Origin of the sequence: Bacteroides sp. 43_46 (assembly GCF_001915455.1) — a bacterium.
GTDB classification, from domain to species: domain Bacteria; phylum Bacteroidota; class Bacteroidia; order Bacteroidales; family Bacteroidaceae; genus Bacteroides; species Bacteroides caccae.
The window spans coordinates 1-57,671 of the sequence record NZ_MNQN01000143.1 but is presented as its reverse complement, the minus strand read 5'-3'; the positions used below and the strand labels follow the sequence as shown (position 1 = coordinate 57,671).

The following is a 57,671-nucleotide window of genomic DNA, read 5'->3' as shown; positions in this document are numbered from 1 at the left end:
TTTGCACATCCTGTATCCGAATATTTTTCTGTCGGAAAGATCGGAGAAGACCAACTCGAAGACTATGCCCGCCGCCGGAGAAGAAGTATTGAAGAAATGCGCAAATTCCTGGCAGCCAATCTGCAATAGCTTGCATCTTCGTGTGATTTTTCTCCTTTTCTCACGACTAACTAACCAGAAAAGCAATCCTAAAATCCATGAGAGAACCAACAACAGAGGCAAACAACCCTATTGAGCAAGAGTTCTTGTCGGTTATACGCGAATATGAGCGGGTAATCTACAAAGTATGCTATCTGTATACTCATCCCAACGCTCCGCTCAACGACCTCTATCAGGATGTAGTACTGAACCTCTGGAAAGCTTATCCTAAATTCAGGAAAGAATGTAAAATATCGACATGGATTTACCGTATCGCCCTGAACACTTGTATCAGTTTTTATCGTAAAGAGAAGAATGTACCGGAAATTATCAGCCTCACCAAAGACATTGACCGGACAATAGAAGCACATGACCCTATCAATGAAATGCTGAAGCAACTATACCAGATGATTAACCAACTGGGACAACTCGACAAGTCAATCATCCTGCTATACCTCGAAGATAAAAGCTACGAGGAAATAGCGGAAATTACCGGCTTGACGGTGACTAACATAGCTACCAAACTAAGCCGTATCAAAGACAAACTTAAAAGAATGAAAAAGGAGGAATAAGATATATGGAACTGGAAGAACTGAAAAAATCATGGAACGCCCTCGATGAGCACTTAAAGGACAAAGAACTCATCAAAGAAGACGAACTTGAAAGGCTGATAGGACACGCCGACAAAGGTATCCATGCCATTGCCCGCCTGAACATCAGGCTAATCCTGATTTCCCTGCCGATATTAATCTTATTTTTGACGGAAGTGATACTGCACAACAGATTAAACCCGATCTACATCATTATCCTTCTGGCATGGATTCCCGCTCTTTGCTGGGATATCGCCACCACGCGATTTCTTCAACGGACTCAAATAGACGAAATGCCTCTTGTGGAAGTGATTGCCCGTGTCAACCGCATTCATCACTGGACAATCAGAGAACGGCTGATTGCCACCGCTTTCCTCCTGATACTTGCCATTCTTTCTTTCGTCTACTGGCAGATATGGCAATACGGAATAGGTATGATTCTGTTCTTCATCCTGTTGTGGGGAGGAGGTCTTATACTTATTCTATGGATTTATCGCAAGAAATTCCTGAACCGTATCCACGAAATCAAAAAGAATTTAAGTGAATTAAACGAATTAATGTAAATATCCATTATAACTAAAGACACATATGTTGCAACGCTTATTTATATTCCTCCTACTTTTTCTGGTACTTCCGGACCTCTATCTTTACTTGAGATTCATTGTTCGTCTCACCGCAAAATGGTGGTTACGCGTTCTTTACTGGGTACCCAGTTTCTTGCTAACCGCAGGGCTTCTTTACTTGGTTTACTTTGCCAACAATGCTTTTGCGGAACGCCATACACAGGACATCGGGTGGTTCTCTATCATCTTTTTCCTGTTTACAGCTCCCAAACTATTGCTGGTCTTATTTACCGTACTCGGAATCCCTTTTCATAAATGGCTTCGCTGGCCGCGCACACCGTTTATATGCACCGGACTGACACTGGCCGTACTTAGTATTGTTATGATTCTCTACGGCTCTTTTGTCGGACGAACCCGGTTTGAAGTAAAAGAAGTCACTTACACCTCTCCCCGACTCCCGCAGGCTTTCGACGGTTATCGTATTGTACAGTTATCCGACCTTCATATCGGCAGTTGGCAAGGAAACACTCCTGCTATTCGGAAGTTAGTGGATTTAGTGAATGCCCAGCAACCCGACCTGATTGTTTTCACCGGAGATCTGGTAAATCACCGGGCTGTCGAGCTGAATGATTTCCAGGAAATACTAGCCGGCCTGAAAGCCGGAGACGGAGTTTATTCCATACTTGGAAACCATGATTACGGACCTTATTTTCATTGGAAAAGCAAACAAGATCAGGACAATAATCTGATCGAACTTAAACAAAGGCAGGCAGCTATGGGCTGGAAGTTATTAAACAACGAACATACATTTCTGATTCAAGGCAATGACAGCATCGCCCTTATCGGAGTAGAAAACCAAGGAGAACCTCCCTTTTCGCAACATGGCGACCTTCCAAAAGCGAAAGCAGGAATTGAAGGAATGTTCAAGCTACTTTTAAGCCATAACCCGACACATTGGAGACGGGAAGTACTTCCGGAATCGGATATAGATTTAATGTTGGCAGGACATACCCACGCCATGCAGTTGCAACTGGGCAATTATTCCCCTTCCGTTTATATTTATCCGGAATGGGGAGGGATGTATTTGGAAGGTACTCGCGGGCTTTACGTCAATGTAGGAATCGGCTACGTGGGATTACCTTTCCGTTTCGGCGCCTGGCCGGAAATCACTGTGCTTACCCTACGACGGTAAGCACGCTCTTTCCATTGACTTTCTTATGCACCTGCACCTGGACGGAGATCCGTTCACTCATTTCCTGTACATGAGAAATTACTCCTATTTTCCTTCCTTGCATCTGTAATTGTTCCAACGCTTCCATAGCTGTCCGCAAGCTATCGGCATCCAAAGAGCCGAATCCCTCGTCAATAAAAAGAGATTCTACTTTCAGGTTGTTGCTCGACAGCGAGGACAGTCCCAGTGCCAATGCCAAAGATATCAGAAACGACTCTCCTCCGGAAAGAGAATATACAGTCCGTATTTCATCACACATATCACAATCAATCACCTGAAGCGCCAAAGTGCCGGGTACTTGCTGCAATTTATAGCGTTTGGATAGATAAGACAAATGCTTGTTGGCATGAAGTAACAATAAATTCAATGTATAGCTTTGTGCTATAACTTTGAACTTTGCTCCGTCGGCACTACCGATCAACTTGTTCAGTTTAGCCCAACGTTCGGCAATCAATTGCTTTTCGGCCAGCTCTTTAGCTATCAGTTCGGCTGTTACTTTATTTTTTGCCTGTTGCAACAGGCGGACTTCGATAGCAGAAAGGCTACGTTCCGTATTTAGATTGTCTTCCTGCTGTTGCTTTATTATTTCGGGAAGTTGTTCGGGAGATTCAATCTTTTTCTGTTGCTCCTGCAATTCCCCGACAGTTGCGGCAATCTGTTTCATTTCCCCTTGTAAGCCTAAAAGACGGTTGTGCAAAGTTTCTACTCCCAACCGAGCCCCGTCTAAAGCATGAGTCAGCTCTTTTTCCCTTTTGGCTACAGCGGCTTCCGCTTCATCCGCACTCTTTCCTTTTAATAATTGCGACCGTTCCTGACGAAGTGTATCCAATGCTTTCTCTACTACTTCAAAGCGTTGCTGTTCGGCAGAAGCAGCGTTTTGTAATAGTGCCAACTGTTCTTTAGCGGACGAAACTTGCTGCATAGTCAAACGACATTGGGAAACATTTTCACGCAAAGCCTCACAATGGACACGTATCTTCTTTATCGTCTCATCATTTTGTTGCCACTCCGTATAGAGACTACTATACTCCTGAATACGTTTTGCCAATTCCTGCAAACGGTTCTGTATCTGTTCTTCGTTTCCTGCATGAATTTCTTCTTTCTGCCATATGGATAACTGTTCTTTGATCTGTCCGGCAACAGTTTTTTGATGCGCCAGATCACGTTGCAGGGCTATATGCTGATTATTTGTTTGCTGACAGGCAATCACCACCGCATTATACTCCTGCTCTATATTTCGGAAAAGAATATCCACTACTTCCTGTTCCTGGTGATAAGGATGTGACGTACTGCCGCAAACCGGACAAGCTTCTCCTTCCTGTAACTGTTGACGCAATGCTTTCACGTCTTTTCCCACTGCCATACGGGCATTTTCATAAAGACGCTGAATCGTTTTTCGTGTCGCTTCCTGTTCTGTTAACTGCATCGAACAATCAACCGTTTCTTTCTCCAGTCTTACTATTTCTGTTTTCACTTTCTCCTGCGACTCAGTCAACTGCCGGACATTCTGTTGACGAACCAGTTCTTTTTGTAGTTTCTTCTGTTCTTCGTCTAATGATACATAATCAAAAGCATTTAGCCGGACCAGTCGTTCCTCATTGGCTTTTATGGCGGCTTTCAGTTTATCTTCTTCCTGCTGTAGAATATCCTCTACTTGTTCAAGCGGCAACGACTCCGTTTCCGTATCCGTCAACAAACGGTTTAATGAACGATAAGCCCCCTGCAACTGTTTCGTTGCCATCCGCATCTTCTTTTCCTGCTCCGCCACCTGCCCGCAAGCTGTTTCCAATATCTGCCGCAACTGATTATAGCCTTCCTGTTGAGACTGTATCTGCACATCCAACTGACGGGCTTTCTTCAAATCCGGTTGTATAGCTTCCCATTGTGCTTTGAAACGTACCAACCCTTCTTCCTGTGAAGCCAGTGTTTCCTGCAGGAGTCTCAACTTTGCCTCTTCGCCTTGTTCTTCCTGTTGCTTCTTTTTCCAAAGTTCCTCCTGCATCTTTAACGAACGGACAATGTTCAACCGGGCATTCTGTTCCGCCAGTAATTGAATCCCCACTGCACGTTTCGCAATCAGCAATTCTTTTTCTTTCTGTAAAGCAAGAAGTTCTTCCTCCGGCAAGAGGTCGATTACACTCATTCTATTTCGAATCGTAGTCACTTCTTCCTGTACCAACTTGTTTCGTAAAAAAACTTCCTGAGAAATACGGGAATAAACACCGGTTCCCGTCAATTTTTCAAGCAGTTCGGCTTTTGCGGCTCCCTTCGATTTCAAGAATGTAGAAAAATCATTTTGAGCCAATAAGACAGTCCGGGTAAACTGCTCATACGTCAAACCCACCAATTCTGTCAGTTGAGCCAGCAGTTCCTTTTTGGTTCCTTGAAACTCTTTCCCTGTATCCAGCTCTTTCACTTCCATCGTTTGTGGTTGCAAGGAACCGCTCACCTTATTTCTTGTCCGTCTCACCGACCAGCGAGAACGGTATCTATGACCATCGACTCCTAAGAAATCAACCTCTGCATATCCGTCGGTCGTACCACGACGAAGCAGATTCCTTACATCCGACTGATTAATCTGATTATCTCCTACATCCGCCAAATTTATACTTTCTACCGAATTTGCAAAACGAGGTGCTTTATCATACAATGCCAGACACAATGCATCTAATAAAGTAGATTTGCCAGCTCCCGTAGCACCTGAAATCGCAAATATTCCTGCCGAGTTCAACGGCTCCATTGCAAAATCAACTTCTACCGCTCCTTCTATCGAAGTAAGATTTTTCAATCGTATCGCTAATATCTTCATTCTTCTTCCTCCTCTTTACGTGTAGCAGCCAGGTAGGCTTCCTGAAACAAGTCCGTCAACTCCTCAGGCATTTCCACCTGATAAATCTTTTCAAATGCAGATTGAGCGATCTGCAACGGAGACATTTCCTGTAATCCTCTTTTCCAATTCTCATTTTCCTTCTCTGCATTTCCCGTTTCATTACGATAAGTAGAGACAATACGCGCCAACCGATAATTTTTATCAGCCAATGCTTCCTCAACTTCCTGCCGGAGCATTGGCTCCGGTTCGTCCAACAACACTTTTACCTCCAGATAAGGTGCTGCTCCTTCCGTTACCGGCAACTCTTTCAAGATTTCCAACACAATTTCCGGAGACGCAGGTTCTCCATTCGGCACGCTCATCAAAGGTATTAACCTCGGGCATTCCACCCGCATTATATCTACCGCACACCCTCCATCGAAAGTCACTTCCACGACCCCGTGATGATAATGCTTCTCTGCAAAAGACATCGGAATGGGACTTCCGGCATATCTCACATTCTCCCTGCCGGATATGCGTTGCGCCTTATGAATATGACCAAGAGCCGTATAAGCAATTTGTTCGGAAAATGCATCAGGTGACACACATTCCAAACCACCAATCACTGTACGTTCGCTATAATCTTTCTCCGCAATCTCCGAACCGATAGCCTGTAAATGGCCGATAGCAAGTATAGATTGATTCTCTTTCCGTCGCTTCCATAGCCTTTGCAAAAGCTGCGTATAAAGCTCCCGGACTCCCTCCGCATACGGATTACCTTCTGTCGGGACTGTCGGATAATCTCCCTGCCGCAAAAAAGGAACTGCCATACAAAGCAATTCCACCTCCCCGTCACGGTTCTTTAACTCAACCGTCAAATGATCGTAATCAATTTCCCCATCGTCCGACTTGCGTACTACCCCCCGAACCTCCGTCCGCATCGCTTGCAGCAAGGGTAAAGGAGCTTCCAACCGCGCCGCAGAGTCATGATTGCCGGCAACAATCACAATCTGAAGAGTGGGATTCTCCGCCGTCACTCGATAAATAAAATGATAATACAGGCTTTGAGACGCAGCAGAAGGATTGGAAACATCAAAAACGTCTCCGGCTATAATCAGTGCATCAATCTCCCTTTCACGAATTTCTCCGGCCAGCCAGTTCAAAAAGACTTCATGTTCACCGGCACGGTCATACCCGAAGAAAGTTTGCCCCAAATGCCAGTCGGCAGTATGTAATATACGTATCATATTTTTGTAACTATCTCATATAATAAGATACAAAAATAGTACAATCAAAAAGATTATATCGTATCCACCTCTCTTTTTTACCAAATAATCATGTATATTTGCAGGATAAAAATCCAACCCTATGAAGATACTGTATTATATTTATCAAATTTGTATTGCTTTGCCTATTTTATTGGTATTGACTATCCTCACGGCAATCGTCACTATCGTAGGTTCTCTCGTGGGAGGAGCTCACTTTTGGGGATATTATCCAGGAAAAATATGGTCACAATTAATTTGTCTTTTTCTATTAATTCCTGTAAAGATTCGTGGACGTGAAAAGTTACACGGCAAGACATCCTATATTTTCGTACCTAATCATCAGGGTTCATTCGATATATTCCTTATTTACGGTTTCATCGGAAGAAACTTCAAGTGGATGATGAAAAAAAGTCTGCGTAAACTACCGTTTGTAGGAAAAGCCTGTGAAAGCGCGGGACATATCTTCGTAGACCATTCGGGACCGAAAAAAGTGTTGGAGACCATTCAACAGGCTAAAGCCTCGTTGAAAGACGGTGTTTCTCTGGTTGTTTTCCCCGAAGGAGCACGTACTTTCACAGGACACATGGGATATTTCAAGAAGGGAGCTTTTCAGTTAGCGGATGACTTACAACTAGCTGTTGTACCTGTCACCATCGACGGTTCGTTTGAAATCCTGCCACGTACCGGAAAATGGATACACCGCCATCGCATGATCCTGACAATTCACGATCCTATTCCTCCCAAAGGAAAAGGAATGGAGAATATCAAAGCTACTATGGCCGAAGCCTATACTGCCGTAGAGAGTGCACTTCCGGAGAAATATAAAGGAATGGTGAAAAACGAAGACCAAGACCGATAATATATGTATTATATGTGGGCAGACTCTAGCATTACTCTACCATGATACAAGGCTGTATCGCGGGCTACGTATTCATCCACTTTTCTATTTCAGAAAAAGTCGTATTAAAATCACCCGGATCTCCCTGACAAGAAACCGATAACACAGAAATAAAAAAGAAAGCGGCGAATACACTAACAGTCGTTTTCATTTTATCTGGAGCTTTTGCACAAATATACAAAAAAATCTCCTGACTTATTTATTCGTTGATGTATTTTGCTCCAACCGTTGATGTTCTTCTATCAACTTCATATTTTCTTTTGCTTTAGACAAAAACTCTCTCACAAGTTTATTACTCTTAAAAGAATAAGGAGCATCTTTGATGATATCATCAATCTGAGGTGTCATAATAGGATATGGCAAAGAACTACAAAGCATCATAAATACGCTAGGTCCCAACACATTCTCATAATTATCTGAAATGAACGTCTTCACATACTGGTTCATTGCCGTCATCAGCGAATCACCTTCCACCATCAGCTGTGCATGAATTTCTTCCAAATCATTCCCTTCCATTACCATACGAGTTTCCTTTTGTTCCAGCTCCCCAATACTTTCTTCCAATGCATTTCTTTTGTCAATGAAGTCATACAGTGCTGCATTCAAGGAAGTTCCTGCTGCTTTTAAATCCGTATTGCTAATGGTAACTTTAATCTTACCGCTTTCCAATACAATCGGCATGATACTCTCATCATCCATATAAAGCGTCACCATTTGTACGGAGTCTACTTTTCCTTTCATAGAGAACAGTCCATGCACTACCTCAGCAGAGTCCAGCTTCACCCATTCCCCGTCACGCATGGTCTTTAGATACAGCATTTTTCCATCCAGACTGTTTACTGAAGATGTTCCTTCTATCCTATACTTACTAGTACACGAAGCCAGAAACGGAAGCAGAAGTAAAAAAGGCAAAATTTTATTCACGTTCGTCCATTCATTAAATTCCGGGTACAAAGGTACAACTGATTCGGACTTCAAAGAAACATTTTATCAATATTTAAAACTTGTAAGAGTCTTTTCTTTAATAATCCTTATAAACATAGGTATAAGGCGCTTTTTTTCATTTAGTTTATCTAATTTTGCAGCTATGAAAACATCAACTTATGCTCCTTTTGCCAAACCGCTTTACGTTATGGTAAAGCCAGTAGGTGCCGTATGTAACCTTGCATGCGATTATTGCTACTATCTGGAAAAAGCGAATCTATACAAAGACAACCCGAAACACGTAATGAGCGATGAACTTTTGGAAAAATTCATCGACGAGTACATCAACTCTCAGACCATGCCACAGGTACTTTTCACCTGGCACGGAGGAGAAACACTTATGCGCCCGCTCTCCTTCTACAAAAAGGCTATGGAACTGCAAAAGAAATACGCCCGCGGACGAACGATCGATAACTGCATCCAAACCAACGGAACCATGCTGACCGATGAATGGTGCGAGTTCTTCCGAGAAAATAACTGGCTGGTAGGCGTTTCGATTGATGGACCTCAAGAATTTCACGATGAATATCGTAAAAATAAAATGGGGAAGCCCTCCTTCGTCAAAGTGATGCAAGGGATTAATCTTCTGAAAAAACATGGTGTAGAATGGAATGCAATGGCGGTTATTAATGACTTCAATGCTGACTATCCACTGGATTTTTATCATTTCTTCAAGGAGATAGACTGCAAATATATCCAATTTGCACCTATCGTTGAACGTATCCTTGAACATCAGGACGGCCGCCACCTCGCTTCTCTTGCAGAAAACCAAAAAGGTGAACTGGCAGATTTCTCTATCACCCCCGAACAATGGGGTAAATTTCTCTGTACCCTTTTCGACGAATGGGTGAAAGAAGATGTAGGCAAATACTACATACAGATATTCGACTCCACCTTAGCAAACTGGGTAGGTGAACAACCTGGCATTTGTACAATGGCGAAGACCTGCGGACACGCTGGTGTTATGGAATTCAACGGGGATGTTTATTCTTGCGACCACTTTGTATTCCCTGAATATAAACTGGGAAACATATACAGCCAGACACTTGTAGAAATGATGCATAGCGAACGTCAACACAAGTTCGGAAACATGAAATATCAATCTCTACCCACCCAATGTAAAGAATGTGATTTCCTTTTTGCCTGCAACGGAGAATGTCCCAAGAACCGTTTCAGCCAGACAGCCGACGGCGAACCCGGGTTGAATTACTTATGTAAAGGATACTATCAGTTCTTCCAACATGTAGCTCCCTACATGGACTACATGAAAAACGAACTGATGAACCAACGTCCGCCCGCCAATATTATGGAAGCATTGAAAAACGGAGAATTGGAAATTGAAGACTAACAATCATATATTCAAATTTTATCATTAAAAAATGAACAGACTAAGACTTTATTTATTAGCGCTGACAGCGCTCATCGTGTGCTCCGCTAAAGCGGATGAAGGTATGTGGTTATTGCAATTAATGCAACAGCAACATTCCATAGATATGATGAAAAAACAAGGATTGAAACTGGAAGCCCAGGACTTATATAACCCGAACGGCGTCTCTTTGAAAGATGCAGTCGGTATCTTCGGAGGAGGATGTACGGGGGAAATTATCTCACCTGAAGGTTTAATTCTGACAAATCATCACTGTGGTTATGCTTCCATCCAGCAGCACAGTAGCGTAGAACATGACTACCTGACAGACGGTTTCTGGGCTACATCCAGAGACAAGGAGCTTCCGACTCCGGGATTGAAGTTCACATTTATCGAACGTATCGAAGATATCACGGATATTGTCAATGCAAAGATTGCCGCTAAAGAAATTACCGAATCTGAATCTTTCAGTAGTGCTTTTCTTCAGAAACTGGCCAACGAGCTTTACAATAAAAGCGATCTGAAAGATAAAAAAGGAATCGTTCCACAAGCACTTCCATTTTATGCCGGAAACAAATTCTATCTATTTTATAAGAAAATATATCCGGATGTACGTATGGTTGCCGCTCCCCCCTCCTCTATCGGTAAGTTCGGTGGCGAAACGGATAACTGGATGTGGCCCCGTCACACCGGTGATTTCTCCATGTTCCGTATTTATGCGGATGCTAACGGAGAACCGGCAGAATACAGCGCAAACAATACTCCTTTGAAAACAAAAAAACATTTGTCTATCTCGCTCAAAGGTTTGAAAGAAGGAGATTATGCAATGATTATGGGATTCCCCGGAAGTACAAGCCGTTATCTGACCGTATCGGAAGTAAAAGAACGCATGGAATCGGAAAACGACCCGCGTATCCGTATCCGCGGTGCCCGTCTGGCTGTATTGAAGGAAGTGATGAATGCAAGTGATAAAATCCGCATCCAGTATGCAAACAAATATGCCGGTTCCAGTAACTACTGGAAAAATTCTATCGGAATGAACAAGGCAATCATCGACAACGATGTATTGGGTACGAAAGCTGCGCAAGAAGCTAAATTTGCAGAATTTGCAAAGGAAAAGAATAATGCTGATTATGCAACGGTAGTGAAAAAAATAGATGATCTGGTAGCTAAGACAGCACCTCTCAACTATCAGTTCACCTGTCTGAGAGAAACGTTCTTCGGAGCAATCGAATTTGGAAGTGTCATGCTGGCTAAGACACGTGAAGCATTGATAGAGAAGAATGATTCTCTGATAAAAGTACGTATCGAAGCGCTGAAAGATACGTATGAAAGTATTCACAATAAGGACTATGACCATGAGGTAGACCGTAAAGTAGCTAAAGTTTTATTTCCCCTTTATGCAGAAATGATTCCGGCAGACCAGCGTCTGTCTATCTACAAAGTCATTGAGCAGAAATATAAAGGTAACTATGACAAGTTTGTCGATGATATGTATGACAACTCTATTTTCTCTAACCGTGAGAACTTTGAGAAGTTTGTCAAGAAACCGTCTGTAAAGGCTATCGATAATGATTTGGCTTTGCAATACTGTCAGTCTAAATATGACCAATTTGAGAAAATTGTTTCTCAATTAGAAGATATGGATAAAGAGTTGACTTTACTTCACAAGACCTATATCCGTGGTCTTGGCGAAATGAAACAGCCAGTTCCTTCTTATCCGGATGCCAACTTTACCATTCGTCTGACATACGGTAACGTGAAACCTTACGATCCGAAAGACGGAGTACACTACAACTACTATACGACAACTAAAGGTATTCTTGAAAAAGAAAATCCGGAAGACCGCGAATTTGTAGTACCCGCCAAACTGAAAGAGTTGATCGAGAAGAAAGATTATGGTCGCTATGCATTACCCAACGGTGATATGCCTGTCTGCTTCCTATCTACAAACGATATTACCGGAGGTAACTCCGGAAGCCCAGTATTGAATGAGAATGGGGAACTGATCGGTTGTGCCTTTGACGGCAACTGGGAATCATTGAGTGGCGATATCAACTTTGACAATAACCTGCAACGTTGTATCAACCTGGATATCCGTTATGTATTGTTCATCCTTGAAAAACTAGGAAACTGCGGACACCTGATTAATGAAATGACAATCGTAGAATAAATGAGAAAACAAATCCTATTTGCTATTTTTTCTCTGGCAACTCTTAGCATCCACGCCGACGAAGGTATGTGGATGCTACCTGATCTGAAAACTCAGAATGAGATTGCCATGCGAGAACTAGGTCTTGAGATTCCCATTGAAGAAGTATACAATGCGAACGGGCTTTCTCTGAAAGACGCTGTCGTACACTTCGGAGGAGGATGTACGGGAGAAGTAATCTCTTCCGAAGGGCTGGTGCTGACTAATCATCATTGCGGTTATGGAGCTATCCAGCAACACAGTAATGTAGAGCATGACTATCTGACAGAAGGTTTTTGGGCAATGAACCGCGACGCAGAACTTCCTACACCAGGACTCAAGGTTACTTTTATCGACCGTATTCTTGATGTAACCGACTACGTCAACGAACAACTAAAGAAAGACAAAGACCCGGAAGGAACTAATTATCTGTCTCCGACTTACCTCAACAAAGTAGCAGAACGTTTTGCAAAAGCAGAAAACATTGAAATAACTCCTGCTACCAAGTTGGAACTCAAAGCCTTTTATGGAGGAAATAAATATTATCTGTTTGTAAAAACCGTGTATAGCGACATTCGCATGGTAGGTGCCCCTCCTTCTTCTATTGGAAAATTTGGAGCGGATACTGACAACTGGATGTGGCCGCGTCACACCGGCGACTTTTCCCTTTTCCGTATCTATGCGGATAAGAACGGAAAACCGGCAGAGTATTCCAAAGACAATGTTCCTTTGCACGTAAAGAAACACTTGACCATTAGCCTTGCCGGAGTACAGGAAGGTGATTTCACTTTTGTCATGGGATTTCCCGGACGTAACTGGCGGTACATGATTTCCGACGAAGTAGAAGAACGGATGCAGACAACTAACTTTATGCGTCAGCACGTACGTGGTGCCCGTCAGAAAGTTCTTATGGAACAAATGCTTAAAGATCCTGCTGTGCGTATTCATTACGCCAGCAAATATGCATCATCAGCCAACTATTGGAAGAATGCTATTGGCATGAACGAAGGGCTGATGCGTCTTAAAGTATTGGATACCAAACGTGCGCAGCAAGAAGAACTATTGGCCCGCGGCCGTGAAAAAGGAGATAACTCTTATCAGAAAGCTTTTGACGAGATTCGCTCTATTGTAGCTCACCGACGTGACGCATTATATCACCAACAGGCTATCAACGAAGCACTTGTCACAGCGCTCGACTTTATGCGCATCCCCTCTACAACAGCACTGGCCACCGCACTAAAATCAAAAGATAAAGAGAAAATAAAAGAAGCTGCCCAAAACTTGAAACAGGAAGGTGAAAAATATTTTGCTTCTGTTCCTTTCCCGGAAGTAGAACGAATGGTAGCTAAAGAAATGCTCAAAACTTATGCTAACTATATTCCGGCAGAACAAAGAATCAATATATTCGAAATCATTGACTCCCGCTTCAAAGGCAACATAGATGCATTTGTAGATGCGTGCTTTGATAACTCAATTTTCGGTAATCAAAAGAATTTTGAGAAGTTCATCAAAAAGCCTAGTTTATATAAAATCGGATATGACTGGATGATCCTATTCAAATATTCAATTACCGACGGCATTCTGAAAACTGCCATTGCCATGAAAGAAGCCAATGAGAATTATGATGCCGCTCATAAAGTATGGGTAAAAGGCATGATGAATATGAGACAAGAAAAGGGAATACCTATTTATCCGGACGCGAACTCAACCTTACGACTGACTTACGGACAAGTGCTTCCTTATGAACCTGCAGACGGTGTAGTGTATGATGCTCATACCACTCTCAAAGGAGTTATGGAAAAAGAGGATCCGGGTAACTGGGAATTTGTAGTACCGCAAAAGTTGAAAGAGTTGTATAACTCTAAAGACTATGGACAGTACGGCAAAAACGGTGAGATGCCGGTCTGCTTTATTGTAAACACCGACAACACAGGAGGTAACTCCGGTAGTCCGGTTTTCAACAGTAAAGGCCAGTTGATAGGAACTGCTTTTGACCGTAACTTTGAAGGACTGACAGGTGATATCGCTTTCCGACCTTCATCACAGCGCGCTGCCTGCGTTGATATTCGTTATACTCTGTTTATCATAGATAAATTTGCGGGAGCATCCCATATCATTGATGAACTGACTATCTGTGAACAATAGAAAAATCATTTATTGAAAACGGATAATGAAACCGGGTTCTGTTTCATTATCCGTTTTTCATTTCACATTATTCATTAGACAAAGTCTTCCACCATATACATTTCATCAATTATCTCATTCATTGATTCTTCCAGGTTCCGAATAGCCTCATCAGGAGACTCTCCATAAGCATTACATTGCATATTTACAGTCAGCCAAGCATAATAGCCACCGTCTGATGCACGTTCAAGTACATAATCTGTTTTATTCAGTTTCATATTGGTAAATAATTAGTATATGTTGGTATTGAAGTTATTTCTGATTGTGAAGCAGCCAGTTTTTCCAATTCAAGAATAATCCGACGCTCGCAACTGCGTGCCCAATAAATGAAATCACGATTTGGAATATATTTTCCCGCAAAACGAAGCAAGGACTCCAGTTCAAACGAATCACCGATAATTCCTGCCCCTGCTATCATAGCATCATAAGCATTACAATCCTGTTCGATATGCGCCGGAACCATTAATACCGGTTTGCCAAGATACATCGCTTCACAAATAGACTCGAAACCAGCCGTACTGGCATAAGCCCTGCAGTTCGCCATTCCATTAAGAAACTTCACATCATCAATCTGATGATAACTCAATGTTTCGTCCACCCGTACTACTTCCTCTGTCTCCGTCTTATCCCAGAAAAATCTTAAAGGAACTTCCGGATGCATTGTGTGAAAACTCTCCACTGTATCTGCAAAACCGGCATTTACCATATATCCATGAATATAATTTCCTTCTTCCGGCTGGATTGCCGTTATTTCCCGGCGAATCAAAGGAGGTACCACAACAATCTGATGTTCATCATCCCGTTCCATTTCCCTGAAAGATAGAGCTAACTTCTTTGATGATCTAAGAGCCGTCATTCGTGTAAAGAAACGCAACATCCATAACTGGACCGGACTCTTATCCGGAAACTGAAAATCACGATGTAGAAACAAATATTGATGTCCCATACAAATATACGGAACAGAGGGACGGAAGAACGCATAGGTAAGTCCGGTCAGAAGTTCGTAGAAGTTGATGACGACTTCCGCCCCTGTCTCCTTAATCCGTTGATTTATATAGTACATACTACGGAAATATTCCGGTAGTTTCAATAAATTATAAGCTAAACTTTTCTTTAGATTCACTCGCTTATTATCTGTCGTAGGCAGAAAATTCGGACTGATAAAACGCTTCACCGGTGCATGAATACTCCGATTGAAAAAACCTGGTAATGTGCGTGAGGAACTTTTACCGACTAATACTTCTACAACCTCATGCCCATTACGCTGCAACATATCTTCGAGGGTGATAGCCTGTGTCAGATGTCCTCTCCCCTCACCTTGAACAATAAATAAGAATTTCATATAGCGATTATTATTTAGTTCATAACTTTAACTCCCGTTACTTTTCGATATGCAAAACTCCCGTTTTCAGATTACAACAGAATGACTCTCCGGTTACTATTCGATGAACAAAAACAGCATTTTCCCGTTATATTAATAAAATAGAATCTATATTTGCAGTCTTCAATGACTGTCATTTAATTTTAAGAAAGGAAAGATTATGGAGAAATTTGAAGATTTAATACAATCACCGATGCCCGTTTTAGTTGATTTCTTTGCAGAATGGTGCGGACCATGTAAAGCTATGAAACCCGTTCTGGAAGAGCTCAAATTAGTTGTAGGTGATAAGGCCCGTATTGTCAAGATAGACGTTGACCAACATGAAGACTTGGCTACAAAATATCGTATACAAGCTGTACCAACCTTTATCCTGTTCAAAAATGGAGAAGCGGTATGGAGACATTCCGGTGTAATTCATAGCAGTGAATTACAAGGGGTAATAGAACGGCATTATACATAAAAAGATAAATAACGAATGAAGAAAGTATTAGTCATGGTAGCACTCGTCATGGTAAGCGTAATCGTATACGCGTTCAATGACAGAGCTGAAGCCAAACAAGGTAAAAAAGAAGTAACAGGTAACAACGGAGAAGTCGTCGTAATGAATAAAGAAATGTTTCTGAAAGACGTCTTCGATTATGAAAAGTCAAAAGAGTGGAAATACAAAGGCGACAAGCCTGCCATTATCGATTTATATGCCGACTGGTGTGGACCTTGCCGCCAAACAGCTCCTATTATGAAAGAATTGGCAAAAGAATATGCCGGGAAAATTGTAATCTACAAAGTAAATGTAGATAAGCAGAAAGAACTGGCTGCCCTGTTCAATGCAACAAGTATTCCGTTGTTCGTATTCATCCCCATGAAAGGAGATCCCCAGCTTTTCCGCGGAGCTGCAGACAAAGCAACTTACAAGAAAGCAATTGATGAGTTTTTATTGAAGTAGAAAAAAGAGTGTCGATATCCGGTCAGGATTATGACGCCATAAGAAGCAAAGAGTGACGTTATCCGTATGTGATAGCGTCACTCTTTTTTATAACTAGTCAAGAGATTCTTAAGAAGTGTAAAAATACGGCTATTTTTCTTTTATTCAAAAAGAAATTGTACTTTTGTCAAATGGGAAACACGATATCCTTTAGAATATGAAAACATCCTTTTTATTAAAAAGCTCATTACTTGCGACTACGGGAGTTTATATCCTTCCGCAACTTCTTTTTGCCCAAACTTCAACACGTCCTCATATCATTTTAATTGTATCCGACCAACATCGTGGAGATGCCATGAATTGTATGGGAAATACTTCTGTCATTTCTCCGAATATGGACGCTTTGGCAGAAGACGGTACACTCTTTACAAACGGTTATTCTTCTACCCCTAGTAGTACACCGGCACGTTCCGGATTATTGACCGGACTTTCTCCCTGGCATCATGGTATGCTAGGATACGGCAGGGTAGCCAGCCAATACCGTTATGAGATGCCTCGTATGTTGGGAGACTTAAACTACTACAGCTTTGGCATTGGTAAAATGCACTGGTATCCTCAAAAGGCTCTGCATGGATTCCGGGGAACATTAGTTGATGAAAGCGGACGCGTAGAAAGTCCCGATTTTATCAGTGACTATCGATTATGGTTCCAAATGCAAGCTCCCGGCTTAAACCCGGATTCTACTCATATCGGTTGGAATGACCATGGAGCAGCTACTTATAAACTTCCGGAACGATTGCATCCCACAGCATGGACAGGAGAAATGGCTTGCGAAATGATTCGCAATTACGAAGGTATCAATAACCAACCATTGTTCTTGAAAATATCCTTTGCCCGTCCACATAGTCCTTATGATCCTCCCCAACGTTTATTGGACGAATACGCGAACCGGGATATACCTGCACCTTGGATAGGAGAATGGTGTAAAGATAAGCCGTATGCCAAACTAAAGGATCCTCAAAAAGTGAAAAAAGATGCTCCTTATGGTAATTTCGGTGACGAATATGCAAAAGACTCACGAAGGCACTATTATGCTAATGTGACATTTATTGACGAAGAGATAGGTAAAGTAATTAAAACTTTGAAAGAAAAAGGTATATATGACGATGCACTTATCTGCTACATTTCTGATCACGGTGATATGTTAGGAGACCATTATCATTGGCGTAAAACGTATCCTTACCAAGGTTCGGTACATGTTCCTTATATCGTTAAATGGCCGGCTAGCTATCACTTTACTAAAGGAAACAAAATTACCCAACCGGTAGAATTGCGTGATTTATTACCAACTTTCCTTGAAATAGCCGGAAGTTCTATCCCGCAAGATATGGACGGTCAATCTTTACTCCGGTTAATGGAAGGTAAAACCGATCAATGGAGGAAATACATAGATTTAGAACATGCGACTTGCTATAGTCCTGACAATTATTGGTGTGCATTAACCGACGGAAAAATAAAATATATCTGGCGTTTTCACACCGGGACAGAAGAGTTGTTTGATCTCTCGAAAGACCCTCATGAACTAAAGAATGTAGTAACAGATAAAAAATACAAACAGCAATTAAATGAGCTTCGTCAAGCTATGATTGATCATCTTTCCGAACGTGGTGAAAAGTTTGTGAAAGACGGTAAGTTACAGGTATTAAAACAGACAATTCTTTATAGCCCGTTATTTCCTGATAAAAGTCCGGTAGATACCGGAATTTAAAAATTAACATCTATGCAAATTCAAGACGAAAGTTATATTAAATGGAAACTTTTTCTCGAAGGCAATGATGAAGCTTATAGTTGGCTTTATACACACCATATTCAATTACTGTATCAATATGGATTACAAATCACTCCTGACACAGAAGTGATAAAAGACTGTATACAAGATGTATTTATAAGAATATACAAGAATAAAAATAAATTAAGTATACCCCAAAATGTAAAAATCTATCTGATGATTTCTCTTAAAAACAGTATCTATAATGTTTTCAGTAAAGAGCGTTCAGAAGAATCCTATGCCTTCAACTTCTACTCTATGGAAGAACAATATATAACAGAGAATGATTTTATCAATGAAGAAGAACGTCGCGAACAAATTAATGAAATCAAAAAAATACTCCATGTGCTAACTCCCAGACAACGAGAAATCATATATTATCGTTTTATAGAAGAAATGGAATATGATGAAATATGTCAGATTATGGACATTAATTATCAATCAGCCTACAATTTACTTCAACGCTCACTACAAAAAGTAAGAGATACTTTCGGAACACCTGAATGCATCGCATGGATAAGTATCTTGACCACTTTCTTCAGAGAAACACAAAAAATGCATTTTCTTTAAAAAAAATATAAGTTCAGTGAGTAGATTCCATTTTTTGAGTTGTCCTTATATAAACAACGCATAAAATGGATTCAAAAATAGACTATAATAATTATAAAGCAGACTCATTACTCAATGATGCTTATTTTTTAGAATCGGAACAACATCCGACTCCGGAAAGTATTATGTTTTGGGATAAATTAGCTCAAGAAAACAAGCAGTTAGCTAAGGAAATAGCTATTGCGCGTAATTTTCTACATATTCTCCGTCATGTTCCTAAACCCTATCTGCCTCAACAAAAAGTAGATTCCATTTGGAAATGTATATCCGATCAGAATCGTTTGGAAATACAGAACAAAAGAAAGAGACGCATTCTATACCGCACTTTAGCTGCAGCTTGCATTGTTGTCTTCCTTGTAAGTGGTTGGTATCTGCAAAATATTTATCAGACAAGCGAGTGCATGGAAAAATCTGATATAGTCGCAGTAAAGAAACCTGATGTCTCTACCAATCAAACCCTTTTGATTCTATCCGAAAAGAAACAGATAGCTATACAAGGTAAAGAAAGTAAGCTACATTACAACCAACAGGGAAAATTAAATGTCAATTCTCAAACCATTAATCAGGAAACTGAAAACGATAAGAAAAAAGATACTTATAATCAATTAATAGTGCCGGCCGGAAAACGCTCGTCAATTACTTTTTCTGACGGGACACGTATTTGGCTAAGCGCCAGTTCACGAGTTGTTTATCCGGTTGAATTTATGAAGAACAAACGGGAGATTTATGTAGAAGGTGAAGCCTTCCTAGATGTTTATCACGACAAAAGTCGACCATTTATTGTAAAAACGAATAAAATGGACATACAGGTATTAGGTACTACTTTTAACGTTTGTGCATACGAAAAAGAGAATATACAAACAGTAGTACTTGTCACTGGAAAAGTAGAAGTAAAGACTAACAATAACGAAACGAAAACTTTATCACCAAACAATTTACTTGCATATAATGATCAGCAAGGTATCAGCGTACATCCTGTAGATGTACAAGAATACATAGCTTGGAAAGATGGATTTTACCAATTCAAAAAAGAGAGGTTGGAAATTATTACAAAAAAACTCAGCAAGTACTATGGTAAGACAATCATTACCGACAAACAGCTTGCTAATATTACTTGTAGTGGCAAGCTAGATCTGAAAGAAGAACTAGATGATGTGTTGCATACGCTGATTCAAACCGTCCCGGCTCAAATAACAGAATCAAATGAGAAAATCTATATTAATGTCAAATCTAAATAAATTAATAGCCTATGAAAATATGACTTCCTAGAAAATGATAAGGCCGGATAATACCCGCATATCACCCGACCTTAAATTAAATTACTTACACGTTTAAATATTAATAATCTAATTCGTTATAAAAGTATGGAAAAACACCAATTATTCAGTCTAAAAAAGACTGAAGAAAAACAATTATTGCTAATTATGAAGTTCTTTTCATTTTTTCTACTGATAGGAATAGGTCATTGCTTGGCAACAAATTCGTATTCGCAAAGCAAATTATTCACAATGAAGACCTCTCAAAAGACTGTGAAACAAGTCTTTCAAGAAATTGAAAAAAATAGTGAATACATAATTTTCTACATGGACCAAATCATCGATACGAATCGTAAGGTAAATATTGATGTAAAAAATCAGCAAGTGAGCGCTATTTTGGACCAGCTATTTCTCGGTACAGATAATACTTACAGCATCAACGACCGACAAATCACAATTTACCATAAAGGCGAACAACCAAACAGCCAACAACAAAGTAACAAATTTATAGTCACCGGTGTAATAACCGATGCACAAGGAGAGTCCATGATTGGCGTTTCAGTAAAAGTAAAAGGAACAACATTAGGAGGAATCTCAGATATGGATGGACGATATTCCATTAGTGTCCCTAACAAAAATGATATTCTTATAGTTTCTTTCCTGGGCTACGCAACAGAAGAAATCAAGATTAACGGACGGCGCAACATTAACATCCGGTTACGCGAAGACACCAAAGCATTGGACGAAGTAGTTGTCATCGGTTATGGACAACAAAAAAAAGAGAGTGTCGTGGTATCCATGAGTTCGGTAAAGCCTTCGGAAATCGCTGCCCCGACTCGAAATTTGACCAACAATCTGGCAGGACAAGTATCCGGTTTAATTGCCGTACAACGTTCCGGTGAACCAGGATACGATGATGCAGAATTCTGGATTCGCGGTATCAGCACATTCGCATCTAACAGTTCCGCATCAACCCCTTTAGTCTTAGTAGATGGTGTTCCTCGTAAAATCACCGATATTGAACCGGATGAGATTGAAACATTCTCAGTATTAAAAGATGCTGCCGCAACTGCTATTTATGGTGCTGAAGGAGCAAATGGCGTTATATTAGTTACAACCAAACGCGGTAAGGACGAAAAACCTAAAATTACATTTAAAACAGAACACTCCATTTCAAGTCCACAACGTCTGCCTGAATTTGTAGGTTCTGCTGATTATTTAAGTTTATATAATGAAGCATTAAATAATGACGGGGAACCCGATTTATTCAGCGCTGAATTAATAGAAAAGTTTCGTACTAGTACAGACCGTGATCTTTATCCGGATACAGACTGGATAGGTGAACTGCTTAGAAAGAATACACATAATCACCGGTATACATTGAATGTGCGTGGCGGTTCGGCACGTTCCAGATATTTCGTATCTGGTGCCTATTATACAGAAAGTGGTATATATAAAGGTAATCCTACAGAAAAATACGATACCAATATTGGCTTGGACCGTTTTAATCTGCGTTCAAACATTGATATGGATGTCACCTCTACAACACTAGTATCTATTGACTTGGCAGGACAATACTTGATAGGCAATTATCCGGGTGAATCTTCATCTACTATCTTCCGCTCTATGTTGATTACTCCTCCTTATTGTTTTCCCGCAGTATATAGTGACGGAACAGTAGCTACTTACGAACAAGAACGAGGTGTAAATATGAGGAACCCATACAATCAGTTGATGAATTCCGGTTATACCCGCCAATGGAGAACAGGTATTCAATCCAAAGTTGGCGTTAGACAAAAACTCGATTTCATCACCAAGGGACTTAGCGCCAAAGTAAATGTCAGCTATGACTTTGATGCAACATTCAAATCCATACGTTCATACAATCCTTCCCGTTATCATGCAACAGGTAGAGATGAGAACGGTAACTTAACATTCATCCAAGTTGTATCAGGAACACCGGATTTGAGCGATTTGAAGGACAATGGTATTGAAGCGCAAAAGAAAATATATATTGATGCAGCTATCAACTACAAACGTATTTTTGCAGAGAAGCATGATGTAAGTGGTATGTTGCTATATATGCAAAAAGAAACACAACTCAAGACTCAACCTCTCCCCTATCGCAAGCAAGGGCTAGTAGGGCGTTTTAGTTACTCTTATGACGGACGTTATTTCCTTGAAGGAAATTTTGGATATACGGGTTCAGAAGCATTTGCCAAGAATCATCGTTTCGGTTTTTTCCCGGCTGTAGGACTGGCTTATTATTTGTCAAATGAGCCTTTTTACCCCGGAGTTTTAAAAAACTATATAAACAAAATCAAATTAAGAGCTTCTGTCGGTAAAACTGGTAACGACACTACCAGTGACCGTTTTATCTACCGTCCTACTTTCTCTATGAATGCAGGTTCATGGTCACAAGGAATAGGTAGTAACGGAGGTACTAATTCTATAGGACAAGGTATCATCGAAGGATTTCCGGAAACGTTAGATATTGGTTGGGAAATTGAGAAAAAACAAAACTATGGTTTCGACTTAGGACTTTTCAACAACAAGATAGATATTGTATTCGACTATTTCCGTTCCGAAAGAAGCAATATCCTGATGCAAAGAAAAACGACACCAACATTAAGTGGTTTTCGTGTCAACCAATATGCTAACTATGGAATCGTATCCAACCATGGTGTAGATATGTCTTTGAATGCTCATCATCAAATTGGTAAAGTAAAACTAAGTGCAAGAGGGACATTTACATTTGCCAGAAATGAGATAAAAGAATATGATGAATTACCACAAAAATATCCATGGATGGAACGAACAGGTAAACGAATTAATGAAAATAACCTCTATATAGCCGAACGCTTATACACAAAAGAAGATTTCATCATCAATAAGAACAGTAATGGTATTGAAAGCTATACATTACGCCCGGAACTGCCTCAAAGCACTCTAGGTGGATTGCTTGGCCCCGGTGATATTAAATACAAAGATGTGAATGGTGACGGAGTTATCGATTCCTATGATAAAGTAGTAGGCGTGGGACATCCTAATGTACCTGAGATCGTTTACGGATTTGGATTAAACATCGAATATAAAGGATTTTATGCTAGTGTATTCTTCCAAGGTACCGGAAACTGTTCTGTTTTATTAGGAGGAAATACTCCGGAAGGTTGGTATCCATTTGCATGGGGAGTAGACCAATCCAGTTATCGTACTTTCGCATTGGACCGTTGGACTGAGAGTAATCCAAGTCAAAATGTATTAATGCCACGCCTACATAAAGATAATGCCAACAACGCCAATAATCAAGTGGCAAGCACATGGTGGCTTCGTAATGGAGGTTTCTTACGATTAAAAAACATGGAATTCGGTTATCAACTGCCCAAACAATTCTTGAAGAAATTTAATGTTCAGGCTGCCAGAATTTATGTAATGGGATATAATCTTGCTTTGTGGGATGACCTTAAGTATTTCGATCCGGAAGCAGGAAATGCAAATGGAGGAAACGTATACCCTAAGAATCGTACCTTTACCTTAGGAATAGACTTTACATTTTAATTAAATCTATAAAATATGAAAACAATGAAGAAACTATATAAGAAAATACTGATAGCTGCTTTTGCATTGTGCAATATTTATTCTTGCGATTATCTGAATGTATCTGATGAGTTAGCCGGAAATCTCCGTTCATTGGATGAAATTTTCGATAATGTATCTTATACCCGAAGATGGTATGCAAACATATTTACTTCTATTCCAGATTATTCAGGAATTACCGCAGCTGCTGGAAGTATCACAGGATTTAAAAATCCTTGGGCAGGTATGTGTGATGAATTAACTGTTGGATATGGAGATGCAAAACTCTATAACAAAACAGATAAAAATGCAGCTAACATGAGTTTTCACCGTTGGGGTACATGCTATAAAGAAATCAGACAAGCAAATATATTCTTGACCCACGCCAAACCAATAGCGGCAAATGGAACCCATGTTGATGTACTGACGGAAGAAGAACTAACAGAGATGAAGGCTAATGTAAGATTCATGAGAGCCTATTATCACTATTTGCTTTTCGAACAATATGGTGCTATTCCTTTGGTAAAAGATTTAATTCTCGAAAGAGAAGATAATCTGGATCTGCCCCGAAATACCATAGATGAAGTAATCAGCTATTTGGACGAAGAACTAACAGCAGTAGCCAAAGAGCTGCCTCAAAAGGCATTACATGATGACGACCAGCATAATGCATGGCCAACCAAAGGCGTAGCTCTGGCTGTAAAAGCTAAAATGTGGGTATATGCAGCCAGTAAGTTATTCAATGGCGAATACAAAGAAGCGCTAGCCGTAACTAATTTGGATGGGACAAGACTTTTTCCTGATAAAGATCCTAATAAATGGAATAAAGCGGTAGCTGCTTTAGAAGAATTCATAAAATTTGCAGATGAGGAAGGTAATTATGAATTGCTGAATACGGGTAATCCTTCACAAGATATATACGATCTTTTCCAAACATATAATAAAGAAATTATATGGGCTACTGCAGCAACTTCATGGGGTGGAATGACAAATGACATGTTCGACCGTAGATGTACCCCAAGAAGTGAACAAAACGGAATGGGTTGCATTGGTGTCACACAAGAACTCGTAGACGACTTTTATATGAAGGACGGTCTCCCGGTACAAGCAACAAGTTATTTACCACAATCCACATTATATACAACCGAAGGGTTTGACAAATACACTGAGACTGTTAAAGCCGGAAGCAAAGAAGTACAAGTGGCCAACAATGTCAGCAATCGGTTCCTCAATCGGGAAGCACGTTTCTATAATACAGTATTTTTCCAAAATAGGAGATGGCATGTAACAAACAACGTAACTCAATTCCACAAAGGAAGCCCCAATGAATTAAGCGGCACAATTTATACTCATACTGGTTATATGCTATACAAAAGATTTAACAGGGAAGTTAGCATGAAATCTCCGGGGGTTCAAAACAAGTTCCGCCCTTCTATCATCTTCCGTCTTGCAGATCTTTATTTATTGTATGCAGAAGCTGTTAATGAAATTGATCCTCAGGACGAACGTGTTCTGACCTATTTAAACAAAGTACGCCAGCGTGCCGGTTTGTCGAATATTGAAGAACTCAACCCTGCCATTGAGGGAAATCAAGAGTTGCAAAGACTCGCAATTCAACGTGAAAGACGCATCGAATTGGCAACGGAAGGACAACGTTATTTCGATGTTCGCCGTTGGATGATAGCAGACCAGGATGGAGAAGGGCGTCAATTCGGATATGTTCATGGCATGAATATGAATGCGGCAGAAGACAAATTCTACGAAGAAGTAGAAGCTAGCCCGATTGTCTTCAGACGTAAAATGTACTTATATCCTATCCCAGACGATGAAATGAAGAAAACTGAACTGCTTGTTCAAAATCCGGGATGGTAAATCAACATTATGTTTCATGACTTAAAATAAAAAAAGATGAAAAAAATATACTCCATACTGGTAACCATAGTATTTTTGATACTGACAGCAAGTTGTAACGAGAACTTTGAGATCGCAGATAAAGCAGATAGCCTAGTATCTGTTGCTATCAATACACTGAATATACAAAAATCATTCAATGTAGGAGAAAGTTATCAAGCAGAGCTTTGGGTACAACGAGGCGGATTAAGCGATATGTCAGGAAAAGTAAAATTCATGATAGATCCCAATTTACTAGACTCTCTGAACAGAGAAGACAGAACCAATTATCAAATGTTACCGGAAAACTGTTATGAATTGTCCAACATTGAATTTTTACTAAATAAAAATGAAATGTGCGGTTATATAACCTATCATCCTGAAAAAATAGTCGAATTGTCCGATTATGACCAGATTCAATATGTTCTTCCACTGAGGTTGGTTTCTAACGAACTAAATATCAACCCCGAAAGATGTGTTTCATTGTTGGCATTTCAGGTATCAGAACCTATTGTACAAATCACAAACTCAGGAATATTCAATATAGATCCGTTACAAACCTCCCAAATGGACGTCCACATCAGCGTACCTTTTACTAATAAATGGGATATAGAATGCGATTTAACCCACGATCAATCTCTGATTGAACAGTATAATTCAAACAATAAGGTTAATTTCACCTTACTACCCAGTGAATCGTACACAGCTCCGGATAAAATTTCTTTACCGGAAGGAGTTAATGAAACAACAGCCTCCTACCAACTCAAAGATAATCTACTTCCGGGTAACTATATATTGCCCATAACTATTGGAAGCATTGAAGCGACACAGAACGGCACTCCGAATAATTCATTAGTTATAGATAAGGAAAGTAGCACTTTATTCCGTATCGTTAAAGAAGGGAAGAAAATAGATAAGTCAAAATGGGAAATTATTGCTTGCAATTCCGAAGCAGCAGCCAATCCGGTGAAAAACCTAATTGACGACGATGAAACGACTTTCTGGCACTGTAAAACTAAGTCTGAAGCCAATTGGTGCGAACCTCCTTATGAAATTACCATTGATATGAAAGACCCGATCACAATTGCTCAAATTGATTTAGTAAACCGTGGAGAAGCTAGTAGAGCTAATAATATCAAATGGGTGGAATTTTATGCCAGCAACAATAATAGTAATTGGGAAAAAATCGGTGCTTCTGACTTCAATGATGAATTTATTAGAGAAACATTTCGATACTATGTCAAATCGACCACAGCTCGTTATTTGAAACTAGTCATTCCTGAAGGCCATGGAAATGCGTGTCCCCCCGCAGCAATTCGTGAATTAACAGTCTTCGGGTATTGAGCTAAAAACTCCTACTAATTAAAAGAGACGACCTGAAAAAGAAATGTACCCCAAAAGTTTATCAAAAACAATTGGGGTACACTTCAATTACTCCGAAATAGTTTTAGAATCCTGTCCAGTTTTTTATTTTAGATATCCTATAGGATGATTCATCATTGGTACCTGGCTTTCCTTCAATTTCAACACCTTCTTCAATTGATTGATATCCATCGAAGCGCGAGGTACAGTAGCCAACCTTGCAGCGGAACAAAAGATTGAAATATTCTGGGAAACGATTCCTGCATCCATAGCTCCCATCAACTGAGTATGTGCATTCTTAGTATCTCCAAAACGAGAAAGATCACTAACCAAAACTAAAGATACCGGAGCTGATATTACAAATGCCTGTCCACCTGCCACTGCTCCACGATAATCGCCTTCAGCTATCAGATTCAACTGATGATTTTTTGCATCATATAAATAGCTACCTTCCGGCAATACCACATATACATCCACATCCTGCTTATTCAAAGCCGACGGAGCAGTCCGTTTTCCAGAATCGCTCCGATTAATACCGTTAGCAGCCCACAACAAATCCGACAAATCAGATAAATTCAATGCTTTCGAAGCAAATTCACGAGTAGAATGACGTTCGGACAATGCTTTCATCACCGTACCAGTACGGTTCAAATTAGGTTTTGGTAACTTAATTACTTTATCAGCAGCAAATGCAGCTACCGAGAATACTAAACAAGCTAACAACAGTTGTACTTTTCTCATAATTGTGATATTTAAAAGTTGATGAACAAATATAGACAAAAAAGGTCTGCATTCATTTTTGAATACAGACCTTTTAAGAGTTATTATGAGGTTTGATTATTTATCGCCGAAATAACGGTTATACAGACCTTCAAAACCTTTACCGTGACGAGCTTCGTCCTTGCACATTTCATGTACAGTGTCATGGATAGCATCCAAATTTAAAGCTTTTGCACGAGTTGCGATACGTTTTTTGTCTTCGCATGCACCTTGTTCAGCATCTTTACGTTTCTGCAGGTTTGTTTTGGTATCCCAAACACAGTCACCCAGCAATTCAGCAAATTTAGCGGCATGTTCAGCTTCTTCCCAAGCGTAACGTTTGAAAGCTTCAGCTACTTCAGGATAACCTTCGCGGTCTGCCTGACGACTCATAGCCAAATACATACCAACCTCAGTACATTCGCCCATGAAGTGATTGTTCAGGTCCTTAATCATTTCTTCGTCGCAACCTTTTGCAACACCGATAACGTGCTCATCAGCAAAAGTCAATGCGCCCAGGAGCTGCGTCACCTTCATAAACGTAACCGCAAACAGTACATCTAAATTTTTTCATTTTCTTCTCAATTTTAAATTAATTAGTCAATACGTGTTTCTTTATCTTTTCTCAAGCAATTCTTACATATACCTTTATAATAATAATGCACTTCCGACACCTGATGTCCGTCCATTTCCAGACTCTCTACTTTTTTCACCGCTTCCGGACATTGCAGGTCATAAATGTGTCCGCAACGTTTACAAAGAAAATGGGAATGAATGGAAGTATCTGCATCAAAATTAGTATTTTTCTCATCAATTGTAAGCATCTGAGCCGCTCCTTGCTCCGAAAACAGTTTCAAGGTATTGTAAACTGTAGTCTTTGAAAGCGTAGGCATCGAAGGAGATAATGCTGTATAAATATCATCAGCTGACGGATGAATAGGATGCTCCATCAAATATTGCATAATTGCAATACGTTGCATCGAAGGCTTTATATTATGGTCTAATAATCGTTCGTATGGTTTCATCATTTATCCCTTTCTTTCCAAACTTGTATTCATTACAATTATAAATCCAATGCAAAGATAAAGAGTTATTTGGAATAAACAAATAAAATATGAGAAAAATCTAATGAAAAACATTACTTTTGCTGTACTATAATAAAAGAATAAACATGAAAGTCAAACATACTGCAATTATATATATTATAATAGGCCTATTTCATATTTTACCTATCCAACCCAAAGCACAAAACAAAATTGAATTTAATAAATTAATTAATGATCTAGGTACTTTCTCTGAAGATAGCAAACCCAAAACTTGTACATTCAAATTTACCAATCATCAGGCAAAAGCGATAGCCATAGCACACGTGCAAAGTACATGTGGCTGTGCTGTTCCACAATATACAAAGAAAGCCATCAAACCGGGAGAAAGTGGGGAAATTAAAATTACTTATAATCCGCAGGGCCGACCGGGGATCTTCAACCGAGCCATTCTCGTCAGTTTTTCTGATCAAACTGAAAAAACACGCTTATTTGTAAAAGGCACAGTGACACCTGGAGTAGTTCGAAAAGATAAATCCTATCCATATGTTATGGGAGACTTACAATTACGAACCACCGGCATTAAATTAAAACAAATGAGAAGTAATGTACAGCAACAAAATATTATGGTTGTCAACAGTGGTAACTCTCCCCTTTATACAATAATAGAATCCCAAATACCCTACGTATCCGCTACAATGGTTCCCAATATTTTAAAACCGAATCAAAAAGGAGAAATCCAACTTATTCGTTATGCCGATAAAGATAAAGACCGGACTATTTGTATCAGATTAAAAGAAAATGCCCACCAACAGAACGTGGCAGGCAAAATTTCTATCATTATCACCTCAGAAAAGTGTACTCAATAATAACTAATGATACGGTTTACTTTAACTGAAGAATCAGGATGTGACCAATCTACCATATTATTTTGTTGCTGTACAGCTTCTGTCCAATTACCGAAAGCGTCCTTCCGAGTATAAATACTCAACTCCTTTGCTTCGGCCTCTTCTTCAAAATGTTCCTTATAAGTAATTTCTGTCCACCAGTTATTATCATCATATTTATAAGTCCAGTCTAATTGCCCACCCGCATCAGTCAGTTTGGAAACAGGTAACAATGTAGATGCCATATAGCGTACCACAGTACGTTCTACTTCATTTTCTCCTTCCTTCACAATCTTATCAGATGATGCTAAGCTACCATCTTCGTTATAAAGATAAGATGTAATTTCCATATTGGCAATTACTCCTCCTCTTTTTAATGTGACTATTTTTCGAACAGGATACATAACACCCTCATCATATTCAAAAGTAGTACTTGTCACACCACTCCAAGACTCAGTAGTATATATAGCTTTGTTACCACTATACGTATATAAGACACTACCGTCCGCATCAGAAATACTTTCCAGCCCTTTCACTAAAAAGAAATCATAAATACCTAAAGGAAAGATTAGAGGAACAAAGACTTCATGTTCTCCATAAGTTAACGTATAAATGACAGGATCACCACTGAAATCATTCACAATGACCTTCACCATTTTACCAGCTTTATCATATCCATAAGAATAACAAGCCATCACTTGCCACACATCTCGGGCGTATATTGTCGGTTCAATACTCGTAGGATTATAATATATTAAATGACCACTTATATCAAATTTCCACTCGGAAGAAGATACAGCTTCTTCATCTTTACTTTGCCTCTCAAAAGGTACAATATAAGAAAATTCTTTTACTGCGTTTACTTTTCCTTTCCAACCCATCATTACCAGATGCGATTGTTCCTCCCAAAAAGAGATAACTGAAGGCTCCGAAGGAATAATTTCCGGAGCCTCCAGTTCTGTGTCACCACAAGAAGTGATGACACATATAAGAGGCAGAATAAATAACAACTTATTTAATATTCTCATGCAGTTTACTTATCCTGATTCTTTTTAAGACCAGCAATAATCTCTTCAAGAGTTTTTGGGAAAGAATACACTCTTGGTTGACCATCCACTTTACATACAGGGCACTCGTGACGAACTACATTCTTCGAACCTCGATTGTATACAATCACATTTCTGACAGGCAACTCCAGTTCTTCCTTATTCCATACATAGAAATTTTTGATACAACACCAAGTTTCAGGAACTTCCCAAGTCAGATTCGGACAATCATCCACATTCACGCAATTCAAATAATAGGGTTTCGCAATATTCTGTGTTTGTTCGTCACCGTACTCAACCACCTTGTCCCCAACAAGTTTTTTATTTCGGTATTTAACAGTTTGATCTATTACTGTAAAACCTGCATGATTAGAAAAAGTTCTCAACTCCGTATTTTTAGAAAGATCTAAAATAGCAAACTTAGTACAATTCGTAAACGTACCATCTTTTACTTCTAATATTTGATTACTATTCAATGACAAGACGCAAAGTTCGGGCAGCTTCGATAAGTCCGGTATTGCTGTCAATCCACAATTATCCAAGCTCAACTCTATCAATGAAGATGATGCCATCTGTGGGAAAGAATTTATTTTATTATCATCCAGAATCAAGGTCAATAGTTGATCTGACAAACCGTTCACGACTTCTTGAGATACTGAAGTTATCTTATTGTTAGCCAAAGATAATGTACGCATTCTCGTATTTGCTATTTCCGGAATAGAAGTAAAACTACAGTTATCAAGGAACAAACCACCCATATATGTATTATCACCACGATATTTAGGTAAATTGCTCAATCCCTGGTTATCGCAGAAATCAAAAGTTGAAACCTTCTTCATTCCAAAGATATTTTCCGGTAGAGAAGTTAGCTTTGTATCATTCATACGTAACGAAACAACCTTTTGCCATTTTTCAGCCAGTTCTTTCGGAAATTCAGCAATTTCATTTCCACTGATTTCCACATCACGAACTTCCGGAAGTTCACTCAAACGTATAGGCAACTCTGTTAATTTACTATTAATAACACTTAATGAACGCAGATTCTTCATCTTCTCAAAATTCTTTGGGAAAGCTTTAAATCCTGTATTCATAATCATAATTGAATAAAGTGGCGATTTATCCATATTATCTGGTAACTCTTCAAACTCCGGAATATCCATAATCTGAATTCCTTCAAGAGTTGGGAATAAGCTAACCGTAGCAGGTAACTTCTTCATACCCGGGAAAGTCTTTCCGTCAAAGATAATACATGCCAAATAAGAAATTTCTCCATAATCATCTACTTCAAACTCCAAATTCTCCCATGTTAACAAGTCTTCATTTTCTACACGCCAAGACTTCGGCCATTTTGTTGAATCATTCCCAAGTGCTTCGGCACAAACGCCGAAAAGCATATTACGAATTTCGTTATTGATATATACAAAACGGATTGAAACAGGAAAATAGAATGTCTGCATTACACCATGTTCGACCGATAATGTATTATTATCATCCAAATACGCTTCCTGTACTTGCACACCTTTATTATTATAAGCAGTATACTTCACCACCTTATAATCTCCATTTTCCAATCGTACTGCAGAAGAAGTCAACGAATCAATATCTCCAATCAAATCAATAGTCGGAAGTGTAACCTCCTGCCCATCTTTTTCTAAAGTTACTTTCAACCGCGCCATATCCTCTAATGTTGAGATTGTATATACTTTATTGCGCACGAATTTGAAAGTCACTTCCCCCTGCCCTTCCGGTAGGGGAGTTACTCCATTATTATCGTCATCCGAACAACCTACAAATATAGTTGCACAGAACATCAAACAGAGTAAAAGTGTATTCTTTATATATGTTGTCATATTTACCATACATTATTAAATTTAGTACCCCAAGTCTCACCTCTCAACTTGTAATATCTCCAATGACCATTCAAGGGTACAGTTTCAATATCTTCTTTAGTCAAAGAAGGCAAATTTAAAGCTGTTGTTATTGCATCCTCGTCTTCATCATCCGGACAAACACGATTATTTGCTCCTTCAGGGAACTCTGACATCTTAGCAGGTTCATTGCTAAATCCGGCTAACTTACCTAAATTATCGTATCCTTCCTGATTAAATAAAAGAATAAACGGATTCCAACAAGCTAATTTAGGATGCCACAAAATCCAATCTGGTAACTTACCTGTAAACCGGTTCAGATTTAAGGAAAGCATTTTCAGATTCGGCATTATATTATGCTTGCCAACTCCTCCTATATATCCCATATCCGGAATACTTCCGTAAAAATAGTTATAGGAGAGATACAGATATTCCAAATTATCCATTTCAAAGATTTCCTTAGGTAAATTTCCACCCATACCAATCGTTTCCAAAGTATATTTCTTCGGAATATCTGTCTGCAGATTTAACACAGAACCACTTACCCGGTTACCACCAAAATTCAGATATTTCAAGCCGGTCATTCCTTTCAAAATATCCATTGGCAATTTTAGGAAATTATTACCATTCATATCCAATTCTTCAAGCTGAGTCATATTTTTCATTTCAGGAGGGAATTCACTGATACCATATCCCATTAATGACAAACTCTTCAGATTTTTCAATGTTGTAATCTCCGGACCTAACACAATTTTCTTTGTAAAAGCATTAGAGTTTCCGACAGCAGAGAATGATTCCAACTCAGTCAGATACTTTATTTGATAAGGAACTGATTCCTTTGTATCAAACATAGAGAATCGTAATGAAATCACACGTACCTCAGTACTATCTTTATCGATATCACCATAACTATAATGGTAGGTACGTTCTTCTGTCTCCACATTATTCCAGTGAGTAATAGGACGGCTCGTAACCCATCCTGATCCATCAAGATTTAAAGTACGGCTCATAGCAAGTAAAGCCAATGAATCACCTTCACGAGACGGAATGATAAGAGGAGCCTTTTCTTGTGTAATAGTTACAATTTTCTTTAAAAGCTCTTTCTGGATTTCTCCGGCACGAGTTATAGGCTTTCCTGTCTGATTAAATTTTATCTGTGCAGAACGTACTTTATCAAACTCTGTATAAGTCTTAAATCTAAAACGGAATTTCTGCTTACGAGGAATTGTCGTTGAAGGAGTATATTTAGATTCTCCCTCCAAAGTAAGCCAGTCTAAATCTTCAGGAGCAACTACTTCAAATGCCACATTTGAAGTAGCTTCAATATCAATGTAAGATTTATCCAATTCCGCATAAGAAGGAATAGTTACTTCTTCACTAGTTAATTGTATAGTCGGTTCATATCCCATTTGATTGATAGCTACCTCAACACTTTTACCACTTTCCGAATAGAAAGTAATTTTCCCATAACGTTCTTTATACAGATACGAAGAGTCAGCCTTAATAACACAAACGACACTACCTACTCCATTAGCCGGAGTCAACATACACCAGTCATTCTCAGATATTGCTGTCCAAGTTTCGTCAGTAGCTACCCTTATTTCAATAGCTCCTCCATGATTCAGAAATCCAACTTCAGTCTGATCTAGCGCAAAACCTGTCACGGTAGCCTCATCATCATCTTTACAGGAAACCGTCAGTAGCAATGTGCCAGCAATCATTGCCAAGCACATTGTTCTCATATTTTTAAATAAACAATTCATAATTATATGTTTCCTTTTTACTATTTATTTATATCCAAATCCAAAATCGAACATCCCCAAATAGTTTGATTCGAATCAAATCCTAATGTATACAGCCCACTACCAATCTTCGAGCAAACATCGCTAGGTATAGTCATTTCAATATTTGGATTTTCAGAGACATTGAAAGCAGTTACTAATGTAGGATATGAATACTCTTCTATTTTTTGAATATCATTATAAGATATATCCAACAAGCGTAAAGTTGCATAAGCCGGATAAGTAGAAAGACCAGTCGGCCAATTCTTCAAACAGCGTATCTCTTTTTTATTGCCACGATTATCCTCAACTATATCTGACTGGTCTGTCAAATATAGTTTATTCAACAATGGCAAAGTAAACGCCTGAAGCGGAAATACACTAAAACAATTGTAACTCAGATTCAATCCGGAGACATAGGCCATAGTACGTGTATCAAATTCTTTCGGTAAATAGCGTAAACGATTTCCTGACAAATCTAAAGCCTCCAAAATATCCAGATTTTTAAATGATTCCGGTGGTAAAGAGTCTATCTCACAGTTCTGAAGTACCAAATGACTTATCTGAGATTTAGTTTCAGACAGTTCTTTCGGCATCATCCGACACAGTTTTTTTCCTGAACCAGTTTTATAACCTTCACCAAGCGGATTTTTACTCAAGGTTAGAGTTTCTGCACGGATACCTAAAAATCCTTCTTTAAAATGAGTGATATGATTATCTGAGAAATCGACACTAGATGCAGTATACTTGCTCTTTGCACCATCTTTAAATAGATTAGGGAATTCTGTCAGACAATTATTAGAAATAGAGAATTTCTCAATATCATCTGTTTCACAAAAATCATCTGCAATAACCTCAATCTGATTGTGATCAAAGAAAGCTTGGACTGGAGCAAGCCTGCGTTTCGTACCATCCAGTTTCTTCAATCTATTACTAGTGAAATCAATCAAACCAATCTTTGTCGCATTAGCTAACTCTTCCGGGAACTTTTCCAGTTTACAAGATGTTACATAGAGTATTTGTAATACCTTATTATTACTTTTTACAAATGCATTCAAACCATTATATAACTCGTCAGCTTCCATTGTTGCATTACAACTGAAATTCAAAGAGACAACACTTGTCATTTTAGTCAATACATCCGGAAATGTTTTAAATTGACAGTTATAAAATTCCAAATCTGTCAAAGCAGGCAAATCTTTCAACGCTGTGGGCAAATCACTCACACGACCGTTTGCTACATACAAATAAGTAAGTTGTTTTAAATTTCCGATAGTTTCCGGAATAGAAGTAATACGATTTGAGAGGCTTCCCTGTGCAAAATCATACGTTTTTCGAGTAGCCAAAGTAACTCTTTCCGGTTTCTTGGTTGTATAAATCCTTGACGTTGAAGTAGAATGTAATATTGCAGAACGTTCCTTAGCAATCTCCATACGACGGGCACAGATATCAATGCCTCTCCGACGAAGTTCGTACGTATTCAATACATAATACATATCTTCTGTATTTTCTATACTAGCTGCATCATTATGAGTACCTAACCACAATGCTTCAAGTTCCGTCAAATCACCCAAAGCATCAGGAACTGCTCCTTCCGGATTAAAAGAACCTATATCTAATGTTTTAACACGTCCTGTATTAGATAGTTCCACTCCCGGCTGATTGCCCCATTCGTCAATAGGACGATCGGCAAAACGCCAATTGGCTCCTGCAGGGAAAGACTCTCCCTGATATTTCCAATTCGGACCATCCATATTTATCCAGATATTGTACAAGGCAAGATAGTCCTTTATAGAGCGCATATTCTCCGGATAAGTTACAGTAAAAGACGCTTGGGTATACATAACCGGGGCAACATTGACATAAGTATCTTTCAAATCACCAGCCAACAACATATTAGTGCGTTTATCACTATACAACATATAGCGAGTAATTTCATATTCACCAGCCTCCCATGTAGAAACAGTATCAGTATGCAGACATTTCTCACCCTTTTTTGTATATACTTTAAATGAATGATAATCAACACGTTCACTAGAGCCTTTCTTTTTATAATAAAGATCAACTTCCGCTATATCATCATAACTAAATAGTTCTGGATCTTGATCGAATGCTCTGGTTACTCCTTGGTTTGCTTTATCTGTTTCTTCCTTATAATTAGAAAGGTCTTTAAGAATATCAAAGTAAACCTTCCCATATACAGAAGATTTTACTTGAAGATTGACTTCAGTCACATGCCCATTAGATATAGAAAAAGGAACAACCTCATCCAAATAAACCGTCATTAACATTTCGGGGGTTTCCGCACCAGGTTTAGCCGTGCCATACAGAATATAACTTTGCATTTTATATTCTCCAGCACGTAGTTCCAACTTTTCAGATTCTAATCCTAGTTCTGCAGCACCTTCTGCAGAACTTAAATTCAAAGACTGAGTCACAGGTAAATCTCCATATAACATGGATACCTCTACCTTCCTAACATTGGAGAGACTTAGTCCTCCTGCGCGTGTCGCAGTCGAAGTTTGTGGAGCAACCATCAGTTTTAAATATCCTGCTGTGCCATTGGAAGATATCACATCATCATCCGAACAGCCGGCAATCAATACCAAACAGAGCATTGCCGTACACAATCCATATATTTTTCTTAATAGATTCATTATTTTATTTAAACTATAACGTTTTCTGAATTAATTTGCAGTTTGGACTAATGTAAAATGAACTAATACATATCCTGGATTTGTTCCATCATTCGCAACAATAGCATACGTATATTGACGTTCCTCTCCGGTTTTGTTCTCTCCAACCTCAAATACTATCTTCTCCTCAGATATGAAAGTACCAGTACCCCAATTTATAAGCATAGGTGAAATAGTAAAATCATAATCATCTTCCTTATTCAGTACCTGATGATCCTCAATAGATAAATCCTTACCAACAATAAAACTAGGTTGAGCAGCTTCCATGTCTAATCCTTCATAAGAATACTCATATTTTTTACCTGCCGCCGGTACATTTATTACAACGTTATTACCATCTAAGCCTTCACACCAGAATTGGCTAAAATCCAACTTTTTGCCTTTTTGACCGATAATAAGCATATTATCTCGAAGCCCTTCTCGCAATTCATCATTTCCATCAAACAAAGAATATACATCAGGATATTCTGTTCCAGAAACTATGAATATAGCACAGAAACGATCTTCAAGCGGTGTTGGATCACTCCATTCATCCGTTCCACGCTCACCCACACTAAATATAGAAGTTGTTTTACCCAGCTTAACACGAGTAAGTTCCGACTCATTATGGTTCATCCACCAAATCTCACTAGTATATACTCTATCCATATTAGCATCATATTTAACAGCATATATTGCAATGTCATCGGCGTCACTAGCTGTAATTTCAACTTTCATATCACTAAAAGATTCTTCCTGATTAGTCCAGGTACCATCTGCATTAAACATAAAATATGGATACATATCTGAAGGATCATTATCCTTGAAAACTGAGCGATCGTAAGTTACATATTTACCACCGACTCCTGCAAACTCAATTGGTAATTCTATATTATCCAACTTAGTATCAGTTGTAGCATCTTTGAAAGTTAAAACAGCATTCAATTCATCTGTGTCAATTTCACTATTTTTTAGAACCAATTTAATTCGAGTAGAAACAGGCAAAAATTTAGCCGATTGATTATCCCCCAGTACCTCAACAGATTCAACAAATTCTGGTTTTTCGTCAAAATCCCATGCTACATTTGAATATACAGTAGCAAGACCTATATACTCACCATCTCCATTTTGATTAATCAATTCTACTTTATCCACATCAAATGTCAAAGATGGAGTAATTCCTTTAAAGTCCAATTGATAATCGACAGTAGCAGGTGTACGAGTTGCTGATGTATATTCAAAATGAGCCACAGCACTTTGTGCCCCATATTTTCCAGTCTCATAAAGTTTATCAAAATCAGCATAGAAAGTCACTGTATAAGAACCATCTTCATTAGCATCCGCTGCTTTTGAATAGCTCAGCCAACTCTTATCTGTGTTTACAGTCCAATCATAATTACTTGTAACATTTACAGTCGCAACAAAAGCTTTACTATCATCACTTATTTGAATATTATCAAAAGTCTGTCCGTTTTGACTAGCGCTTGAGAAAAACAGAATAGTACCTTTAGATGCCTGCTTCACAGAAATAGTTGCTTCTTTTCCTGTACTTTTATCTTTAATGGTAATTGTAGCAGGGCGAATATCAAAACTTTCATTCTCATGAATAGTTGCTGTAAGAGTGATATCACCAGCAGATCCTGTTAATTTATTCAACTTCAACCAAGTAGCACTAGAGGCTGCTGTCCAATCACTACCAGCTGTAAAATTAATATCAATAGTAGACCCTTCTGATAAACAGGTAATCTTATCAATAGTATTCAATTGAATGCCGGAAGCCGAGGAACTACCACCTTCATTTTTTTCATCGTCCCCACATGCTGCAAACGCAACCATTACTACGCATAAAGCGAGAAGCTGACGCAAATAAATCATTGTCGTTTTCATATTATCTATATTTAAATTAGTACTTATTCAATTTAAAAGTCGAAGTATAACTGGAGAAACCACGTGTTGCAGCTCCATTGTTATTATCAGCTTCTTCATCAGCATCAATACATTCGAAAATATACTGATATACACCGAAGCTACCGATTTGCGGTACATAAGCCTCGAGAATCAGCACAAAGAAATTATCGAAAGTATTGAAATAAGAAGGATATTGTTCTACCGAACGTACCCATACATATCCATAGTTACTTTCACGGAAAGCCGCTTGTTCAGGAACCGTTATTCTCAAGTCCAAAGGATCTTTCTCATCAAAAATAATACGAATTTTTTCTGAAGACGATTCACCAAACATATCCGTCAATATCAGTGTATGATCATCTTTCTTATATCCATGAGCAGAATATTGTCCCATACTGCTATCGAACGGGAAAGAAGCAAGCATTATCAGATTCACCTTGTCGTCCTCCTTCTTTATTTTCAAGAATTCATTCATCTTGAACGGAGGACACTTCACTAAATCCACACGTGTAGTATTCCCATATAAATTCCATTCCTGTGCTTTAGGTTCAACTAAACGTAAACTTACAACCAGACTATCTTCACGTGCAATGTTTGTATAATGTCCTTTCAAACTGACATTTGCGACACGCTCACCGGCCTTTATCGTTATATTATTAGAATTATCAACGAAATCGAAATGGAGTCCACGAACAGCAGTTGATTTTTCATTGACAATCTCTACAGCGTAATTGCGGTCATAATCGGCTGTTGTAGTAGCAGCCACCGGCACACTAAAGGTTTCTTCCTTATCCTGTACAGGCATCGTATAAACCGTATCAGAGAACATCACATATTCAGGTCCCGAATATGTAATCCCTTCATCCGACTGACAAGCTACCATAATAACAGCCGCTACCGGAGTCGCCAACAGAAGATTCAAAAATTTCTTCATATACATTTAATCTGTTATATGTTATGATTAATTATTACTAGCATTACCAACCACCAAACCATTGGTTGCTTCTATCTCATGTTTTGGAATAGGCCAAGTAGTGAAACGATACTTTGCATCTGTATATTTCACTTCCATTTCATTATTATAAGGCCCTTGTAAACTGTATAGTTGCTTCTGACGTTTGATAGGATCATGCCAGCGTTTCAAGTCGGACAGGCGGAAACCTTCCAAATATAATTCACGAGCACGTTCGTTCTTTATTTCCTTCAGCAAATCATCACCGGAAACACCTAATGAACCAAAGCCACTGATGCGCTTACGCATTACCGAAGAGAGGTCTTTCTGAGAATTTTCATCATCATTCAACCAATAATAGGCTTCTGCACGTACCAAATAAACTTCCGAAAGACGAAGAGGTTTCGGCATATTAACAAATCTGGGGATATCTCCTCCATCAAGATCTGTATTTCCCGGGTATTTGGTAATGAGATACACTTCGTCACCATTTACATCTTTTGTTGGTGTGCAAAATATAGAAGCACGCTTATCATTCTCATCATATAAGTCCAAGATTGCTTCTGCAAAATGATATCTGGGATTATAGGTCGAATTATTATACGACAATAGTTCTTTTCCTAATGCACCACCATAACTAGTAGAACTCATGCCTATTTTCCAAATAACCTCGTCACTTGCATCACGCATCCACATCACTTGATAATCCGTGTAATATTTAGAGTCAATAACAAAAGCATTATTGATTGCATCCGAAAGTTCATACACTCCCAACTTAATCACTTTTGTAGCAGCTTCTACTGATTTCTTCAAATATTCATTATTTCTATCACGCTTTAAATCCCCCATTCCCATATACATATAGATACGTGCACGAAGAGCATATACAGCTCCCTTACTGAAATAATGACTATCAGCCACTGTACGTGAATCCGGTAAGTTATCTTCGGCACTCTTCAAATCACTGATAATCTGATTATAGGATTCACGCAAGGTAGAGCGTTTTACCTTCGGAACATCATCCCGATAAGTAGTAGGAAGACAGATACCCATATTTTCCGTATCGGCATTTACCGAAGTCATCGGTTCACAAAACAAACGGATCAGTTCTGCATAAGCCATGGCACGTGCAAAATATACCTCGCCCAAACGCTTTTTGAAATTATCTTTGTCGGCAGTCGTTTTCAAATTAACCTCTACCTGATCCTTATAGTCAAGGAAAAAGTTACAACGGGCTACAATTGTATAAAGTCCATTGTATACAGCAATTATCTCATCTGTTGTAGACTTAATATCCCATTGATAAATATTAGTATAGAATCCATTATTAGTATTCAAAGCAGCATAAGCCATATCCGCCTGAATATCGGGGAGCAAAGTCATGTAGCCACTATATAATGTACTATTTTTAAATGCACTATAAATGCCCACCACCCATGCATCGCAATCGTCTATCGTACGCAATGCCTCATGTTCAGGAACGGCACTATCTGGTGTCAAATCCATATCACAAGAGGTCGTAGTAAACACCAGCGACATCAATAAGAATAGTATTTTTACTTTTTTCATTTTATGTATTATATTAATGTATAGAGAAACGCCTAGAAACCAACTTCTAATCCAATAGAGAACTGACGTGACATCGGATAAGCTGCCTGATAATAATTAGCAGTAGATTCCGGATCCATGCCTTGGAACTTAGTCCACGTAAATAAGTTCTGGCCTTGTGCGAACACTCGTACGCGATCAATAATCTTAGTAGGTTTCAGTAAATTCTTCGGTAACTCATAAGATACACTCAAATTTTTCAAACGAAGGAAAGAAGCATCTTCCAATATTCGATCATCAAATTGCATCGGGACATCATAACGGGGCATTGTTACCATATCACCCGGCTTCTTCCAACGATCAGTCAACAGTCTTCTTGACATATTATAGCTCGAATAAACCGCTGCATTCTCACTGAAGTAACGGTCATTATTCATCATATAACGATCTGCGACCCAACTAAACAGCGCGGAAACAGTCACACCTTTCCAAGAAAGTGTAGTACCGAATCCTCCTTGCCAGGGAGCATTGCAGCTTTTACCTATCAGTACCTTATCCTCTTCTTTAAATTCATTCGTTATTTTTCCATTTTTATCATACCAAAGTGCATCACCATTAGCCGGATTTACACCGGCATAACGATTCAGATAGAATTCGCCATACGAATGTCCGACTTTAAGGTAAAGAGCAGTAGAACCCAAATCGTACTCATCACGTCCATCATACAATTCCGTGATTTCATTCATATTATAAGATGCATTTGCAGAAATATTCCAACGAAAATCTTTCAATCGAAGAACATCGATATCAAAAGAAAGATCGACACCACGATTGACCATTTCTCCCATATTGCTCCAACGGCTTGTATAGCCACCCACTGCCGATACAGGTACTTCCATCAACATATCATTAGTCTGCTTATTATAAAATTCTGCAACCAAATTTAGTCGATCAAAGAAACCTAATTTTAAAGAAATATTGGTTGTTAACGTTTTCTCCCAAGTTAGTTTTTCGTTCCCTTTAGAATAAGGAGCTATACCTGTCATATCAACATCATTAACAATACCATAAATCGGCCCTCCAGCAACCAGTGCAAGATGCTCATAAGCAGGAATTGATGAGTTACCAGAAGTTCCGATACTAGCAGCAAGTTGAGCATTTGTCAGCCAATCCACATTCTTCAGGAACTTTTCTCCTTTGGCATTCCACATACCTCCCACTGACCAGAAATTAGCCCAACGAGAATCTACACCAAATCGTGAAGAAGCATCACGACGTAAAGAGATATCAGCATAATATCTACTCAGATAATTATATTCAGCACGTCCAAAGAATGAAAGATACCTTGCCTCATTCATTGTATCGGTGTAACTCTCCGCACGTGCAGCAGTCGACATTGTCAACAGATTATCATTGCTTTGTCCACGAGTGACAACAGAGAATCCATCAGACTGGTTATCCACCCATTCCTGACCGACCATGACATTAAAATGATGATCTTCTTTTATATCAAAGAGATAAGTTGCCGTATTTGACCATGTTATATTCGTATAACGTGAGAAAGCGCGTCCAACAGTTCCTTCACCGTAATTAGGTAAATAGGATGGCATTGAAAACATATTAGTACGCATATCTAAAAAGTCAACACCTCCCAATGTTTTGATAGTTAACCCCGGTATCGGACGAAGTTCACCATACGCCGAAGCTATTATTTTCCAACGATTTTTATCTGAAGGATTACTATTCTGGTACTCCAACGGGTTCACATTCGTTCCCAACCAAGTGCCATCATTTATACTTGCAACAGCTCCCGTACTGGCGTAAGGATTCCAATATGGAAGCATAAAACGGGAAGCTGAAATTGGAGTGACAGTATTATAGTCACCATCAACTGCTTCACTATAATCTTCATAAGCAAAAGAAGCATTTGTGCCAACCTTGAACCATTTATTCACTTTTGCTTCTAAATTAGCACGCAAAGTATAGCGCTTATAATCTGAATTCAAAGCGATACCGTCCTGGGAATGAATATTACCGGAAACATAATAGTTGAATCCTCCTTGCGTAGCACCACCTGCTTGTAAATCAATACTAGTAAAAGGAGCGGCATCATTATATACCACATCACGCCAATCAATATTGGTACGTTCCAATAATTCACGATCATACGTACCCGCCTTTCTTATACCGATTTCTTCTTCATAATTAAGGCGTTCAGTTGTATTCATCAAATCCCATTTTCCATAAGCCAGTTTAGAGATACCATATTGTGCACGAGCCACAATATTTCCATTCGTACCGCTTCGGCCACGCTTCGTTGTGATTACCACTACACCATTGGCAGCACGCGCACCATATATAGAGGTAGAAGAAGCATCTTTCAACACAGAAACACTCTCAATATCATTGGGATTGATTGCTGAAAAAACATCAGCAGTAATAGCAATGCCATCCAAAATAAAAAGTGGAGTTGTTCCCGCATTAATAGAATTCACTCCTCGAATCTGAAAGTCGGCAGATGCACTAGGCTCACCACTACTGGAAATTACCTGAAGTCCCGGCGTTTTTCCCTGTAAAGCCTGATCGAAACTAGGAGCTGGTACATTCTCCAACTGATCGGCCTTTACTACCGCCATGGAACCGGTTATAGTTCCTTTCTTCCGAACACCATAGGCTACAACTACAACCTCATCTACCTGCTGTGCGTCACTCTCCATCTTCAAATCGAGACGAGTAGAAGCAGTTACCTGCTTCTCTATCGTTTTCATTCCGATGTAAGAAAACTGCAAAGTGGCGGGAGATTTCGTCACTTTAATACTGTAATTACCATTTACATCGGTAATTACTCCGTTTGATGTACCTTTCTCTGCAATCGACACGCCAATCATCGGTTCGTTATCTTCCGATGAAATGATATGCCCAGTTACCTGATACCCACCCTGTGCAAAAAGCAACAGGGGGATATTTGTCAGAGTAAAGAGTACAAACAAGAGAATTGATTTTCTCATCTTTGATACTTAAAATTAAAATTAATGAAATTGATTTATTTTTATAGATTCATCTACTAATGAAATACGTATATGGTATCTTTACGTATAAAATAATACCTCCTCTCCCACAGACCAATTTTAAAGCATAACTTTTCATTGACCTTGGGCAGAAATACTTTTTCTAAAAATAGAATGGGAAAAAACTAACTTGGCTGATTTTTAATATTACGCCAAATATCCGAATAGATTTTTCGTGTTACTGTTGTGTGAATCGAATGTATGTCCATCTGCTCTCTTAAATTATAAATTCAAAACCAATATTACTTGTTCCGTTCAGGTGCTAAGAACTTCCAATTACGTTCTATTTGGCTACAAATATAAATATTATAGTTAAACAAAAGAAACAAAAAGTCGCAAATTTTATACCAAATTTCCACTTATATCTTTTTAACACTAAACAAAGCCTACATAGAATACAAAAGGCACAAAAAAACAAGCTTATCGTAAAGGGTACACCCATTAGCTTTCATTTTGACAAGCGTATTAATTGTCTAAACAACAGTATTATAGTACATACCAAGGACCTCATTGAGAGGATTCACCATAGAAAAGATAAATATTCAAAACTATTTTCCTATTTTTGCACTCATTATATATAAAAAGGTATAAGATGAACTACGGATTCGTGAAAGTAGCAGCAGCCGTGCCACACGTGAAAGTGGCCGACTGTAAATTCAATGTAGAGAGAATAGAAAGCCTGATTGCAGTAGCCGAAGGAAAGGGAGTGCAAATCATCATTTTCCCGGAAATGAGTATTACCGGATATACTTGCGGCGATTTGTTCGGTCAACAGCTTTTGCTGGAAGAAGCAGAAATGGGATTAATGCAAATTCTGAATAACACGCGCCAATTGGACATTATTTCTATTGTTGGTATGCCGGTAGTTGTCAATTCGACGGTTATTAACAGCGCAGTAGTTATCCAGAAAGGAAAAGTACTAGGCGTTACCGCCAAAACTTATCTCCCTAACTATAAAGAGTTCTATGAGCAACGTTGGTTCACCTCCGCGATTCAACTAACAACAGACAATGTACGCCTATGCGGACAAATTGTTCCCATAGGAGCTAATTTGCTTTTTGAAACTTCAGATACTACTTTCGGAATTGAAATTTGTGAAGATCTATGGTCCACGATTCCTCCCAGCTCATCGCTAGCTTTACAAGGGGCGGAAATCCTATTCAATATGTCGGCAGACAATGAAGGTATCGGAAAACACAATTATCTGTGTTCTCTCATCAGTCAACAGTCTGCACGCTGTATCGCAGGATATGTCTTTTCATCTTGCGGTTTCGGAGAGTCTACTACTGATGTAGTCTTTGCCGGGAATGGATTGATTTACGAAAATGGAAGTCTGCTTGCACGCAGTGAGCGATTCAGCATGGAAGAACAGCTTATTATCAGCGAGATTGATGTAGAACGTATACGCGCAGAACGTAGAATCAACACAACTTTCGCGGCTAATCAAGCTAATTTAAGAGACAAGAGAGCAGTTTCTGTGGCAACAGAATTTGTAAACAGTAAAGAACTAACCCTCACCCGAAGTTTCCATCCACATCCATTTGTACCACAAGGGAAAGAACTAAACGAACACTGTGAAGACATTTTCGCTATTCAGGTAGCGGGATTGGCACAACGGCTTGTCCACACAGGAGCCAAGACTGCCGTAGTAGGAATTTCCGGTGGATTGGATTCAACGCTTGCACTACTTGTCTGCGTGAAAACGTTTGATAAACTAGGATTATCCAGAAAAGGAATTCTTGGAATCACAATGCCCGGTTTCGGAACGACTGACCGCACCTACCATAATGCTATCAACCTGATGAAATCATTAGGAATATCTATTCGTGAAATTAGTATTAAAGACGCTTGTATTCAACATTTCAAGGATATAGACCATGATATAAATGTGCATGATGTCACTTACGAAAATTCACAGGCACGCGAACGTACACAAATCTTAATGGACGTGGCCAATCAAACCTGGGGAATGGTAATAGGTACAGGAGATTTATCAGAACTTGCTTTAGGATGGGCAACATATAATGGCGATCACATGTCTATGTATGGCGTTAACGCAAGCGTCCCCAAAACACTCGTAAAATATTTGGTACAGTGGGTAGCAGAAAATGGTGTGGACGAAGATTCAAAAACCACATTGCTTGATATAGTGGATACTCCTATCAGTCCGGAACTGATTCCGGCAGACGAAAACGGAGAAATCAAACAAAAGACGGAAGACCTAGTCGGTCCTTACGAACTACACGACTTCTTCCTTTATTATTTCCTACGTTTCGGTTTCCGCCCTTCAAAGATTTATTATCTGGCAAACATCGCATTCAAAGGTAATTATGATGAAGAGACAATCAAGAAATGGCTGGCTATCTTTTTCCGCCGCTTCTTCAATCAACAATTCAAACGTTCCTGCTTGCCTGATGGCCCTAAAGTAGGCAGTATTTCTATCAGTCCGAGAGGGGATTGGCGAATGCCGAGCGACGCAAATTCAGCCATGTGGCTTAAAGAAATAGAAGCTTTATAGGCATCCTATTAATAGGCTTGTGCCACCCCATTGGCACAACTGTGCCAACGGCATGGCATAGTTGTGCCAATGCGATGGCACGGTTGTGACAGCGCGGTAGTACAAACAGGGTACTAGTACGATCCTCCAACAGTCATCACTTCTCTTTTTATTCGTTCAATATCAGCTTCCCTGATTCTTCTAATAATGTTTTTATAAATACGATGAAAGCCAAAGCCTCCGTCAGTCATTTCACGAATTGCATCTTCTTTGGAGATATTCTGGAATATAATACGGTAAAGAGCACACACGGCTCCTGTGCGGTCAGAGCCATGATGACAATGAATGACAATGGGCGATTTACGATTCTTTATGATGCGCAATGCAGTTATCAGCTGTTCCTCATCTACCGAGTGCGCTTTCATCTTTACTCGATGAAGTTTCACAGTCGTTCCTGTCGCCTCATCATTGTCACTATGTCTATTACGAAGATTAAGAGACTCCCCAATACCATATTTTTCGAGAGCTTTAAAGTCCGAGTGTGAAGGTTGTTCGGAACGATATACACCTGAATCTATCTTATATAAATTATTCAGTTTACTATCGGGAAGAGTAATCTTCTCTGCTTTCAGGTTTTGACTAAAAAGAGAAATAGAAAAGATTACTCCCCAAAGTAGGCTTAACAGGATTCGTTTCTGCATAAGTCTGTGTATTTAAGAAATCAGAGTACCCCTTTGCTGGAAGGAAGTTCAAAATGATAGATATCTCTCTTGATTGCCATTTTCAAGGCACGTGCAAGGGCTTTAAAAATTCCCTCTATCTTATGATGCTCATTCTGCCCTTCTGCTTTGACATTCAGATTCATTTTTGCAGCGTCGCTCAATGACTTGAAAAAATGAAGAAACATTTCTGTTGGCATCTCTCCTATTTTCTCGCGCTTAAACTCAGCATCCCATACTAACCAAGGGCGACCACCGAAGTCCAGACAAACTTGACAAAGACAATCATCCATAGGCAGTGCATAGCCATAGCGCTCAATCCCACGCTTACTACCTAAAGCCTGATTAATACACTCCCCTAAAGCAATAGCAGTATCTTCGATAGTATGATGTTCGTCTACCTCCAAATCTCCTTTTACACGAATCGTTAAATCCATACCGGAGTGTTTTCCGATCTGTTCAAGCATGTGATCGAAAAAGCCAAGTCCGGTGGAAATATCGCAAATGCCGCTTCCATCAAGGTTCAAGGCAACATAAATATCCGTTTCTTTCGTTGTACGACGAACCTCTGCTTTTCGTTCACCGGCAAAAAGGAACTCGGCTATCTGATCCCAGTCTGTTGTTGCAAGTGCACAAACATTCTCCAGTCCTTTTTCTTTCAAGCTTTCTGTTGAGTCCTGCAAATAAATGGCACGACATCCCAAATTCTTAGCAAGTTCCACGTCAGTGGGACGGTCACCAATCACAAAACTTCCGGCAAGATCGTAGTCAGGATTATCAATATACTTTGTCAGCATTCCGGTACGCGGTTTACGGGTCGGTGCATTATCCTCGGGAAAACTACGGTCAATCAAAATATCATCAAACGCAATCCCCTCTCCTGCCAATGTTTTCAACATCAAATTATGAGCAGGCCAAAATGTTTCTTCCGGGAAAGATGAAGTGCCCAGTCCATCCTGATTAGTAACCATTACAAACTCGAAATCGAGTTTACTGCGGACAAAGCCCAGATTACGGAATACTTTCGGGTAAAATTCTAGTTTTTCCAACGAATCGAGCTGATAATCAACAGGCGGTTCAATGACCAATGTACCATCTCTATCTATAAATAATACTTTCTTCTTCGTGTCCATTATCCTTCATATTTTCTAAGAGCAGCCAATAACGTATTGTTCTCTATCCGGGTGCCCACTGTTACACGCAAACAGTTACAGCAAAGTGAAACCGAATGGCGATTGCGCACGATGATACCTTCACCTACAAGATAATTATATATTTTCACCGCATCCGTCACTTTAACCAGAAAAAAGTTCGCATCAGACGGGAACAGTTTGATGGTGCAAGGTAATTTCTCAAATTCTTCTTCCAGATAATCACGTTCTTCCTTCAACGTTTTAACCCAACGTTCTATTTCATAATGTTTATGCAACATAGAAATAGCTTGTTGCTGAGTCAGTTGATTGACATTATAGGGATATTTGATTTTGCTCAGGATACCGATTATTTCTACTGACGCAAATGCCATTCCCAAACGAATGGCAGCACATCCCCATGCTTTGGAGAATGTCTGGAATACAACAAGATTCGGGTACTTATCCAATTCTTCCAGAAAAGAAGGTGCATCGGAGAAATCACTATATGCCTCATCCAGTATTACCAATCCTTCAAACTCGCGAAGGAGTGTTTCTATTTCAGACCGAATCAAATCGTTTCCTGTCGGATTATTCGGTGAACAAAGGAAAATCAGCTTGGTATGTTCATCGGCAGCTGCCAATAATTTATTTGCCGAAAACTGAAAGTTATCATCCAACAGCACTTTCCGGTATTCCACATCGTTCACATCGGCACACACCTGATACATTCCGTAAGTAGGGTCGATAGCGACCACATTATCTTTACCCGGCTCGCAGAATGCACGAAATACCAAATCAATAGCCTCATCACTGCCATTTCCCAGAAAAATATGTTCGGGAGACACTTTCTTTATTTTCGACAGCAGTGTTTTCAGTTCACACTGCATAGGGTCCGGATAACGGTTATGAGGTGTATTGTACGGATTCTCGTTTGCATCCAAAAAGACAGAAGCCGTATAACCTTTATATTCATCACGAGCCGAAGAGTAAGGTTTCAACTTCCAAATGTTCGGGCGGGTTAGTTCTTGTAACGTTTTCATCAGCAATACTCTTTTAGTTTTCAGTTATTACTTATTAATTGCTTTAAGGCGGATAGTGACGGCATTCTTATGTGCGTCCAAATGTTCATTGGCGGCCATTTCTTCGATAGCCGGACCGATGGTCCTTATCCCTTCCGGAAGGATTTCCTGGAATGTAATCTTACGGATAAAGCTATCCAGACTTACACCGCTATATGCTTTCGCGTATCCATTAGTCGGCAAGGTATGATTGGTGCCGGAAGCATAATCGCCCGCACTCTCAGGAGTCAAAGCACCTAAGAAGACAGAACCGGCATTAGTGACCCGTTCGGCTACTTCCATATAGTTTTCCGTTTCCACAATCAAGTGTTCGGGAGCATAAGCATTCGTGAGTTCCAATGCTTCATCGATATTTCTAACCAGAATTAGTTTACTGTTTTCCAACGATCTGGAGGCAATTTCACGACGAGGCAATTCAGCTAATTGACGTTCTACTTCAGCCATAACTTCCGTTTGCAGTTTCTCGGAAGTTGTAATCAACATAGCCTGGCTATCCACTCCATGCTCTGCCTGAGACAATAAATCCGCAGCTACAAAAGCCGGATTTGCCGATGCATCAGCCAAAACCTCTACTTCCGATGGACCCGCAGGCATATCAATAGCTACATCACGCAAGCTGACCAATTGTTTGGCAGCTGTCACATATTGGTTTCCGGGACCGAAGATCTTATATACTTTAGGTACGCTTTCTGTTCCATAGGCCATAGCAGCGATAGCTTGCACACCACCTGCTTTGAAAATCTTGCTCACTCCCGCCAGTTGAGCAGCAAAAAGAATAGCCGGGTGAATATTTCCTTCTTTATCAGGAGGAGTACAAAGTACGATCTCTTTGCATCCTGCAATTTTTGCGGGAACAGCCAACATCAATACGGTTGAGAAAAGCGGAGCAGTTCCCCCCGGGATATAAAGCCCGACTTTCTCAATCCCCACTGCTTTCTGCCAACAGGTTACACCGTTCATCGTTTCTACCTTCTTTCCGACAAAGCGTTGAGCTGAGTGAAATGTTTCGATATTCTGTTTAGCCAAAGAGATAGCGGCTTTCAATTTATCACTCACCAATGTTTCGGCTACCCGTATTTCTTCAGGAGTAACAACAAGTGAGGACAAGGTTACTTTATCAAAGGTTGCTTCATATTCGAGTACAGCTTTATCACCTTCTGCCCTTACCTTGTCTATAATGGAACGAACTGTGTCAAATAGACTTTCCGTATTCAGTGCCGGACGTTTCAAGAGTTCCGTCCACTGGTCTTTTGTAGGGTATTTAATTACTTTCATTCTTCAGCATAGATTATTTATTTCCACGTATTTTACACGATCATCTTTTCAATCGGCAATACCAGAATACCTTCTGCGCCCAAAGCTTTCAACTTTCCGATAATCTCCCAAAAACGTTTCTCGTCCAATACTGTATGAACCGAACACCAGCCTTCCTGCGCTAATGGCATGACAGTAGGACTTTTCATACCCGGCAAGACGGCAATAATTTCTTCCAGTTTATCCTTCGGAGCATTCATCAATACGTATTTCTTATCTTCTGCTGTTTTCACCGCATTCATGCGGAACAGTAATTCATTCAACACTTCTTTCTTCTCATCGCTCATGTTCTTGTTACCAATCAGTAGAGCTTCAGATTTCATGACCACCTCCACTTCTTTCAAACGGTTGCTGACCAAAGTAGAGCCGGAACTTACAATATCAAAAATAGCATCAGCCAGTCCAATGCCCGGAGATACCTCTACGGAACCGGTAATAACGTGAATTTCTGCATTCACGCCCTTTTCCTTCAGGAAATTACGAAGAATAACAGGATAAGAAGTGGCAATTTTCTTTCCATTAAACCATGATAATCCCGGATATTCCAAATCTTTCGGCATAGCTAGTGACAAACGGCATTTGCTGAATCCCAAGCGTTTAATGATTTCAGCATCTTCTTCTTTTTCCATAAATTCATTTTCACCGACAACACCCAAATCGGCTACACCGGTAGCTACTGTTTGTGGAATATCATCATCACGAAGGAATAATACTTCAATAGGAAAATTGGAAGACTGCACCAACAAGGTACGTTTAGTAGTACTCAACTTGATATCCGACTCTTCTAAAAGTGCCATTGTCTCTTCAAAAAGACGTCCTTTGGCCTGTACTGCAATTCTTAACATGATCTTATTTAATTATTTATTATTAATTACTATTCGAATTAAGGGAATAAAAAAAGGCTTACCGTATTCGGCAAGCCTTTGTTATCGTTATATAGAGTATACACAATATCATCTATGCCCACCGAGTTATTCGTTAGGAAAATGATGATGATGATGTGTAGCTGTATATTTCATATTTCTTTTATTAACTGCGACAAAAGTAAAGCATTTGTTTCATACTTCCAAACATTTATCACAAAAACTTGAGTTTTTATTTCAAATTAAAGGTAGTATTTCTTCCGGCTCTACATCACAGTGCAAAAAATGCATTTCGCTTTTCGCCTTTTCCTGTGAGAAAGTAAAGTAGGTACAAACTGCCTCCGTACATACTTCATTATCCTTATTATATAGCTTAGCTTCGATGATAACAATGTTTCTTTTTATTTCCTTGATAGCAGCCCGCAGTACAACGTGAGAATCTTTCGTATCGACAGACTTCCGGTAACGAGTTTCCATTTTAGAAGTTACTCCCGTTGTCTGCAATTTACGCAACACAACCCAAGCACAAATTTCATCTAATAAAACAGCTTGAATACCGCCGTGCAAAGTGTCAATCCAACCCTGATATTCAGGACGCGGTTTCCAGATACTCACGATTTCGTCACCGTCTTCATAAAATTCCATTCTTACTCCGGCTTCGTTATTGGGAGCACAACCAAAACAATTGTATCCTTCCAAACCTTTCCAAGGATTTATTATCTTCTTCATAATTCTCTCCATTATTTAGTTTTACTTCCCAAATATAGGCAAAATATGAAAAAGACGAATCATTTCCATAGATTTACTTTCGGATACAGCGGATAGAAAAAGCCTTTCTTTCAACAGCTGATGTGGCCGTTTCCATAGTATTTGCATTGCTTTTCAAAAAAAAGACAGATTCAGCCATTTCCGTATTTGTATCATCCAGTGTCCAATATCCTAAAAACTTGCCTTCTAAAACACTTAGATCCGGATAAGAATACATTCCTACAGGAAGTCCGTTAAAACCTGAATCATTGTTAACGGGCAACACTTCTGCCCCGTCTATAGATACCCATTCACCCGATTTCAATAAAGAAACATCCCCTTTCAGGTAAGAATTTAAGATATTCCAGTCCTCCCAATTTGGAATATTCCAATGGAGTGGCAAGAAATCAGGAGATAATGCTACACTAGCGGTATAAAGGTAATTATTTGTACAGGATAGCAAATACCCGACAGCATTTTCAGTAACTTCATTCAATTTCGGAATTTCATCACCATTCGCAAACAAAGCTGCTTCCAGATTATTCCGCATCCAATACTGTGTTCCGATTTTCACCAACGGATAATTATGAATTACTCCTCCACGTACATCACGAGCCACATCATCTAATGCTAATACCTGTAACACATCATCTGCCTCTGTTATTGACAAAGTAACTTTTCCGTTTGCCAATACATAAATATTATTATAAACAGGCAAAGTCCCGGCAATATAAGTCAACGAATGCTCATCTATATTCCACGACACTTTACCACCATGCACCTTACCAGATTGCCCTAGAAGTTGAACTACCACTCCTTGAGATAAATCAGCAGTAGCATCATTCTTCATCGGATAAGCAACTATTGCCTGAGAAGAAAAGTCTGGAGTCACCAGATATTCCTTACATATTTCAGCCACCTGTTTTCCTGCGTTCAAGACTTTATATACATTCGATTTTGCAAACGTCAATTTCGACACATCTATATATTTATGAAGATTTTCCGATTCGGCATGATCAGTTTCATCACCTTTCCAATCGCTAATTTCTCCACTAACTTTGTTCATCAAAATATCCTCAGCAGCTACAAAAGTTATTTCCAGCTCTCTTTGTTTGCCTTCCTGCAAATTCAGAGTTGAAGGTAACAAGCTAATATACTGTTTGCCTTCAACTTCCAGCGTCACATACTGATATCCGGCCATAACCTCTTGCGGTATCAAGATAAGTTCTTTCCCTATCAACTTCTTTTCAGCCTCTATCTGCCATACTCCGGCCGGGATAATAACATTTTCTTCCGAATAATCGGAATAAGACTGTTTCTGAAAATCATATATTGCTTTTGTATAAAAGCCACTAACCGAAAGGTGGGGATCAGCTGCCAATAAATCTTCCACATTGCCACCTTCACCCGGCACAATCGCTATCTTCAGACGAAAAAACTTATGATTATAAGTCAAAGGAATGGCATCTATGCTTGCAGAAACACCGTCTCGGATAGCAACCAAAAAATCTGAACGAGAATAATCAGCAGCAACCTCTTGATTTGTTTCTACTGATACCGACATCGTGCTCTCTCCTATCGCCACTCCCTCTTGCCGATAAGGATAATAGCTCACTAAATTAAGGGTCACTCCGTCATCCGGATAATATACCAACTCATCCGACAGAAACTCGCCTCCGGAAGAACGAACAAAATGAAGATTATCTACATAGCGTTCCTCCTGCATTGTAGTGGAACCCGCAAGTGCGAATAAACCGACTCCTTCTCCTTCTTCAAAACTATTACCGACAATACGAGTATTAGTCAATTCATGTATGTCAGTTACAAACTTCAATGGAATATTTCCATCAGCAATTATCGCTTCATTTTCTTCCGAAATGTGGTTCACACAAGCAGTCAGCAAGATAGAGAAAATAGCAAAAGAACCTATGTTCTTGGGTAAATAATGAAATACTTTCATCTTATTTTTTATTAATTTCCCATTAGAAATCTCTGATAGAACAGAAAGAATGACATAAGAGAAAGTATTAGCTTGCGGTTATGAGATACTATACAACACGTCTGTTGCAACTGTAGAATCTTGATTCCAGCACTTCATTTTGAAATGCAAGGGACGAAAGTATACATTATAATTCAGTTAGAGAATATTTTTATTTGGAAAGTTTTATATTTTTATTTAAATACTAAATAATCAATAACTTACAAAAAACTGATATATGTCAGAGATTTCCTACTTCACCTTATTATATTAGCAATCTGATGATTCTCAAAAAGAATAACCGACCTCTACCCCTGCAATATGCTTACCTCGCGAAGATTCATATTGATAACAATAAAAAGCATCAAGAGACCAGCGCTTAGTTAAATCAATCTCTATTCCGGGACGATACCTTAAACGAGCTGTCCGCCAAAAAGGTGCATCATCCAAACTTTGATAAATTTCAATAGAGAAATAAGGTGAAACAATTCCTTTTTGGGGAGCATATCCCAACTTCAGCCGGGAACGTAAACGAGTTTCTGATTCTCCACGATCAAAAGTCTGCTGAAACCTTTCCCGCAAAGACATTTTGAGCCATTGATAACGAAAACTGGCCGTAGCTCCAATACGATAACGGTGTCTGAACTTCCACCCTATTTCACCTAAGTTCCGATAATGCGTTTCATAACCAATCTCAAATTTCAAAAACGAAAAGGCACGGTAATCACCTCCGACAGAAATTCCCCAACGGTCAATCGCACTCATATCATCTTCCGTTCTCAATTCCAAATCACCGGAAACAGCAAAGCGGGAGTCAATCTTATGATTTACTTTGAATTTAGTCCAGGTTGTGAAATCATTATCTTGTGCGATCATGGCAGAAGTTGTACCAACAACCAACAACACAAACAATAAAACTCTAATAATTATAAATTTGCTACTCATTGATTTTCGGGTTAAAGTTGCAAAGATAACAAATTATCCTCGGCAAAGAAAAACCATGATACTGAAATAATCCTGAAATAGCATTAGAATGTTCTTTTCAAATATACCATGTCCGTCAACAGTTTGCCTTCTTCATAAATCGGATGGTCGTAATTGTCGGTAAAGAAATTCTCTACACGGTGGGAAATGGTAAAACCGCAATGTTCGTAGAAAGATATGGTAGAAGACACATCTCCTGTACCAACCAACATTTCAGTACACTTATCCTGATAATGCTCGAATAGAAATTCAATTAAACGTTTCCCGTATCCCTGACGTTGAAAAAAAGGAACAGTAGCAATATTCTTGATTTCATAAATGCCTTCCCCTTCACGGGTTACTACACAGGCTGCTTTCAATCCGTTGTCATACAGAACGAACATATCGCCACGTTCCAAATACCGGTCTACCATACTTTCTTGTTCATCAGCCAAGAGTAACAATTCGAGGAATTCTTTCTTATCTGAAATTACTTTCTTTATCTCCATGTTTTTAAATATTGAATAGCCCTTCTCGCAAAGATATAAAAATATCACAGTGCAAACAAAAACACCATATAAATAAGTATATCTTTGTAATATGAAAAATCAAAAGCAGAAACAACCTTGTACTATGTGAAAAATACCATTAAATAAGAGCACCGAAAAATTACGGAATGGAATTTTTTACGATGCATAATGACAGATGAGGAGTTTACAAATATTAAGTATGAGTGTATAGGGAATATTCATACAACCGCCTATTATTAATCATTTTTTCTATGTTCCAAAATCGTATTCATATTCTCCAAGGCCCACCCTACTAATCCTTCAATATGAGGAATCAGAGTCCCTCCCGTATCCGTCAAGTTATACTCTACACGAGGAGGTACTTCCGCATACACTTTCCGCTCCACCAATCCATCGGATTCGAGTGTACGAAGAGTGACCGTCAACATTCTCTGAGAAACATCTCCTATTGTCTTATGAATGTCGCTAAAACGCATAGTACCATTGGCATTCAAAGTGATAAGCACCAGCATCGACCACTTATCTCCCAAGCGGCTGAGCACATCTCTAACTGGACAATTTCCTGTCGGGTGAAAGTTTTTCATCTTTTAACGTTTTGTATTTAACTGAATTACAACAATAGTTACTTCCATGTAACTTCCTTATTCAGAGGTGCGTTCTTGCTTTTCTCAACAAAGGAAGATACGATACATTTGCATCACAAAAGTAATAAACTTACTAATAATAACTATTGTTTCATTTAAATAATTATGATTATGGCAAAGAAAGTAGCAGTTTTAGCAGTAAATCCGGTAAATGGTTGTGGATTATTCCAATACCTGGAAGCATTTTTTGAAAATGGCATTTCATATAAAGTATTTTCCGTATCGGATACGAAGGAGATTAAAACAAATTCAGGAATCAGTCTGACAACAGATGATGTGATTGCTAATTTGAAAGGACATGAGGATGAGTTTGACGCATTTGTTTTCTCATGCGGAGACGCTGTACCTGTATTTCAGCAGAATGCAGACAAACCTTATAATATAGATCTAATGGAAGTTATCAAAACTTTCGGAGATAAGGGCAAAATAATGATCGGACATTGTGCCGGTGCAATGATGTTTGACTTCACAGGGATAACGAAAGGTAAGAAAGTGGCTGTTCATCCGTTAGCCAAACCGGCTATCCAAAACGGAATAGCTACCGATGAAAAATCAGAGATTGACGGTAACTTCTTTACTGCACAGGATGAAAATACTATTTGGACAATGTTACCACAAGTTAT

The 57,671-nt window shown here is 39.2% G+C and carries 45 protein-coding genes and 1 pseudogene (1 of these 46 running past the window's edge); 19 read left to right on the top strand and 27 right to left on the bottom strand.

Going from position 1 to position 57,671, the window contains the following annotated elements; genetic code table 11:
• From BHV72_RS18940 to BHV72_RS18925, 4 genes are all read left to right on the top strand, one after another.
• Positions 1-129: the end of a vitamin B12 dependent-methionine synthase activation domain-containing protein gene (locus tag BHV72_RS18940; RefSeq protein WP_022043345.1), read on the top strand. It extends 780 nt beyond the left edge of the window; 129 of the gene's 909 nt are visible here — the last part of the coding sequence; its start codon lies off the left edge, out of view; the stop codon is at positions 127-129.
• A 68-nt stretch (positions 130-197) separates the two neighbouring features.
• A complete protein-coding gene (locus tag BHV72_RS18935) occupies positions 198-710 on the top strand; it encodes an RNA polymerase sigma factor (protein ID WP_005677796.1) in 513 nt (170 codons plus the stop codon).
• A gap of 5 nt (positions 711-715) precedes the next feature.
• Positions 716-1,291 (top strand): hypothetical protein, encoded by a 576-nt coding sequence (locus BHV72_RS18930; protein ID WP_005677795.1) that lies wholly within the window; start codon positions 716-718, stop codon positions 1,289-1,291.
• Positions 1,292-1,316: 25 nt separating this feature from the next.
• Positions 1,317-2,483 (top strand): metallophosphoesterase, encoded by a 1,167-nt coding sequence (locus tag BHV72_RS18925; protein ID WP_005680554.1) that lies wholly within the window; start codon positions 1,317-1,319, stop codon positions 2,481-2,483.
• On the opposite strand, the gene BHV72_RS18920 is transcribed toward BHV72_RS18925, so the two are convergent.
• Together BHV72_RS18920 and BHV72_RS18915 are read right to left on the bottom strand one after the other, a co-directional pair.
• Positions 2,467-5,331 (bottom strand): AAA family ATPase, encoded by a 2,865-nt coding sequence (locus BHV72_RS18920; protein ID WP_122264108.1) that lies wholly within the window; start codon positions 5,329-5,331, stop codon positions 2,467-2,469. The genes BHV72_RS18925 and BHV72_RS18920 overlap by 17 nt on opposite strands.
• Positions 5,328-6,578 carry an exonuclease SbcCD subunit D gene (locus BHV72_RS18915; protein ID WP_122264107.1) on the bottom strand — a complete coding sequence of 417 codons (1,251 nt, stop codon included), beginning with the start codon at positions 6,576-6,578 and terminating at the stop codon, positions 5,328-5,330. The genes BHV72_RS18920 and BHV72_RS18915 overlap by 4 nt, the downstream gene beginning before the upstream one ends.
• Before the next feature lie 121 nt (positions 6,579-6,699).
• Here BHV72_RS18915 and BHV72_RS18910 point away from each other — a divergent pair, with 121 nt between their 5' ends.
• On the top strand, positions 6,700-7,458 hold the full coding sequence (locus BHV72_RS18910; protein WP_122264106.1) for a lysophospholipid acyltransferase family protein: 759 nt from the start codon (positions 6,700-6,702) through the stop codon (positions 7,456-7,458).
• A 64-nt stretch (positions 7,459-7,522) separates the two neighbouring features.
• On the opposite strand, the gene BHV72_RS18905 is transcribed toward BHV72_RS18910, so the two are convergent.
• Both BHV72_RS18905 and BHV72_RS18900 read right to left on the bottom strand, forming a co-directional pair.
• Complete coding sequence (locus BHV72_RS18905; protein ID WP_255386154.1) at positions 7,523-7,648, bottom strand: hypothetical protein; 126 nt, start codon at positions 7,646-7,648, stop codon at positions 7,523-7,525.
• A 44-nt stretch (positions 7,649-7,692) separates the two neighbouring features.
• Positions 7,693-8,421: a DUF4369 domain-containing protein gene (locus tag BHV72_RS18900; RefSeq protein WP_032838034.1), complete on the bottom strand. Its 729-nt coding sequence runs from the start codon at positions 8,419-8,421 to the stop codon at positions 7,693-7,695.
• Positions 8,422-8,584: 163 nt separating this feature from the next.
• Here BHV72_RS18900 and BHV72_RS18895 point away from each other — a divergent pair, with 163 nt between their 5' ends.
• From BHV72_RS18895 to BHV72_RS18885, 3 genes are read left to right on the top strand one after another with little or no spacing between them, the layout of a single operon-like run.
• Positions 8,585-9,829, top strand: coding sequence for an anaerobic sulfatase-maturation protein (locus tag BHV72_RS18895; protein ID WP_005680548.1), 1,245 nt, complete (start codon positions 8,585-8,587; stop codon positions 9,827-9,829).
• A 31-nt stretch (positions 9,830-9,860) separates the two neighbouring features.
• Positions 9,861-12,020, top strand: coding sequence for a S46 family peptidase (locus BHV72_RS18890; protein ID WP_182316911.1), 2,160 nt, complete (start codon positions 9,861-9,863; stop codon positions 12,018-12,020).
• Positions 12,021-14,183 (top strand): S46 family peptidase, encoded by a 2,163-nt coding sequence (locus BHV72_RS18885; RefSeq protein ID WP_122264105.1) that lies wholly within the window; start codon positions 12,021-12,023, stop codon positions 14,181-14,183.
• A gap of 74 nt (positions 14,184-14,257) precedes the next feature.
• On the opposite strand, the gene BHV72_RS18880 is transcribed toward BHV72_RS18885, so the two are convergent.
• The gene (locus tag BHV72_RS18880; RefSeq protein WP_005677784.1) at positions 14,258-14,440 is read right to left on the bottom strand and encodes a type II toxin-antitoxin system HicB family antitoxin; all 183 of its coding nucleotides are present in this window, start codon (positions 14,438-14,440) and stop codon (positions 14,258-14,260) included.
• On the bottom strand, positions 14,437-15,564 hold the full coding sequence (locus BHV72_RS18875) for a glycosyltransferase family protein (protein WP_122264104.1): 1,128 nt from the start codon (positions 15,562-15,564) through the stop codon (positions 14,437-14,439). The genes BHV72_RS18880 and BHV72_RS18875 overlap by 4 nt, the downstream gene beginning before the upstream one ends.
• Before the next feature lie 199 nt (positions 15,565-15,763).
• On the opposite strand from BHV72_RS18875, the gene trxA reads away from it, so the two are divergent.
• The 8 genes from trxA to BHV72_RS18835 all read left to right on the top strand — a co-directional run bounded on the left by trxA (position 15,764) and on the right by BHV72_RS18835 (position 27,028).
• Entirely contained in the window at positions 15,764-16,063 is a 300-nt protein-coding gene (gene trxA, locus BHV72_RS18870; RefSeq protein WP_005677782.1) for a thioredoxin, read from the top strand.
• 15 nt (positions 16,064-16,078) lie between these two features.
• Complete coding sequence (locus BHV72_RS18865; RefSeq protein WP_005677781.1) at positions 16,079-16,546, top strand: thioredoxin family protein; 468 nt, start codon at positions 16,079-16,081, stop codon at positions 16,544-16,546.
• Between the two features lie 196 nt (positions 16,547-16,742).
• Positions 16,743-18,293 carry an arylsulfatase gene (locus BHV72_RS18860; protein ID WP_122264103.1) on the top strand — a complete coding sequence of 517 codons (1,551 nt, stop codon included), beginning with the start codon at positions 16,743-16,745 and terminating at the stop codon, positions 18,291-18,293.
• A 12-nt stretch (positions 18,294-18,305) separates the two neighbouring features.
• Positions 18,306-18,923 carry an RNA polymerase sigma factor gene (locus BHV72_RS18855; protein WP_005677779.1) on the top strand — a complete coding sequence of 206 codons (618 nt, stop codon included), beginning with the start codon at positions 18,306-18,308 and terminating at the stop codon, positions 18,921-18,923.
• Positions 18,924-18,988: 65 nt separating this feature from the next.
• On the top strand, positions 18,989-20,200 hold the full coding sequence (locus tag BHV72_RS18850) for a FecR family protein (protein WP_005677778.1): 1,212 nt from the start codon (positions 18,989-18,991) through the stop codon (positions 20,198-20,200).
• Between the two features lie 126 nt (positions 20,201-20,326).
• Entirely contained in the window at positions 20,327-23,776 is a 3,450-nt protein-coding gene (locus BHV72_RS18845; RefSeq protein ID WP_022043335.1) for a TonB-dependent receptor, read from the top strand.
• A 24-nt stretch (positions 23,777-23,800) separates the two neighbouring features.
• Positions 23,801-25,666: a RagB/SusD family nutrient uptake outer membrane protein gene (locus BHV72_RS18840; RefSeq protein WP_373587310.1), complete on the top strand. Its 1,866-nt coding sequence runs from the start codon at positions 23,801-23,803 to the stop codon at positions 25,664-25,666.
• A 36-nt stretch (positions 25,667-25,702) separates the two neighbouring features.
• A complete protein-coding gene (locus BHV72_RS18835; RefSeq protein WP_122134520.1) occupies positions 25,703-27,028 on the top strand; it encodes a BT_3987 domain-containing protein in 1,326 nt (441 codons plus the stop codon).
• 123 nt (positions 27,029-27,151) lie between these two features.
• On the opposite strand, the gene BHV72_RS18830 is transcribed toward BHV72_RS18835, so the two are convergent.
• The 3 genes and pseudogenes from BHV72_RS18830 to BHV72_RS18820 form a co-directional block, all read right to left on the bottom strand.
• Positions 27,152-27,787: a SagB/ThcOx family dehydrogenase gene (locus BHV72_RS18830; RefSeq protein ID WP_005677774.1), complete on the bottom strand. Its 636-nt coding sequence runs from the start codon at positions 27,785-27,787 to the stop codon at positions 27,152-27,154.
• Positions 27,788-27,883: 96 nt separating this feature from the next.
• A pseudogene (locus BHV72_RS18825) lies at positions 27,884-28,379 on the bottom strand (ferritin family protein).
• A gap of 22 nt (positions 28,380-28,401) precedes the next feature.
• Complete coding sequence (locus BHV72_RS18820) at positions 28,402-28,830, bottom strand: Fur family transcriptional regulator (protein WP_122134524.1); 429 nt, start codon at positions 28,828-28,830, stop codon at positions 28,402-28,404.
• A gap of 146 nt (positions 28,831-28,976) precedes the next feature.
• Between BHV72_RS18820 and BHV72_RS18815 the strand changes: the two genes are divergently transcribed.
• Positions 28,977-29,717: a DUF1573 domain-containing protein gene (locus BHV72_RS18815; RefSeq protein ID WP_055170538.1), complete on the top strand. Its 741-nt coding sequence runs from the start codon at positions 28,977-28,979 to the stop codon at positions 29,715-29,717.
• Here BHV72_RS18815 and BHV72_RS18810 read toward each other — a convergent pair.
• The 8 genes from BHV72_RS18810 to BHV72_RS18775 are packed head-to-tail and all read right to left on the bottom strand — an operon-like array spanning position 29,711 to position 44,521.
• The gene (locus tag BHV72_RS18810) at positions 29,711-30,763 is read right to left on the bottom strand and encodes a hypothetical protein (RefSeq protein ID WP_055170541.1); all 1,053 of its coding nucleotides are present in this window, start codon (positions 30,761-30,763) and stop codon (positions 29,711-29,713) included. The genes BHV72_RS18815 and BHV72_RS18810 overlap by 7 nt on opposite strands.
• Positions 30,764-30,768: 5 nt before the next feature.
• The gene (locus BHV72_RS18805) at positions 30,769-32,631 is read right to left on the bottom strand and encodes a leucine-rich repeat domain-containing protein (protein WP_286857483.1); all 1,863 of its coding nucleotides are present in this window, start codon (positions 32,629-32,631) and stop codon (positions 30,769-30,771) included.
• 2 nt (positions 32,632-32,633) lie between these two features.
• Positions 32,634-34,391, bottom strand: coding sequence for a BACON domain-containing protein (locus tag BHV72_RS18800; RefSeq protein ID WP_055170547.1), 1,758 nt, complete (start codon positions 34,389-34,391; stop codon positions 32,634-32,636).
• A 41-nt stretch (positions 34,392-34,432) separates the two neighbouring features.
• The gene (locus BHV72_RS18795) at positions 34,433-37,087 is read right to left on the bottom strand and encodes a DUF4458 domain-containing protein (RefSeq protein ID WP_122264102.1); all 2,655 of its coding nucleotides are present in this window, start codon (positions 37,085-37,087) and stop codon (positions 34,433-34,435) included.
• 30 nt (positions 37,088-37,117) lie between these two features.
• On the bottom strand, positions 37,118-38,992 hold the full coding sequence (locus BHV72_RS18790) for a BACON domain-containing protein (protein WP_022043326.1): 1,875 nt from the start codon (positions 38,990-38,992) through the stop codon (positions 37,118-37,120).
• Positions 38,993-39,008: 16 nt separating this feature from the next.
• Positions 39,009-39,947: a DUF4984 domain-containing protein gene (locus tag BHV72_RS18785; protein ID WP_022043325.1), complete on the bottom strand. Its 939-nt coding sequence runs from the start codon at positions 39,945-39,947 to the stop codon at positions 39,009-39,011.
• A 27-nt stretch (positions 39,948-39,974) separates the two neighbouring features.
• Positions 39,975-41,534, bottom strand: coding sequence for a RagB/SusD family nutrient uptake outer membrane protein (locus BHV72_RS18780; protein ID WP_122264101.1), 1,560 nt, complete (start codon positions 41,532-41,534; stop codon positions 39,975-39,977).
• Positions 41,535-41,566: 32 nt separating this feature from the next.
• Entirely contained in the window at positions 41,567-44,521 is a 2,955-nt protein-coding gene (locus BHV72_RS18775) for a SusC/RagA family TonB-linked outer membrane protein (protein ID WP_022043323.1), read from the bottom strand.
• Between the two features lie 652 nt (positions 44,522-45,173).
• Between BHV72_RS18775 and BHV72_RS18770 the strand changes: the two genes are divergently transcribed.
• Entirely contained in the window at positions 45,174-47,099 is a 1,926-nt protein-coding gene (locus BHV72_RS18770) for an NAD(+) synthase (RefSeq protein ID WP_122264100.1), read from the top strand.
• Between the two features lie 113 nt (positions 47,100-47,212).
• Here BHV72_RS18770 and BHV72_RS18765 read toward each other — a convergent pair whose 3' ends face one another.
• The 10 genes from BHV72_RS18765 to BHV72_RS18720 form a co-directional block, all read right to left on the bottom strand.
• Entirely contained in the window at positions 47,213-47,779 is a 567-nt protein-coding gene (locus BHV72_RS18765) for a phosphatase domain-containing putative toxin (protein WP_122134515.1), read from the bottom strand.
• Positions 47,780-47,799: 20 nt separating this feature from the next.
• Complete coding sequence (hisB, locus tag BHV72_RS18760; protein ID WP_005677769.1) at positions 47,800-48,930, bottom strand: bifunctional histidinol-phosphatase/imidazoleglycerol-phosphate dehydratase HisB; 1,131 nt, start codon at positions 48,928-48,930, stop codon at positions 47,800-47,802.
• The gene (hisC, locus tag BHV72_RS18755; protein ID WP_005677767.1) at positions 48,930-49,970 is read right to left on the bottom strand and encodes a histidinol-phosphate transaminase; all 1,041 of its coding nucleotides are present in this window, start codon (positions 49,968-49,970) and stop codon (positions 48,930-48,932) included. Before hisC ends, hisB begins: the two co-directional genes overlap by 1 nt.
• 27 nt (positions 49,971-49,997) lie before the next feature.
• Positions 49,998-51,284 (bottom strand): histidinol dehydrogenase, encoded by a 1,287-nt coding sequence (gene hisD / locus BHV72_RS18750; RefSeq protein ID WP_286857472.1) that lies wholly within the window; start codon positions 51,282-51,284, stop codon positions 49,998-50,000.
• A 32-nt stretch (positions 51,285-51,316) separates the two neighbouring features.
• Complete coding sequence (gene hisG, locus BHV72_RS18745) at positions 51,317-52,168, bottom strand: ATP phosphoribosyltransferase (RefSeq protein WP_005677765.1); 852 nt, start codon at positions 52,166-52,168, stop codon at positions 51,317-51,319.
• Positions 52,169-52,423: 255 nt separating this feature from the next.
• Positions 52,424-52,915 (bottom strand): PaaI family thioesterase, encoded by a 492-nt coding sequence (locus tag BHV72_RS18740; RefSeq protein ID WP_005680538.1) that lies wholly within the window; start codon positions 52,913-52,915, stop codon positions 52,424-52,426.
• A 73-nt stretch (positions 52,916-52,988) separates the two neighbouring features.
• Positions 52,989-54,893: a fimbrillin family protein gene (locus BHV72_RS18735; protein WP_022043317.1), complete on the bottom strand. Its 1,905-nt coding sequence runs from the start codon at positions 54,891-54,893 to the stop codon at positions 52,989-52,991.
• Between the two features lie 306 nt (positions 54,894-55,199).
• Entirely contained in the window at positions 55,200-55,856 is a 657-nt protein-coding gene (locus tag BHV72_RS18730; RefSeq protein ID WP_022043316.1) for a DUF2490 domain-containing protein, read from the bottom strand.
• Between the two features lie 83 nt (positions 55,857-55,939).
• Complete coding sequence (locus BHV72_RS18725) at positions 55,940-56,383, bottom strand: GNAT family N-acetyltransferase (RefSeq protein WP_022043315.1); 444 nt, start codon at positions 56,381-56,383, stop codon at positions 55,940-55,942.
• Positions 56,384-56,640: 257 nt separating this feature from the next.
• Positions 56,641-56,988 carry a winged helix-turn-helix transcriptional regulator gene (locus BHV72_RS18720; protein WP_005677760.1) on the bottom strand — a complete coding sequence of 116 codons (348 nt, stop codon included), beginning with the start codon at positions 56,986-56,988 and terminating at the stop codon, positions 56,641-56,643.
• A 171-nt stretch (positions 56,989-57,159) separates the two neighbouring features.
• Between BHV72_RS18720 and BHV72_RS18715 the strand changes: the two genes are divergently transcribed.
• The coding region (locus tag BHV72_RS18715; protein WP_286857465.1) for a DJ-1/PfpI family protein at positions 57,160-57,671 on the top strand (512 nt) is incomplete at its 3' end.

Bases quoted from the DNA above. Each gene is read 5' to 3' on its own strand.
- BHV72_RS18935 (WP_005677796.1), top strand. From the start codon at position 198: ATGAGAGAACCAACAACAGAGGCAAACAACCCTATTGAGCAAGAGTTC.
- BHV72_RS18930 (WP_005677795.1), top strand. From the start codon at position 716: ATGGAACTGGAAGAACTGAAAAAATCATGGAACGCCCTCGATGAGCAC.
- BHV72_RS18925 (WP_005680554.1), top strand. From the start codon at position 1,317: ATGTTGCAACGCTTATTTATATTCCTCCTACTTTTTCTGGTACTTCCG.
- BHV72_RS18920 (WP_122264108.1), bottom strand. From the start codon at position 5,331: ATGAAGATATTAGCGATACGATTGAAAAATCTTACTTCGATAGAAGGA.
- BHV72_RS18915 (WP_122264107.1), bottom strand. From the start codon at position 6,578: ATGATACGTATATTACATACTGCCGACTGGCATTTGGGGCAAACTTTC.
- BHV72_RS18910 (WP_122264106.1), top strand. From the start codon at position 6,700: ATGAAGATACTGTATTATATTTATCAAATTTGTATTGCTTTGCCTATT.
- BHV72_RS18905 (WP_255386154.1), bottom strand. From the start codon at position 7,648: ATGAAAACGACTGTTAGTGTATTCGCCGCTTTCTTTTTTATTTCTGTG.
- BHV72_RS18895 (WP_005680548.1), top strand. From the start codon at position 8,585: ATGAAAACATCAACTTATGCTCCTTTTGCCAAACCGCTTTACGTTATG.
- BHV72_RS18890 (WP_182316911.1), top strand. From the start codon at position 9,861: ATGAACAGACTAAGACTTTATTTATTAGCGCTGACAGCGCTCATCGTG.
- BHV72_RS18885 (WP_122264105.1), top strand. From the start codon at position 12,021: ATGAGAAAACAAATCCTATTTGCTATTTTTTCTCTGGCAACTCTTAGC.
- BHV72_RS18880 (WP_005677784.1), bottom strand. From the start codon at position 14,440: ATGAAACTGAATAAAACAGATTATGTACTTGAACGTGCATCAGACGGT.
- BHV72_RS18875 (WP_122264104.1), bottom strand. From the start codon at position 15,564: ATGAAATTCTTATTTATTGTTCAAGGTGAGGGGAGAGGACATCTGACA.
- trxA (WP_005677782.1), top strand. From the start codon at position 15,764: ATGGAGAAATTTGAAGATTTAATACAATCACCGATGCCCGTTTTAGTT.
- BHV72_RS18865 (WP_005677781.1), top strand. From the start codon at position 16,079: ATGAAGAAAGTATTAGTCATGGTAGCACTCGTCATGGTAAGCGTAATC.
- BHV72_RS18860 (WP_122264103.1), top strand. From the start codon at position 16,743: ATGAAAACATCCTTTTTATTAAAAAGCTCATTACTTGCGACTACGGGA.
- BHV72_RS18855 (WP_005677779.1), top strand. From the start codon at position 18,306: ATGCAAATTCAAGACGAAAGTTATATTAAATGGAAACTTTTTCTCGAA.
- BHV72_RS18850 (WP_005677778.1), top strand. From the start codon at position 18,989: ATGGATTCAAAAATAGACTATAATAATTATAAAGCAGACTCATTACTC.
- BHV72_RS18845 (WP_022043335.1), top strand. From the start codon at position 20,327: ATGGAAAAACACCAATTATTCAGTCTAAAAAAGACTGAAGAAAAACAA.
- BHV72_RS18840 (WP_373587310.1), top strand. From the start codon at position 23,801: ATGAAGAAACTATATAAGAAAATACTGATAGCTGCTTTTGCATTGTGC.
- BHV72_RS18835 (WP_122134520.1), top strand. From the start codon at position 25,703: ATGAAAAAAATATACTCCATACTGGTAACCATAGTATTTTTGATACTG.
- BHV72_RS18830 (WP_005677774.1), bottom strand. From the start codon at position 27,787: ATGAGAAAAGTACAACTGTTGTTAGCTTGTTTAGTATTCTCGGTAGCT.
- BHV72_RS18820 (WP_122134524.1), bottom strand. From the start codon at position 28,830: ATGAAACCATACGAACGATTATTAGACCATAATATAAAGCCTTCGATG.
- BHV72_RS18815 (WP_055170538.1), top strand. From the start codon at position 28,977: ATGAAAGTCAAACATACTGCAATTATATATATTATAATAGGCCTATTT.
- BHV72_RS18810 (WP_055170541.1), bottom strand. From the start codon at position 30,763: ATGAGAATATTAAATAAGTTGTTATTTATTCTGCCTCTTATATGTGTC.
- BHV72_RS18805 (WP_286857483.1), bottom strand. From the start codon at position 32,631: ATGACAACATATATAAAGAATACACTTTTACTCTGTTTGATGTTCTGT.
- BHV72_RS18800 (WP_055170547.1), bottom strand. From the start codon at position 34,391: ATGAGAACAATGTGCTTGGCAATGATTGCTGGCACATTGCTACTGACG.
- BHV72_RS18795 (WP_122264102.1), bottom strand. From the start codon at position 37,087: ATGAATCTATTAAGAAAAATATATGGATTGTGTACGGCAATGCTCTGT.
- BHV72_RS18790 (WP_022043326.1), bottom strand. From the start codon at position 38,992: ATGAAAACGACAATGATTTATTTGCGTCAGCTTCTCGCTTTATGCGTA.
- BHV72_RS18785 (WP_022043325.1), bottom strand. From the start codon at position 39,947: ATGAAGAAATTTTTGAATCTTCTGTTGGCGACTCCGGTAGCGGCTGTT.
- BHV72_RS18780 (WP_122264101.1), bottom strand. From the start codon at position 41,534: ATGAAAAAAGTAAAAATACTATTCTTATTGATGTCGCTGGTGTTTACT.
- BHV72_RS18775 (WP_022043323.1), bottom strand. From the start codon at position 44,521: ATGAGAAAATCAATTCTCTTGTTTGTACTCTTTACTCTGACAAATATC.
- BHV72_RS18770 (WP_122264100.1), top strand. From the start codon at position 45,174: ATGAACTACGGATTCGTGAAAGTAGCAGCAGCCGTGCCACACGTGAAA.
- BHV72_RS18765 (WP_122134515.1), bottom strand. From the start codon at position 47,779: ATGCAGAAACGAATCCTGTTAAGCCTACTTTGGGGAGTAATCTTTTCT.
- hisB (WP_005677769.1), bottom strand. From the start codon at position 48,930: ATGGACACGAAGAAGAAAGTATTATTTATAGATAGAGATGGTACATTG.
- hisC (WP_005677767.1), bottom strand. From the start codon at position 49,970: ATGAAAACGTTACAAGAACTAACCCGCCCGAACATTTGGAAGTTGAAA.
- hisD (WP_286857472.1), bottom strand. From the start codon at position 51,284: ATGAAAGTAATTAAATACCCTACAAAAGACCAGTGGACGGAACTCTTG.
- hisG (WP_005677765.1), bottom strand. From the start codon at position 52,168: ATGTTAAGAATTGCAGTACAGGCCAAAGGACGTCTTTTTGAAGAGACA.
- BHV72_RS18740 (WP_005680538.1), bottom strand. From the start codon at position 52,915: ATGAAGAAGATAATAAATCCTTGGAAAGGTTTGGAAGGATACAATTGT.
- BHV72_RS18735 (WP_022043317.1), bottom strand. From the start codon at position 54,893: ATGAAAGTATTTCATTATTTACCCAAGAACATAGGTTCTTTTGCTATT.
- BHV72_RS18730 (WP_022043316.1), bottom strand. From the start codon at position 55,856: ATGAGTAGCAAATTTATAATTATTAGAGTTTTATTGTTTGTGTTGTTG.
- BHV72_RS18725 (WP_022043315.1), bottom strand. From the start codon at position 56,383: ATGGAGATAAAGAAAGTAATTTCAGATAAGAAAGAATTCCTCGAATTG.
- BHV72_RS18720 (WP_005677760.1), bottom strand. From the start codon at position 56,988: ATGAAAAACTTTCACCCGACAGGAAATTGTCCAGTTAGAGATGTGCTC.